Below are 57,671 nucleotides of genomic sequence, written 5' to 3' on the forward strand. Positions count from 1 at the left end.
CGAAGGCCGGCCTCCACGGGGTCCCCTCCTGGACCGCGGCCGCGGGTGCCGCGCTGGCCATGGCCGCCGTTACCGCAGCTTCCCCGGCACTGCTGGTGCCGGCCGTGCTGCTGGTCATCGTGTTCGCCATCCCGTTGCGTGGCCGGGCCCGCACCCTGTGGTGGACCCCGGTCCCGGCACTGGTCCTGGCCTTGGGATCCGTGCCGGCGGCACTGGAGAACCCCCGGGTGCTGCTGGCCGATCCGGGTGTCCTGCAACCCTTCACCGCAGCCTCCCTCTGGCAGCAGGCCCTGGGCTTCCCCGTGGCCTTCGACCCATTCGGTGGTGCCAACGGCCTGGGCTGGGCCGGGGACCTGTTGCCCGGCCCGTGGGCGTTGGTCGCCGCACTGGTGGTCGGGGCGCCGTTGCTGCTGCTGGCCCTGGTCGGCATGCTGCGGCGCGGACGACGCGGCTCGATCATCCGGGCGGGCTGGATCGCCGGCCTGCTCTCCCTGGCGATCGGCTACGCCATCCAGGCCCTGCCCTTCGGCCTGTCCGCCGGTCGACCGGTCGCCCCGTTCACCGGCCCGTTCGTCTCGGTCTTCGCCCTGGGTGTGCTGCTGGCGGCCGCCGGCGGCCTCGACTGGATGCGCAGCATCCGCCACCAGGGAACCCGGCGGCTGGGCCGTGTGGTAACTCCCGCCTTCGCCGCCGCCGTCGTGCTGGTCCTGGCCTCGGTCACCGTGGCCTCGACCCTCTGGCTGGTTCCGCGCACCGCTGCCGCGGACCAGGTGGCCGCCGGAGGGGCCACGGACTTCGGCCTTGGCCAGTCGGTGGTCCCCGTTCCGGCACGCACCCTGCCGGCCACCGCGGCCGACCGCGGCACCTCGCCGCTGCAGGACCGCACGCTCGTCCTGGCCCCCGAGGGCAACGACGGCGGGATGACCGCCACGCTGATGACCGGTGCGGGCATGGGGCTGGACCAGCTCTCCGCGGTCTCGACCACCTCGCGGCTGACGGGCAGCCTCACCGACCCGCAGGTTGCCGAGGATGGCGAGGCCGCCATGGAGCTCCGCCGGGTCGTTGCCATCCTGGCCTCCGGCCAGTCCATCGATCCGCGTGCCGAACTGGCCCGCTTCGGTGTCAGCTTCGTGGTCCTGCAGGCCCCGCAGGAGGCAACTGTCGCCGCCGGCCGGCTCGACGGGGTCCCCGGGCTGGCGCCCGTCGGCTACACCGGATCCGGCTGGCTGTGGCGGGTGACACCCGCCGAGGTGATCAAGGGGGCCGGCAATCCCACGGATTCCACCGCACGGGTCCGCCTGCTCGACGACTCCGGCAAGACGACCTCGCTGATCGGATCCACTGCGGGCCGCGTGACGCGGGAAAAGGTGCCCAATGGGCCCCAGGGGCGCACCGTGGTGGTGGCCGCGCAGGCCGATCCCGGGTGGCACGCCAGCTACGACGGCAAATCCCTGCAGGCAACGACCAACGGTTGGGCGCAGGCGTTCGAGCTGCCGGCGGCCGCCGGTGAACTGAGCATCCGCTATACCAGCCCGTACGCGCTGCCCCTGCGGGTGCTGACCATCCTGGTCTTCGCCATCGCCTTGCTGTTGGTCATCCCGATCCCGGCCGGCCGCCGCTTTGCGGCCCGCCGTGTCGAGGAGTTCCGGACCACCGGCAACGCGGAATCAGTGCGCGAGATCGACGAGACAAACGACGAGTACCTGGATGACGAGGACGACGGCGAAGCCCGCCTCGACCGCCCGCCGGGCCCGGAGGAGCAGCGACCATGACCCGCACCCGCACCGCGCGCCGCGGACGCACCGCCGCCGTCACCCTGGGGGCAATCCTGCTGGTGGCCACCGGCGGCGGCATCGCCGCCGGGTCCCTCAATGGCCCGCTGGCGGGCGCGGAACCCGTGGACGTTCCCCGCGTCACCGTTCCGGCAGGGGACTTCATCGCCCAATGCCCGGCCACCGCGCGGCTCGTCGAGGGCGCCGCCGACCGCGGAACGGACCCGGCCTTTGCCCCCGACTCCGACTCGGCGAAGACCTCGATCCGCGCCACCGTGCTCGGCGACGCCGCCAAACGACTCCCCGGCGCGAAGCTGGCGACACTGGACGGATCGACGTTGCGCACGCTGTCGGACCGGCTACCGGAAGCCGAAGCCGCCCAGGGCAAATCGACGAACGACAGCGGCTTCACCGGCCGCCAGGCGCGGACCGTCTCGAAGGTCCAGGAATCCGGGGCGACCGTGCTGCGTGTCCAGCCGCTGGGCGGACAGCAGTCCACGGCGGGCGCCGTGCGCAGCTATGTCGCCGGGGACGGGGACCTGGCCGGGCTGGCCGCGGCCAGTTGCCAGGCGCCGGCCAGCGAGCAGTGGCTGACGGGGGCCTCCACCACCGTCGGCAGCACCGCGCTGCTGACCCTGGCCAATCCGTCGGCGACGCCGGCCACCGTGGACCTTGAGCTCTTCGGTGCCCAGGGGCGCATCGAGGCAGGCAACTCGCGCGGCATCGTCATCGCCCCCGGGGAATCCACCTCGATGGTCCTGGCCGGGCTGGCCGCCGGCGAGAAATCACTCTCCGTCAAGGCAACGTCCACCGGCGGGGCGGTCACCGCGGTCATCCAGCAGAGCATCCTGCGCGGCCTGACGCCCGGCGGGGTCGACTTCATCGAGCCCGCAGCGGCTCCCGCAGAACGCCAGGTCGTCCCGGGCGTGCAGATCCAGGACCCCAAGACGCAGAAGGCCGTGACCTCGCAGAAGGGCTACGGCGACGCCGTGCCGACCCTGTCGCTGACCGTTCCGGGATCTGCCGACCAGCGCGTCAAGGTCCGCCTCGTCGGCCCGAAGGGCCAGGTGGCGCTGCCCAGCGACGGCCAGTACGCCGCGGCTGCCGGATCCACGACGTCGGTTCCGTTGACGGGGGTCCCTGCCGGCACCTACACGGCCATCGTCGACTCGGAGGAGCCGGTGGCCGCCTCCGTGCGGATGACGAAGGGAACCAAGGCCAAGGAGCGGACGGACGCGGCATGGGCCGGAGCCGCCAAGCGGCTGGGCGGCGAGCACCTCGTGACCGTGCCAGAGGGGGCCGCATCGCAGCTGGCCTTCACCGCACCCGACGGCCAGGCCAGCGTCGAGCTGCGCCCCATCGACTCCGACGGCACGGTGGGCAAGGCGGTCACCGTCCGCGTCGCCCCGGGCCAGACGGCCGAACGGAAGATCGCCTCATTGGGCAAGGACGTCGTCGCCGTGACCCTCAGCGCCAGCGGCGACCCGGTCTACGGCGCCCTGCTGGCCACGCACGGATCCACGGGCATCTCGTCGTTGCTGCTTCCACCGGCCACACAGGGCCCGCGTGCGGTTCCGGTGGACCTGCGCTACTGAGCATCCGCTGGACTCAGCGGTCCCCGTCCCACGGCCGGTAGTCGGGGTCGATCTCCTCGGGGGTGCGCGCCAGCAAGTCGGCCACCTGCTCGACCACGGCCAGATGCACGAGCTCGGGCAGCAGCAGGTCGGTGCCGGCCAGCTGTTCGACCGGGCGCCGGTGGATGACCACCCGGGCCGGTCGCCGCGGCGTCGCACCCAGTGAACGCCCCAGGGGCACCGGGGAGCCGGCGGCCTGCGCGAAGTCCAGCGACTTCGCGTTCGGCAGCAGCTCCACGGTGAACTCCATCGCGGCGATGGGCTGGCCCCAGAGCACCTCGAGACGTTCCGCGGACTCGGCGACCAGGTCCTCGAATCGTTCGGCGCGCGTACGCGAACCGGGGAGGTCCGGTGGCATCACGTCCCCCCGCAAACCCCTGCCGTGCCGGTTGCGCCGACGCCGGGTGAAGGCGCGGGGCGGCCGCTGCGCTGCTGCCCGGGCAACGGCCCGGGGACTGTCGGGGGACCCGTCGTACCCCAGGGTGAAACCTTCGGCCATAGCCCAGAGCCTACCGAAGTCCGGCCGGCCGGCAGCGGCGGGAAACGGTTCCCGCCATGCCCGGCTGCTTAGGCCACCGCCGGCAACCCGGGGGGTAAGCTGTTTTCTCGTGGGATCCCTTCGACTTTGTTCACGCTCCGCATGCCGGCAGTCGGCCATTGCGACGCTGACGTATGTCTATGCCGACTCCACCGCGGTGCTGGGGCCGTTGGCCACATACCCGGAACCACATTGTTACGACTTGTGCAACGAGCACGCCCAGCGCCTGACGGTGCCGCGCGGCTGGCAGGTGCTGCGCCTGGAATTGCCCGACGCGCCCCGGCTGGCCCCCGACGAACTCTCGGCCCTGGCCGATGCCGTGTCCGAGCCGCGGCGTCCCGCCCAGCACCCCGCCGAAACCACCGTCGAGCCGGGCAGCGGCAGCGCGCCGTCGTCGTCGGCCCGGAACGCACGGACGCGGATGGAACCACCGGCCGACGCCGAGGGCGGCCGCGGGGCCCTGCGCATTCTGCGCGAGCCCCGCTAAGCCCATAAACTGGGCGCATGGCCCATATTTCATCTGAACTGCTCGGGATCCTGCGCTGCCCGCTGACCGGATCGACGCTTCAGCAGGATGGCGACGAACTCGTGGCCACCGCGCCCGACGCCGCCGGCAACACGCCGCGCTACAGCCTCAGCGAAGGCATCCCCGTCCTGCTGCGTCCCGCCGACGCCGCCCCCGCCACAGCACAGGAGACACCCACAGCATGAGCTTCGACTACAAGATCGCCGACATTTCCCTCCACGAGGCCGGCCGCCACCAGATCCGCCTGGCCGAAAACGAGATGCCGGGCCTGATGTCCCTGCGCGAGGAGTTCGGCGCCTCCCAGCCGCTCGCCGGGGCCCGCATCGCCGGCTCCCTGCACATGACGGTGCAGACCGCGGTGCTCATCGAGACGCTCATCGCCCTGGGCGCCGAGGTCCGCTGGGCCTCCTGCAACATCTTCTCCACCCAGGACGAGGCCGCGGCGGCCATCGTCGTCGGATCCGGAACCCCCGAGAACCCGGCCGGCGTGCCCGTCTTCGCGTGGAAGAACGAATCCCTCGAGGATTACTGGTGGACCGCCGAGCAGATCCTCACCTGGCCGGGAGCCGACGCCCAACCCGAGCTGGGCCCGAACATGATCCTGGACGACGGCGGGGACGCCACCATGCTGGTGCACCTCGGGGTCGACTTCGAGGCCGCCGGCGCGGTCCCCGACGCCACCGACGCCGACAGCCACGAGTACACGATCGTGCTGGACACCCTGCGCAACGCCCTGGCGAAGGACCCCCGGAAATTCACCCGCATCGCCGCCGGCATCCGCGGCGTCACCGAGGAGACGACCACCGGGGTGCACCGCCTGTACCAGCTCGCCGAGGCCGGCACGCTGCTCTTCCCGGCGATCAACGTCAACGACTCGGTCACCAAGTCCAAGTTCGACAACAAGTACGGCATCCGCCACTCCCTGCCCGACGGCATCAACCGCGCCACCGACGTGCTCATCGGCGGCAAGGTCGCCGTCGTCTGCGGCTACGGCGACGTGGGCAAGGGGGCCGCCGAGGCGCTGCGCGGCCAGGGGGCACGCGTCATCGTCACCGAGATCGACCCGATCTGCGCCCTGCAGGCCGCCATGGACGGCTACCAGGTCGCCCGCCTCGAATCCGTGATCGGCCAGGGCGACCTCTTCATCACCACCACAGGCGGGCAGGGCATCATCATGGCCTCCCACATGGGGCAGATGAAGGACAAGGCGATCGTGGGCAACGTCGGGCACTTCGACGACGAGATCGACATGGCCGGCCTCGCCGCCGTGCCGGGCATCCGCAAGGTCGAGATCAAGCCGCAGGTCCACGAATGGGTCTTCGGCGCCGACACGGCGGACGCGCACTCGATCATCGTGCTCTCCGAGGGCCGCCTGCTCAACCTCGGCAACGCCACCGGCCACCCCAGCTTCGTCATGTCGAACTCCTTCGCCAACCAGACGATCGGCCAGATCGAGCTGTTCTCCAAGCACGGCAAGCAGAACGACGCCGGAACGGGCCCCGCGTACGACAAGCAGGTCTACGTCCTGCCGAAGATCCTCGACGAGAAGGTCGCCCGGCTGCACCTGGACGCGCTGGGCATCGAGCTCACCGAGCTGAGCCAGGGGCAGGCCGACTACCTCGGGCTGGATCCGGCCGGCCCGTACAAGGCGGACCACTACCGGTACTGATCGGAAGGCACGCGACGGGGACCCCGGTGCGAGTGGCTCACATCGCCGCGCCGGGGTCCTCGTCGTCCTCGAGCCGGATCGTCGCCGACGGGCAGAGCTCCTCGGCAGCGCGGACGGCCGCCCATTCGGACTCCGGTGGATCGGCGTCCGTGAGCTCGACGAATCCTTCGTTGGCCTCCGGATTGCTGAACACCTTCGGGGCCGTGTACCCACAATTGCCGGAAGCGATGCACGTGGCGTGGTTGACGGTGACCTTCATGTGGTGGGGTTCCTCTCCGCTCCCGGCGGGCCGTGGACTGCCGGGGGCAACGGGCGATGTTCAACCGCGATATTGGCGGACCAACGGGCAGGTGTACGGATCACGGTTCCTCAAGCCGACCTGGTTGAGGTAGGCCACGATGGTGCGCACGGCTTGTCCCGGAGTCGTTTCGGTATAGGGGATGCCTTCTGCGGCGCAGTGCTGGCGGACCAGGACCCGCAGGGCAGGCAGATTCGGCCGCGGGGCCATCGGGAACAGATGGTGCTCGATCTGGTATTCCAATCCACCCATGAAGAAATGGACCCAGCGGCCGCCGCGGATATTGCGGGACATGTGTACCTGGCGCCGCAGGAAGTCGATCTCGGCGTCGTGGGGAACAGTGGGCATCCCGATGTGGTTCGGCGCGAACGCAGCGGCGAGGAGGAAGCCGAAGACCGTAATCTGGACTGCGAGGAACGCGATCGCCATCCCCGGTGGCATCACCACGAAGAGCAACGTGAGGTAGGCGGCTTGGCGGACACCGATGAAGAGGATGTCGCTCCAGCGCCGGGAAACGTGGCCGGTGGAGAAGATCGTCTTGAGTGAAATGAAATGCAGGTAGAAACCCTCGAAAAACAGCAGCGGTATGAAATAGACGCCCTGGTACTTCGCGAGCCTGGCCATGACCCCCGTACGCCGGTCGCTGGCCTCGGGGGTGAAGGCGAGGACACTGGACGCGACGTCGGGGTCAGCACCTTCCTTGTTCGGATTGGCATGGTGCGTGGTGTGTTTGTCCTGCCACCAGCCGTAGCTCATCCCGACCATTAGGCCCGAAAGCGTTCGGCCGGCCCACTCGTTCCACCCGGGGGTGGCAAACACACCGCGGTGGGTGGACTCATGGGCGAGGAAGGCGATCTGAGCCATCACCACCCCGATCAAGACGGCCACGATGAGTTGGTACCAGCTATCACCGATGACGACCACCGCGACCAGTAGCGCCGCCAAGGCCAGGGTCCAACCGGCCAACAATGACCAGTAGAACCCGTAGCGGCGATTCATCAGCCCGGCGTCGTTGGCCGCGGCACTCAACCGCTGGAAGGACTGGGTATACCCCTTGCCGTTCATGGGAGGGGTCCGATCGGGCTCCGGTAGCCGTTCGACGGTGTTTCGGTGCAGCGTGGGAAATCGCCCCCGTCGCACTGGCCATGATTTTCCATGGGCTCAGTCAATCACTGGAACACGTTCGGTTCCACGATAAATGTGTGGCCGGCGTGACCGCGGTGGCCGCGGGTGACGTGGAGTTCCCCCGTGCGGGGATGGTCAGGAGTCGTAGGGCAGGCGGTGGATGCGTTCGCGCACCTGCTGCTGGCGCTTCGCGGTGGTGGTGAGCCGGCGGTAGTCCCGCTCACGCCGCTCGGCCACCACGGCGAGCAGGAACTGCTCGGGTGGGCACGGCGGGGGAGCGGGGGAGACCAGGGGGCGCAGCTCGTTGGCCAGCTCGATCGCGACGCGCTCCCGGGATGCCGGAGCCATCGACGGGGCCTGGCGGATGTAGCGGGCGGCCCGTCCGGCCAGCACATCGGGGATCCGCCCGACGTCGGCCAGTTCGGCCCAGGGCCTCAGCTGCGACGGGACCGGGACCGTCAACGCCGTGACCTTTCCGCGGCGTTCGCGCATCGAATAGGTGCCCGCCAGCATGTCGCCCAACCGCTTGCCGCGCTCGTTCGAGAACGAGACGATCAGCGCCAGCGAACCAAACAGCGACAGGATCTCCAGCAGCGCGAGCATCGCCCGGATGAAGGCGTGGCGGAAGCGGATGGAGCCGCCGTCGTCCCTGACGATCCGCAACCCCATGACCAGCCGGCCCAGGGACTTGCCGCGGGACAGCGTCTCGACGGCGACCGGCACGGCGACCATCCACAACACGACGACGGCGATGACCAGCGCCCGGGCGGCGGCCGAATCAAACCCGGCCAGGAGGCGTTCGATCAGGATGAGCGAGCCGACCAGGCCGATCGCGTACGCCAGGTAGTCGATGATGCAGCCCACGGCGCGGAGCACGAAGCTCGCCGGGCGCAGGTGCAGCACCACGGCCTCGCCGGTGATGATCGTGCTCACGGTGTTCCTCCGACGCGGCTGGGTGGCTGGCGGCCGATTCCCGGGCTGACCCGGCGCAACGCGGCCGTCCTCCCAATCTAGCCGACACCGCCGGGATAGGCTGGGACGGTGGATCTCGACGCGTTTGTTGCCGTGCATCGGCAGGAGTGGGACCGCCTCGACGCCCTCTCCGGCCGCCGTCGGTTGACCGGCGCGGAATCCGACGAGTTCCTCGGCCTCTACGAGCGCGTCTCGACCCACCTGTCGATGGTCAGCTCGATCGAACCGGACGCCATCGTCTCCGCGGATCTCTCGGCCAGGATCTCCCGGGCCCGCACGCGCTTCACTGGCGCCCGGACCTCGCTGCCCGAGGAGGTCGCCACGTTCTTCGTCTATTCGCTGCCGGCCGCGTTCTACCGGATCCGCGTGCTGACGGTGGTGCTGGGTGTGGTGTTCTGCGTGATCGGGGTGGCCGCGGGGCTCTGGGCGGCGAATACGCCGGGGGTACTCAAGGCCATGGGCTCGGACGCGGACCTGCAGCAATATGTGCAGCACGACTTCGTCGACTACTACTCGGAGAACCCCGCGGCATCGTTCGCCGGCGCGGTGTGGACCAACAACGCGCTGATCGCCGGCATGTGCGTCGCGTTCGGGATCACCGGGCTGTACGTGCCCTATGTCCTCTACCAGAACGCGGTATCGGTGGGCATGGCCGGCGGCTTGATGTCGGCCTTGGGCGAGCTGGACACCTTCTTCCTCTACATCCTGCCGCACGGCTTCATGGAACTGACGTCGATCTTCATCGCCGGCGCCGCCGGGCTGCGGATCTTCTGGGCCTGGGTGGCCCCCGGCGCCCGGACACGGATCCAGTCGCTGGCCGTGGAGGGCCGCTCGTTGATGACGGTCGCGCTGGGCCTGGTCTTGGTGCTCTTCGTCTCCGGGCTGGTGGAGGGATTCGTGACGCCCAGCGCCCTGCCGCACTGGATGCGGTTGGGCATCGGGCTGCTCGTGCTGGCCGGCTATTGGACATACACGCTGGTCCTCGGGCGGCGGGCCGTGCAGGCGGGGTTCACCGGCGACCTCGGGAAATACGACGCCGGGGCCACCGCGGCCACCGCCTAGGGATTTTGAAAGCCAACAGGGAAGGACACACCCATGGAGAACAAGAACGACGTGCCCGAGGGGCACGATCCAACGGCAGGGGAGGCCGGACGGCCGGTGCCGTCGACGCCCGATTCGGAGGTCCCGGAATTCCTGAAGGGCCCGGATCCCGACGAGACGGACAGCTCCGGGGACGCACGGACCGCCGATGTCCGGGACCCGCGTGAAGCCGCTGCCGACCCGGCCGCCCCCGGCCAGGAGACCGTCATGGACCGCGACGCGTGGGAAGCCGAATTCTCCTCCGCCCCTGATGCCGAGCCGACCGGGGGGTCGCCGGAACCGGCCAGCGGACAGCACGTCGCGGCCGACGGTGCCGGGCCGCACGACGGTGAAGCGGTTTCGGCCAGCGTCGGGTCGGCGGACCGCGGGGACACCGCCGAAGCCGTCGGCGCCGGCAGTGGGCGGGACGCATCCGCCGATACGACGGCCCACGCGACCACCGAAAACGATCCGGACCACACGCGCGCCCTCCCGGCATGGGACCAGGACAACGACGCCGTGCGGGAGACCCACGGCGCCGACGCCGCGGCCGACGGGGACGTGCAGCCCTCCGTTGATGCCGAGCATGACCACGAGCGCAGTGGCACCACCGGCGCCGCCGCCGCCGGGGTAGGCGCCGGAGCCGGTGCCATGGCCGCCGGGGACACTCCGCCCACCGCAGGCGCAGATGCCGAGCCGGCGGATCCGGATGCCGCGCAGCGCACCGATGCCGTGTTGGCGGCCAAACGCCGCGGCGGGGCACCGCGGCAACCCGGTGAAGACTCCGACCCGGACGCCCAGCGTCGGCAGAACGCCCGCGATGCCGCCTTGACGGCCAAGCCCCGGTTCGCCCGCTTCGTGCAGACCCTGCTGGCCATCTTCTTCCCGTTCCTGCTGGTCATCGGCGCCATCCGGGCCGTCGCCAGTCCATGGTTCCTGTGGCTGGAATACCACCGGCCGGGCTTCCCGGTCGATGCGTATGGCTTCAGCCCGGCAGAACGGCTGACCTACGGCAACTACGGGGTCGACTACATCAACAACTCGGCGCCGTCCGCCTACCTGGGAAACCTGGTCGACGGGAAGGGCGACCCGCTGTTCCTGGGCACCGAGGTCTCCCACATGGCCGACGTGAAGTCAGTCATCGGCATCACCTACGCCGCCGGCATCATCATGGCCATCCTGGCGGTCATCATCTGCCTGTACCTGGGCCGCCGCTATGCCGGGGGCATCCGCCGGGCATTCTTCGCCGGGGCGGTCATCACCCTGGTGGCCATGATCGCGTTGACCATCCTGGCAGTGCTGAACTTCGAGACCTTCTTCACCGATTTCCACGAGCTGTTCTTCGCCCAGGGGAACTGGACATTCCATGCGAACGACACCCTGATCCGGCTCTACCCGACGCAGTTCTGGATGGACGCCGGGATCGTCATTGCCGGACTGGTCCTGCTGGTCTCAGTGGTCTTCCTCATCACGAACTGGCCGACTCGCAAACGACGCGAACGCTCACGGCTGCGCCAGGGGAACCGCGACCTGGGCCTGGACTGACCCCAGACCGGAACGCGACGGCGGGCCGTGGCCCCGGGGATTTCCCCCGGTTCCACGGCCCGCGGTGTCTGCGGCGGCACCGGCGTCGTCGGGGCACGGCGCCCCGAAGCCCGGATCAGGGGATCAGCCCCAGCTGGGCATCCACAGGCGCAGCCGCCACGCCTCATAGGGGATCGTCTGACCCGTCCAGACCGGCCAGAAGAACGCCGACACCAGCACCACCACCGCCAGGAAGGCGGTCACGCCGATCAGCCCGGCCCTCCGCCGCGCCACGGAGGCGCCCACCCCGCCGACGGCCAGGGCGAGCACGAACGTCAGCGCCAGGACCATGAACGGCTCGAACGTGATCGTGTAGAAGAAGAACATGGTCCGCTGCGAGTACATGAACCACGGACCGAAGCCGGCGAGCATGCCGGCCAGGATGGCCCCGGTCCGCCAGTCGCGGCGGCCGGCCCACCAGAGCAGCACCACCAGCAGCGCCAGGGTCGCCCCCCACCACAGGATCGGGTTCGGCAGGTCGGTGACCACCGTCGCGCACGAGCCCGTCGGGCATCCCGGGGAACCGGCCTCACTGCCGTCGTAGTAGAAGAGGACCGGGCGGCCGGCGAACAACCAGGTCCAGGGACCCGACTCCCAGGAGTGCGGCGAGCTGAGCCCCTGGTGGAACTCGTAGGCGCTGCGGTGGTACTCCCACAGCGACCGCAGCGGTGCCGGCAACCAACCCACCCCCTCGCCGGGGTGTTGGGCGGCCCAGTCCCTGTCGTAGGCGCCCGCGGTGGCGAACCACCCCCACCAGGTCGAGATGTAGGTGAGCACCGTCAGCGGGATGATGAGGAAGAAGGCCGGGACGCCGTCGCGCAGGATCCCGGCGCTGAACCAGTGGCGGACGCCGACCACGCGCCGCGCCTGCAGGTCCCACAGCACCGAGAGCAGGCAGAACACCGCGACGAAGGAGAGCATCGACCACTTCACGCCCAGACCACCGCCGAGCGCCAGGGCGAACACCAGCCGCCACGGCCGCCACGCCATCCACGGTCCGTGATCCAGGAAGCCCGGCGGTGGCATGCCGGTGCCAGGATCCACCGCCGCGGCGACCTTGCGTGCCAGCAGTCGCCGCCCGTGGGTGCGGTCGCGCAGCAGAGCGTAGAAGGCCGCGACGATGAAGAACATCTCGAAGATGTCCAGCAACGCCGTCCGCGAGAGCACCAGCTGGTGCCCGTCCACCGCGCTCAGCCCGCCGGCCACCGCGCCGAGCGTGACGGAGTTGAACAGCCGCTGGGCGATCAGCGTGACCAGCAGGACCGCCAGCGTGCCGACCACCGCCGCCGAGAACCGCCAGCCCAGCCCGCGGTCGGTGCCGAAGAGCAGCATCCCCACGGCGATCATCCATTTGCCCAACGGCGGGTGGACCACGTATTCGGCGCTGTCCAGCGGGGCCGGTTTCCCGTCGACGAACGCCTGGTTGGGATCGTCCGGCCACTCCATCGGGTGCCCGTGCGAGATCATCGTGTACGCGTCCTTGACGTAGTACGTCTCGTCGAAGGTCAGCGCGTGCGGCGTATCCAGGTTGACCAGGCGCATGGCCCCGGCGATGACGGTGATGACCAGCGGGATCAGCCAGGACAGGTACGACGCCGGTGCCGCCACCACCTGCAACCTCGCCACGAGTGCGTCGTAGGTGAACGCCGAACGCGGGGTCTGGACCCAGCGGGGACGGGAGGTTGTCAGGGCGCTCACGCCACAACTCTACCGGCGGGTGCGACGGTAGGCTGGCGGGGTGAACAACGATCCCGCAATCCCCGCCCCCGATGCCCCCGAGACCGCTGCGGCAGGCGGATCGACGGGGCAGATCGTCCTGGCCGCCACGCCCATCGGCAACCTCGGGGATGCCACCCCGCGGCTCGTGGAACTCATGACCAGCGCCGACATCGTCGCCGCCGAGGACACCCGCAGGTTCCACCACCTCGCCCAGGCGCTGGGCCTGAAGATCCCCGGCCGGGTGGTGAGCTACCACGAGCACAACGAGGATGCGAAGACCGCCGAACTGCTCGCCGAGGTCAGGGCCGGCAAGACCCTGCTGATGGTCTCCGACGCCGGCATGCCCGCCGTCTCCGACCCCGGGTTCCGTTTGGTGGAGGCCGCCGTCGCCGAGGACCTGGTCGTCACGGCAGCCCCCGGCCCCTCCGCGGTGCTGACCGCCCTGGCGCTCTCCGGCCTGCCGACCGACAGGTTCACCTTCGAGGGCTTTTTGCCGCGTAAACCGGGGGAGCGGGCCTCCCGGCTGGCCGAGCTGGAGAAGGAACGGCGCACCATGGTGTTCTTCGAGGCCCCGCACCGCCTGGCCCCGATGCTGCGCGCGCTCGCCGACGCCTTCGGGCAGGACCGCCGGGCAGCGGTGGCGCGCGAGCTGACCAAGCTGCACGAGGAGGTCCGCCGGGGCACCCTGCTCGAACTGCTCGAATGGGCCGAGGGCCAGGTGCGCGGCGAGATCGCCGTCGTCGTCGGCGGCGCCGCCGCGGATGCCCCGGCCCGGGCCGTGGACCACGTCGCCTCCGTGCAGGAGCTTGAACGCGGCGGGCTGCGGCTCAAGGACGCCGTCGCCGCCATCGCCGAGCGAGAGCGTCTGCCCAAGCGCGAGCTCTACGCGGCCGTTCTGGAGGCCCGCCGATAAGTACCCCTTTGGCGCCGTCGATCCGTGGGCAGTTGATGCGGACCAAACCATAAAACCCTATGGACCTGATGGCTGCAAGAGTATACTGGTTTCCTAAGTACCGGGAGGTCGGTCATGCCAACCAAGAAGCGAAGTACAGCCCACAGCGGGACGGGCCTGCGCTCTGATGCCGAGGAGCTGGGCCGGGAACCTGCGCTGGTGGATTTCTCGCAGACAGCCCGCACGCAAGTGACGGCAGGCAAAATGCACTTCATTGTCGTGCCGAAAGTCGACGCAGGTACCGCCGTCACGAAGGAATTGGAAATCGACTTCATCGAGGGAGTGCGCAAAGTCGCTTCCGCCATGAGCCCGGGCGCGGAGATCCTGCCCATGGGACTTGATGACCGAACACTGAGCGCCGTTCTCACGACGTCGCGTTCCATCCAGGCCGCGCAGACGGCAGCCGCCGCAGCGCGGGAAACCCTCAGCCCCCAACTGGCCCGAGCAGTCCAATCGACCGAGAACGCCTGGCGGCGCATCGAACTGGACCACGGACTCCTCACCTCCAGCGAAGTGGCCGAGCAACTCGGGTCCACGGCCAAGAACCAATCCGAATATGCGGCTGCCCAGCGCAAGCAAGGCAAGTTGATCGGCATACACCGTGGCGGAGCCATCCTGCACCCCGGGTTTCAGCTCGCCAACGGGAAGATCCGTGCGTCGATGCCGGCGCTGATCTCGTCGGCTGCGAGGCTGGACCTTCCACTGGACGAGCTGGTGCAATGGCTGTGCGCGTCCAATGAGGCGTTTGACGATGACCTGCCCGTGCAGCACTTGGACGATGCCGCTGCACTGCTGGAGGCGCTCGACGACGACTTCGGTGCCATTTGGTGACCGGACCGCCTGATCCGTTTGATCCCGAGGCCAGGACGCTGCCGGCGGGAGCCCCCGTCTACCGGGTCACCGGAAACGTCCTGGGGCGAAACCCTAACGACTTCAACCCCGGATACGGCAAACCGACACGATTCGCGTTCTTTACCAGCCCGCACGGCATGTTCGTGCCGGTCCTCTACGGTGCTTCATCACCCGATGTAGCGGCTTGCGAGACACTGCTGCACCGTAAGCTTCGAAACGGTGGAATCCTCCAGCCGCGGGAATACCGGGACCAGATCATGGTCAGGTTCTTTGTGGGGCGTGATCTGTCTCTGGCCAATTTTCAGGGGACCGGATTGTGGAGACTCGGGGTCACCGCCAACGAACTGACCGATACGAGCTCAAAGCAGTACCCCAAAACCGTGGCGTGGGCAGCCGCCGCTCACGCAGCAGGATTTGACGGGTGCATATGGACGAGCCGTAAATGCAATGACGGGGATGCGTACGTTTTCTTCGGGACGGCCGTCAGCCCCCTGGACCTCGAGCAGGATCCCACCTTCGCCAAACTGTTCGCCGGGGGTGACGGGTTGGACTGGCTCATTGACTTCGGCACGCGCTCAGGCGTCGAAGTCAGGATTTAGGTCGACAACACCAACCGCCCCCCTGCGGAACTGGGGGCCTGACGCGTGCTGCCAGCTGTCCGACTCACAGTCCTTCCGCAGGAACATCAGGGGGGTGGATCTACAGGAACTTCACGGGTGCACCTCGCGTGCTCGAGGATTCCGCCGGGCCGCTCGCCGGGTTCTTCCCGGCCCTCGCGACAGGGTCTGGCGGGGTGGATGTACGACCTCCCGGGCGGATGCACAACGAACCCCGCGCGTCATGATGCAACCCTGCATTTACACTCTGCCGCCCCCCTCGCTAACGTGACGGGTGAAAGAACGCCATCCTGAAACGTGGGAGAGACCAACGATGACCATCACCCCCGAGCGCGAAGCAGAACTGCTCGCCTCCGTGCCCACCGGCCTGCTGATCAACGGCGAATGGCGCGACGCCTCCGACGGCGGGACCTTCGACGTCCACGACCCGGCCACCGGCAAGGTGCTGGCCACCCTCGCCTCCGCCACCAGCGAGGACGCCATGGCCGCCCTCGACGCGGCCGACGCCGTGCAGGCCTCTTGGGCCCGCACCGCACCGCGCGAACGCGCCGAGATCCTGCGCCGCGCGTTCGACCTGGTCCAGGCCCGTGCCGAGGACTTCGCCCTGCTGATGACGCTGGAAATGGGCAAGCCGCTGGCCGAATCGCGCGGCGAGGTCACCTACGGCTCCGAGTTCCTGCGCTGGTTCTCCGAGGAGACGGTGCGCGACTACGGCCGCTACATCACCTCCCCCGAGGGCAAGAACAAGATCCTCGTCCAGCGCAAGCCGGTCGGTCCCTGCCTGCTGATCACCCCCTGGAACTTCCCGCTGGCCATGGCCACCCGCAAGGTCTCCCCGGCGGTCGCCGCCGGTTGCACGATGGTGCTCAAGCCCGCGAAGCTGACGCCGCTGACCAGCCAGCTCTTCGCCGCGACGATGCTGGAGGCCGGGCTGCCCGCCGGCGTGCTGAACGTCGTCTGCTCCAAGTCCGCCTCCGGTGTCTCGGGACCGCTCATGCAGGACCCGCGCCTGCGCAAGGTCTCCTTCACCGGCTCCACCCCGGTGGGCAAGCAGCTGCTCAAGGACGCCGCCGACAACGTGCTGCGCACCTCCATGGAACTCGGGGGCAACGCCCCGTTCCTGGTCTTCGCCGACGCCGACCTGGACAAGGCCGTCGAGGGTGCCATGGCCGCGAAGATGCGCAACATGGGCGAGGCCTGCACCGCCGCCAACCGCTTCCTGGTGGAGAAGTCGGTCGCCGCCGAGTTCACCGCCAAGTTCGCCGAGGCGATGGGCGCGCTGACCCTGGGCCGCGGCACCGAGGACGCCTCGAAGGTCGGCCCGCTGATCGACGGCGGTGCCCGCGACGATGTGCACTCTTTGGTCACCGCCGCGATCGAAGCGGGGGCCGAGGCCGTCACCGGCGGTGCCCCGCGCGAGGGCGACGGCTACTTCTACCAGCCCACGGTGCTGGCCAACGTCCCCAACGACGCCGAGATCCTGCGCAGCGAGATCTTCGGCCCGGTCGCACCGGTGACCACGTTCGAGACCGAGGAGGAGGCCATCGCCCTGGCCAACGCCACCGAGTACGGCCTCGCCTCGTACCTCTACACCGCCGACTACAACCGCATGTTCCGCGTCGCCGAGCACCTGGACTTCGGCCTGGTCGGCTTCAACGCCGGGGTGATCTCCAACGCCGCGGCGCCGTTCGGCGGTGTCAAGCAGTCCGGCATGGGCCGCGAGGGCGGCTCCGAGGGGCTCGCCGAATACACCAGCGCGCAGTACATCGGGATCGCCGACCCGTACGCGGTGTAGCACCACAGCGCACCACAAGGTACGACGGCGGAAGGCCGGGGCGGTTGCCCCGGCCCTCGTTGTCTGCGGGGCCGGTTCGTCAGCCGCGGAACAGCGAGGCGGGCCAGGCCCGCGCGAGAAACTGCCGGCCCGGCGTCGCCGCATCGGAAAACGCCTGTTCGATCTCCCCCAGGGCGGCCACGAGCGCCTCGTCGACCGGAAGCTCGCGCGTGGCATGCTGCCGGTGGATGCCCGTCGCCGGTCCACGGGGGACGAGTTGGCGTTGCGGACCGGTGTCGCGCGAATAGGTCGCCCGCTCGAAGGCAACGCGCACCCGGTCCAACGCCGGGGAGACATCGGGCAGGTGCCCGGCCAGCCGGGCGGCGTAGCCCGCATCGGTTTCGCTGGGCTGTTGTGCCAGCCCGTAGTCCCGTCCCAGCGCCAGCAGTTCGCCCCAGGCGGCCCGGGGGCCATCGTGCCAGTCATCGGGATGGTGGATGCGCCGCAGCCGGCGGGCCTTGGCCCACCGCCGCAGCCCCAGCGGACCGAACAGCCCGGCCAGCACCAGCACCAGCACGATGGCCACCTGCGCCCCCGGGCCGGCACCGCCGTCGTTCCCGGTGCCCTGCGATCCGGCAGCGGCCGGCGTCGACGCCGGCTCGCTGGGCGTGGCGGCGTCGGGGCGTGCGGCGCGGCTCGGCTCGTCGTTGGTGGTCGGCGTCGCCGCCGGGCCTCCGGCGGGGCTGTCGCTGGCGTAGGAGGGGGTCGTCCCCCTGCCGGGGGTGGGCTCGAAGGGCACCCAGCCGAGGCCGGGGAAGAACAGTTCGGGCCAGGCATGGGCGCTGCGTGCGCTGAGTTCGTATCCGGCCCACTGCTTGCCGTCGCTGCCCAGCGCCGAGGAGCCGTTCGTCCGCCCCGGCGCATAGCCGACGACAATGCGGCTGGGAATGCCCAGCGAGCGGGCCATCAGGGCCATCGCCGAGGAGAAATGGGTGCAATATCCGCTCTTCTTCTGCAGGAACGCCTCGACGACGCCGATGCCGTTGCCGTCGTAGCCCTGTTCCAGCGGCGTCTGCTCCGAATAGGTGTAGTCGGTGCTGCGCAGTTCGGCCTGCAGGGCCACCGCCTCCTCGTAGGCGGTGGTCGCGCCGGCCTCGCGTGAGATCCGCCGGGCGGTGTCGGTGATGATGGCCGGCAGGTCCGCTGGGGTATCCGAATAGACGGGGGAGAGGTGCAGCGCCCCGGCCCGCGGGTCGGCGGCCAGGATGGCCGAGCTGGCCTCCAGGGCAGCCGCGTCGATGACCGGGACCTCGGAGGTGACCGTGTAGTCCAGGTCCAGGCTCGATGAACGGGTGGCGGAGAACATCGTCTGGGTCTCGCGGTTGTAGCCCCAGGCCTCGGCCAGCCCGGTCACCGAGGCAGCGGCCCGGGGCATCGGCAGCCAGGGGCTCAGATAGTTCCCGGTGACCACCCGGGTGTGCACCGTCGTCGTGTCATCCGGTGTGCCGGACAGCGGGAGGATCTCCCCGGGCGGCGGGTCCAGGGCGGCGGTGCTGGTATCGCGGGAGACGGTGACATCACTCGGCTCCCAGCGCTGGGCGCCCAGATCGGAGATGACGGCGGTGCGCAGGTACAGCGGTTCCGGGGAGTCGGTGTAGTAGGTGACGGTCGTCAGCCCCAGCCGGTCGCGCAGGTTCACGCCCAGGTTCAACACCGGGTTGACGCCGCTGGGTTTGCCGAACAGGTAGAGCCGCTGCCCTTGGGGCATCAGGCCCTGGGTGAAACCGGGCACCGCCAGCGGGACCAGGAGCATCAACACCAGCGACCCGGTCGCGATGGCCGCGGCCTGGCGCGCGACCCCGGTGCGCACGGCCGCAGCGGGCGCGGTGGAGCGAAAGGCCACCCGGGCCGCGGCGAGCACCAGCAGGAATCCCATCGCCGTCAGGGACACGTGCAGCAGCCCCGCCCCGTCCGTCTTGACCACCGAGGAGGTGATGAGGAAGACCGACAACGGGATCGCGGCCAGTGCCGGCGCCCGCAACCCGAGCACCACGATCTGCACCATCAGCCCGGTGAGGCCGGCCGCCAGGCACGTGAAGAAGACGATCGGATCCTCGGCCAGGACCGGCTGGGCCTGCGAAAGGATCGCGTCCTGCGCCTGCGAATAGAAGGCCAGCGCCCGGCGCAGGGTCTCGGCGGTGGGGACCACCCCGAGCAGTGCCGTCGTCGGCAGGAACTGCAGCGTCAGCATCACCACCAGTCCGGCGGCGGATGCGGCGAGCACCAGCGCGTAGGAGCGGCCCAGGACGCGCACGATCGTTCCGGCGGCCAGCATTCCGGCCACGGTGACCGTCGCGTTCTCGAACCAGCGCCGGCCATCGATGACGTCCCACAAACCGCTGACCGGGGCCATGACGGCGAACAGCAGGGCAGCGAACAGCAGCCATTCGCTGCCGCGGGGCCGGCGCCGACGGCGCTGCCGGGAGGGGGGCGCAGGCGGTCGCCCGACGGATGTCGCGGTGTCGGTGGCGGTGCTCATGACCGGACCCGGGGCCCGGTACGGCGTTCCTGGGCGGCCAGCTCCAGCCAGGTCTCGGCCAGGGGCGTGGCGGGGTCCGTCGGCAGGGCCGTCCAGCCGGAGGAACGGAAGACCCGGGTGGCCGCCAACGCCGCGGCGGGCCGGCTGGCCACCACGAATGCCGCAACGCCGCGGTGCGTGCCGATGCGGTCCACCCAGGCCGTTGCCTGGTCCGCATCCAGTGCCCCGGTGAAGAGCAGCAGCGGGCCGCTTCCGGTGCCGAATCCGGCGGCAGGGGCGGCATCGCCGGCGGGGTCATCGTGCGCCGTGGCCGGTTTCAGGCCCACCGGGGCCATCCTCAGTTGCAGGTCCACGGCGGCATCGGGGCCGGAAAACCGGCCCGCCGAGACGCCCGGGGAACCCGAACCGGTGGTGGCCAGCGGCCCACCGGTCTCGTCGAGGACGTCGAGTTCGTACCCCTGCCCGGCCAGATGGGCCCCCATGGACACCACGGCGGTGATGATCCAGTCGAAGCAGCCGGTGGTGGCCCCGGCGGCCCCCAGGAAATTCGGGATTTCCGCCGGGGCGTCGAAGCCGAGGTAGCTGCCCTGGAAGGGGCCGGGCCGGGTGTCGACGACGAAGGTGGCCCGCGGGGTCCGCTGGAACTCCTCCTGCCGGACCATCAGCGTCTGGTGCCGGGCGGTGGCGGGCCAATGCACACGGCGCAGCGAGTCGCCGTCGCGGTACTCGCGGGTCATCACATCGTCGTTCTCGGGGGTGGCCTGGTGGTGTGCGGTGGCCGTGCCGCGGGTGCCGGTGCTGCCCAGCACCCCGGTGGCCGGCAGGTGGACCACCGGGGGGACCACGGTCAGCGGCGAGGCCCGGTCCACGGCGATGGGGCGCACGGCCAGACCGAAGGGGTCCGTCAGCCGGGCGCGCAGCGGCCCCACCGCATACACGCCACGATGCGTGGGTCGCAGCCGGTACCGGTACTGCGTCGCGGAGCCGTCCGGTGCCCGGGAGCCCGTGGGGCGGTCCGGATCCGCGGGATCGTCCGAGGCGAAGGACGGGGTGCTGCCGAAATCGGTGGGCAACTGCTCGTCCAACACGGTCCCGGCCGGGAGCGGGGAGCCATGGTGCAGGGCCAGCACGACCTCGGTGGGGGACCCGGCAACCACCGCGTCGGGGGTGAAGCTGCGCCGCACGTGCAGCCGGGTGCGCCCCAACCCGACCGCCGCCGCCGCGAGCAGCGGGGCGGCCAGCAGGAAGATGGAGATGTTCACCAGTTCGCGCCGGCCCAGGAACCAGGCCAGCAGCAGGGTCGCCACCCCACCGACGAACAGCGCCCATCCGCGCGGGGTCAGGAAGGCCATCCGCAGGCGTTCCCGCAGCGGCGGCGGGGGACCGTCGTCGTGCCCTGTTCCCTGCCCCCCGTCCATGGTCCGCCCCCGCTAGCGCTGCGCAGGGGCGCGGACCGGCACCTGGGCCAGCAGCGTCTCGACGAGGTCCTGGACGGTGGTCCCGGCGACCTCGGCCCGGCGCTGCAGGACCAGGCGATGGGCCAGCACCGAGGGACAGTTGGCCACCACGTCGTCCGGGAGCACGAAGTCGCGCCCGTTCAACGCGGCCTCGGCCTTGGAGGCGCGCAAGAGCTGCAGCAGGGCACGGGGACTGGCGCCGAGCCGGACGTCCGGGTGGGTGCGGGTCCCCTGGCCCAGCGCCACGATGTACTCCTTCACCGCGGCGGAAACATGCACCGCCTGCACGGAGCCGATGAGCCGCAGCAGCGTGTCCGTGTCGACAACGGGCCGCACCCGGTCCAGCGGGGAGGTGGACTGGTGGGTCTGCAGCATGGCCAGTTCGGCGGTGGTGTCGGGGTAGCCCATCGAGACCCGCGCCATGAACCGGTCGCGTTGGGCCTCGGGCAGCGGGAAGGTGCCCTCGAGCTCGATCGGGTTCTGCGTGGCGATGACCATGAACGGTTCGGACAACACGTGGGTGGCCCCGTCGACGGTGACCTGGTGTTCCTCCATGCACTCCAGCAATGCCGACTGCGTCTTGGCCGAGGCCCGGTTGATCTCGTCGCCGATCACCAGGTTCGCGAACACCGGACCGCGGCGGAACTCGAACCCATGGCTGTCCTGGTTGTAGATCGAGACGCCCGTGACGTCGGAGGGCAGCAGATCGGGGGTGAACTGGATGCGGTTGACGCTGGCGTCCACGCAGCGGGCCAGGGTCTTGGCCAACAGCGTCTTGCCCACCCCCGGCACGTCTTCCAGCAACAGGTGGCCCTGGGCCAGCAATACCCGCAACGCCGTCCTCGCGACGTCGGCCTTCCCATCGATCACGGTGGCCATGGCGTCCAGGATCCGGGTGGTGACCGCGCCGAATTCCTCGGCCGAGGGCAACGCGAGTTCCGTGGCTGTCGACACTGCGGGTGCTCCCTCGTTCGCTCCGGCGGGTTACTGCTGCCCAGCCTACCCATCAATGGGGTGACGTGGGACACCATGGGGGCCGCAATCGAGGCGCCGGCGGCAGCGGGAGGCTCCCGCGGCGGTAACCTAGGCACGACGCCGATTCCCCTTCCCAGGAGAACCCCCATGTGCCCCTCGCCCGACGCAAACGAACCGGCCGCCGGACCGGTGCAGGACCCGGGGGCCGTGACGGCCGTGACGGCCGGGGTCACCCCGCCGGCCTACCGTGCCGACGATGCGCCCGCCGATGCCGATGCCGCCGCCGGTGCGGCTCCCGACGGCACCCCGCGGCGCGCGGCCACGGCGGCACACGGCGGCAAGCGCGACACCACCTACCCGCCGGCCCCCGAAGCGCTGGCCGTCCCCGTGGTCGACAACCACACCCACCTGGATTTCCGCGACGGCGATGTCAACATCACGGTGGCGCAGGCGCTGGACACCGCCAATGCCGTCGGGGTCTCCGGCATCATCCAGGTCGGCTGCGACGTCGAGTCCTCCCGGTTCGCCGTCACGGCGGCCGAGACCGACCCGCGTGTGCTGGCCGCGGTGGCCATCCACCCCAACGACGCCGCCAGGCTGGCAGCCCGCGGCGAGCTGGATGCCGCGCTCGCCGACCTCGACGCGCTGGCATCGCACCCGCGTGTACGGGCCGTGGGGGAGACCGGGCTGGACTACTTCCGCACCGGTGAGGAGGGCCGGCCCGCGCAACAGGACTCATTCCGGGCGCACCTGCGGATGGCTGTCGCCCACGGCAAGGCAGTGCAGATCCATGACCGCGACGCGCACGCCGACATCGTGCGGATCCTCGGCGACGGCCCGCGACCGGACACCGTCGTCTTCCACTGCTTCTCCGGCGATGCCGACCTGGCGCGGATCTGCAACGCGAACGGGTGGTACATGTCCTTTTCCGGGACGGTGACGTTCAAGAACTCCCACGGGTTGCGCGAGGCGTTGGCCGTCGCCGATCCGTCGCTGGTTCTGGTGGAGACCGACGCCCCCTTCCTGACCCCGCACCCCTATCGGGGTCGCCCGAACGCCAGCTACCTCATCCCGTACACGGTCCGCTCCATGGCCGGGACGCTGGGCGGCGACGTTGACGGTCTGTGCTCGCGCATCGCGGCGAACACGACGGCGGCCTACGGCAGCTTCCGGCAGTAGCCGGCGCTAGCCTGCCGGGCCGCCCGCGCGGGTCACGACACGGTCACCAGGATGTGGTTTTCATCACGAAACGACACCGGTTAGGACCGGAACTTTACGGGCGTCTCCCACGAATACAAGGTTGAAGCTTGTCACAAAATAACGAATCGGTTACGGTAGTTCCTGAGTAGCCGGGATCGGGGAAGGTCTTCGGGGCTCGACCACAGGCAGTTTTCGTTCGCTTGGACGTTCCGTTCGTACGCCCAATCGGCTCCTGCCTGCGCGCGAACCGCTGCAAGAAAGCTTGGACCCGGCCCTCCGTGTGATTCGGAGGGGCCCACCGATCCCTGCTATCTCCCCCGTGCCCGGAGCACCACTAAGACTGGAAATCCGTGCAGAAAGCCTTCAAGAACCGCTGGGTCAAGACCGGCGCCCAGGCGGTTGCCTTGACCGCGTTGATCCTCGGCCTCGTCTCCTTTGTCGGGGCCAACAAGACTGTCGCCGTCACCGTCGATGGCCAGACGCAGAGCGTCCAGGCCTACGGCAACACCGTCGCCGAGATGCTCGCCTCCGCCAACATCGACGTGGCCGCCGACGACCAGGTCTCCCCATCACTCGATGCCGCCGTGGACGATGGCTCCGCCATCACGGTCAACCGCAACAAGTCGGTGGATGTCTCGATCGACGGCATCGACCGCGTCGTGCACACCACCGGCCTCACCGTGGCAGACGTGCTGGACCAGCTCGATGTCGGCTCCTCGGCGGATGTCTCCACCGGCCCCCAGCTCGAGCTGGCGTCGCTGAGCAGCCCCCTGGAGATCTCCACGGAGAAGACCCTGGAACTCACCGCCGACGGCAAGACCCGCAAGCTGAGCACCACCGAACGCACCGTCGGCGACGCGCTGGCCGCAGCCGGGGTCAAGGTCGGCTCCGACGACGAGCTCTCCGTCTCACTGGACACCGAGGTGAAGGACGGGCACGAGGTCGTCATCGTCCGGGTCAAGACGAGCACGAAGACCGTCACCGAGGCTATCGACCACGGCGTCGAGAAGTCCACGAACAACGATCTGGAACTGGGCAAGACCAAGACCGTCACGAAGGGCCAGGACGGCGAACGCACCCTGACCTACAAGGTCACCACCCACGACGGCCACGAGGTCTCCCGCAAGCTGGTCGGCGAGACGACCACGACCCAACCGGTCGATGCCGAGGTCGCCGTGGGCACCAAGAAGCCCGAGAAGAAGGAAGAGCCGAAAGAGGAGGAGCCGACGAAGGCCGAGCCGGCGAAGGCCGAGGCCTCCACCGGTGGCGGGACCACCGCCTCGGCCGGTGGCGTCTCCGCGACCTGGAAGGCCCTGGCCAAGTGCGAGTCCGGCGGCAACTGGGCCATCAACACCGGCAATGGCTACTACGGTGGCCTGCAGTTCAGCCAGAGCAGCTGGCTCGGCGCCGGCGGGGGCAAATACGCCTCCCTGCCGAACCAGGCCAGCCCGGCCGAGCAGGTCGCCGTGGCCGAGAAGCTGCGTGCCAGCGGCGGCTGGGGCCACTGGCCCGCCTGCTCGTCCAAACTCGGACTGCGCTAGGGCCGCAACGATCCGGACCCGGTCCGGTCGCCGACGAGGGGTTCCGCTTCACCTGAGCGGGACCCCTCGCCGTCTGCGGTCCCGGTGGCCGGCGGGTAACGGCCGGCCGTTCGACCTCAACTAGGATTGGACCCGTGACTGACGACTCCCAGACCCCGCAGCCCGCCACCGGGCAGGTCCCCGACGCGCCCCCGGCACGGGACGCCGCGGGAACCCGCCTGCTCGGCGCGACCGAAATCCGGCGCCTGGCCGCGGAACTGGACGTCCGGCCCACCAAGACGCTGGGGCAGAACTTCGTGATCGATGGGAACACGATCCGCCGGATCGTCGCCGCTGCGCGGCTGGGCTCCGACGAAACCGTGCTGGAGGTCGGCCCCGGCCTGGGATCGTTGACCCTGGGCCTGCTCGACGCCGCCGCCCGGGTGGTCGCCGTGGAAATCGATCCCAAGCTCGCAGCCCGGCTGCCGCAGACGATCGCGGAGTTCCGTCCCGACAAGGCGGCGAACCTCGACGTCGTGACCGCCGACGCGATGCGGGTCACCGACCTGCCGCACGCCCCGACGGCACTGGTCGCCAACCTGCCCTACAACGTCGCCGTCCCCGTCGTATTGCACCTGTTCGAGCACTTCCCGACCCTGCGCCACGGCCTGGTCATGGTCCAGGACGAGGTCGCCGACCGGCTCTGCGCCGGTCCCGGCAACAAGACCTACGGCATCCCCAGTCTCAAGTCCGCCTGGTACGCCGGCATGCGCAAGGCCGGGGTCATCGGCATGAACGTCTTCTGGCCCGCGCCCAAGATCCACTCCGGCCTCGTCGGCTTCGAGCGCCACGATCCGCCGGTCACCACCGCCAGCCGCACCGAAGTCTTCTCCGCCATCGACGCCGCCTTCGCCCAACGCCGCAAGACCCTGCGCGCCGCACTGGCCGGCTGGGCCGGTGGCGCGGACGCCGCCGAACGAGCCCTGCGCGCGGCCGGGGTCGATCCGCAGGCCCGCGGGGAACGACTGGTCATCGCCGACTTCGCCCGCATCGCCGAAGCGCGTCGCGCCCTAGCCGACGGTTCCGGGGTCCAGGGATGAACCAGCCCGTCATCGCCCGGGCACCCGGGAAGATCAACGTCTCCTTCCGGGTCGGCCCGCCGCGCCCCGACGGCTACCACCCGGTCGCCAGCCTCTACCTCGCCGTCTCCCTCTTCGAGGACGTCGCGGCCACCACCCGCGGGGACGATGACATCACCGTGGGCCTCAGCGATGCCTCCACCGCGGTCGAGGACCCCGAGGCGTTCCCGTTGGGGGAGGACAACCTCGTGGTCCGCGCGGCCCGGCTGCTGGCCGAACACACTGGCCACTCCGGGGGCGTGCACCTGGAGATCACCAAACGGGTCCCCATTGCCGGGGGCATGGGCGGCGGCTCGGCCGACGCCGCCGCCGCACTCGTGGCGTGCAACAGCCTCTGGGGCACCGGGTTGACACGTGAGGAACTCGGGCGCCTGGGCGCCCGGCTCGGCGCCGATGTGCCCTTCGCACTGTCCGGGGGCGCCGCCGTCGGACTCGGGGTCGGCGACCAGCTCTCCCCGCTGCTGCTGCGCAGCCGGACCGACTGGGTCCTTGCCCTGGCCAGCTATGGGCTCTCCACCCCAGCCGTCTACCAGCAGCTGGACCTGCTCCGGGAGGGACAGGAGATCGAGGTTCCGCACGACGTGGACCCCGACCTGCTCCACGCACTGGTGGACCACGACCTGGTCATGCTCTCCGGCTTGCTCGCCAACGACCTCACGGCCGCTGCCGTCCACCTCGCGCCCGAACTGCAGGCCGTGCTGGACATGGGCCGCAGCGCCGGGGCGTTGACGGCGCTCGTCTCCGGATCCGGACCCACCGTGGCCCTGTTGGCCGAGGGCCCCGGTCACGCCGGGCAGCTGGCCACCCAGCTCATCGACGAGGCGGGCATCGACACCCGCATCGTCCACGGCCCCGTCCCCGGGGCCCGCATCATTTGAGCCCGCCGCACACAAACCCCACCCACTAAGGACACAACTTTGGCACACCTGCTCGGCGCGGAGAATGTCTCCGTCGCCTTCGCCACCCGCACCATCCTGGACGGGGTCACCCTCGGCCTGGAGGAGGGTGACCGCATCGGCATGGTCGGACGCAACGGCGACGGCAAGTCCACGCTCATGCGCCTGCTGGGCCAGCGCCAGAGCCCCGACTCCGGCCGGGTGACCAAGCGCAAGGACGCCACCGTCGGCTACCTGGACCAGCAGGACGTCCTGGACGGGGACCTCGAGGTCGGCCAGGCCATCGTCGGGGACGCCGCCGACCATGAGTGGGCCGCCAACCCCAAGATCCGTGATGTCATGGGCGGACTCGTCGGCGAGGTCGATTGGCATGCCACCGTCTCCAGCCTCTCCGGCGGACAACGCCGACGCGTGGCGCTGGCTAAGCTGCTCATCGGCGACGACGATGTCGTCATGCTCGACGAGCCCACCAACCACCTCGACGTCGAGGGCGTCGCCTGGCTGGCCCGCCACCTCAAGCGCCGCTGGCGCTCGAACGACGGCGCACTGCTCGTGATCACGCACGACCGCTGGTTCCTCGACGAGATCAGCACGCGCACCTGGGAGGTCCACGACGGCATCGTCGAGCCCTTCGACGGAGGCTATGCCGCCTACGTCCTGGCCCGCGCCGAACGCGATCGCTCGGCCGCCGTGGTGGAGAACAAACGCCAGCAGCTGGTCAAGAAGGAACTCGCCTGGCTGCGCCGCGGCGCTCCCGCCCGCACGGCGAAGCCGAAGTTCAGGATCGAGGCCGCCAACGACCTCATCGCCGACGTCCCGCAGCCCCGCGACACCGTGGCACTGTCGAAGATGGCCACGGCCCGGCTGGGCAAGGACGTGTTGGACCTGGAGCACGTCTCGCTCGCCTACGACGGCGCCGCCCCCTTGTTCAAAAACGTCACCCTGCGCCTGGCCCCGGGGGAACGGCTGGGCATCGTCGGGGTCAACGGGGCGGGCAAATCCACCCTGCTGCGCCTGCTCGACGGCCAGGTCGAGCCCACCGAGGGGCGCATCAAGCGCGGTAAGACCGTCCAGACCGCCGTGCTGACCCAGGAGGTCACCGAACTCGATGAGCTGGCCGACCGCCGGGTCATCGAGGTCATCCAGGACGAGAAGAACGTCTTCCAGATCGGAGGCAAGGAGGTCTCCGCCGGCCAGCTGATCGAACAACTCGGATTCACCCAGGAGAAGCAGTGGACCCCGGTCCGCGATCTCTCCGGTGGCGAACGCCGTCGCCTGCAGCTGCTGCGACTGCTCGTCGGCGAACCCAACGTGCTGATGCTCGATGAGCCCACCAACGACCTGGACACCGACACACTGGCCGCGGTCGAGGACCTGCTGGACTCCTGGCCGGGCACCCTTGTGGTGGTGAGCCATGACCGTTACCTGCTCGAGCGGGTGACCGACCACCAGGTGGCGTTGCTCGGTGACGCCAAGCTGCGCGACCTGCCCGGCGGCGTCGAACAATACCTGCAGCTGCGTGAGGAGGCCTGCGCCGGCACGTCGGGCGCCACCACCGGCCCTGCTGCCCCTGACTCGGCGGGGACTGGCTTGTCCGCGTCGGACTCCGGCCCAAGTGAAGCCGAGAAGCGCGAGGCGCGAAAGGAGCTGAACAAGATCGAACGCCAACTCGCCAAGCTGGCAGCCCAGGAGGACAAGTTGCACGCCAAGATGGCGGCTGCCTCCGAGGTCGGCGACTTCGACGGGTTGGGCACCTTGAACGCCGAACTCAAGCGCATGCAGGCCGAGCACGAAGCGCTCGAGGAATCCTGGCTGGAGGCAGCCGAGAACGCAGGGCAGTAGACGCCGTTGTTTATGGCAGAATAGATAACCGTGTTCCCCGGGAGCACGATCCGCCCTGGTGTAATGGCAGCACCCCAGCCTTTGGAGCTGTGGAGTATAGGTTCGAATCCTATGGGCGGAACAACCTCCAAGCACCGGCTTTTCCCTTCCTCCCCCGCCGGATATCCCGTTGCACGAACTAGGATGGGTCCGGACGGCTGCCGGCAACGTCGCTGGCCGCATCGAAGGTCTCTGGGGAGGGGAACCATGCAGCAATATCGACATGCGTTGCAGCGTGATGAAGAGTCCTGGCACCTGGCCGAGGACGTCGAGTGGATGGAAACCGCCACCCGCACGGCGGCTGCCGGAAACGGAGTGGTGCTCCACGGCGATCCCGGGGCCGGTCAGGATGAATTCGCCTGGAACATTGCACATCGCCTCGCCGCACGGGCTGGCCTGCTCGAGTTGGCGTGTCCACCCGATGCCGCCACGTCCGCCTCCTTGGCTGCCTTGGTTGCGGCGCCGCCCTCCCCGGGCAGGGTGCTCTTCATCCCAGATATCTCCGCGTTCACCGGACCCGAACTGGAACTGGTCGCGCGGTTGGTGCTCCGGGACCGTGCGATCGTGGTCGCGGCCGCCGCGGACCCCCATGGCGCGCCTGGTGCGCCCCTGACACAGCTCGTTCGGCTCGAAAGGATCCGGGTCCGGGACATGAGCCTGGACCTGGGGATGGACTACCTGAAAAACGGCCTTGACGGGCAACTGAGCGACCGTGCAGGCTATGCCATCTGGGAGAACGGTGGCGGAAACCGCGCCATGATGCGGTTGATAGCCGCGGACTGGCGGGAAGCTGGCTTCCTGGTGCGCGAAGAGGACGTATGGGTCATTCGGGGGAGCACGCCGCCCGTGGGGCTCCGGTTGGCCAGATATTGGCAGCAGTGGCTCGCGAAGCAGGATGTCCAGGTCCGGGACGTCTTCGAGATGCTGGCCTTGGCCCGGGAACTGCCCCTGAACATCCTTCTGGCGCTGGGTGGTGCCGAGGTCGTGGACGCGGTCCACGACTGGGGTTATCTGAACCTGCGCGATTCCATGCGACGCGATGTCAGCTTGCGCGGCATGATCAATGTCCAGACCATCGCGGATCAGGTTCCGCCGGGCCGCAGCAGGCACTTGCTGGACCGCGTCACCGAATATGTGGACCAGCGGGACCTTCATCGTCCTCCGGGCCTGGTGCCATGGCGGCTGCGCTGCGGCCTGCCGGTGGACCCCGAACGGTTCATTGAAGGGGCCGAGCACCTGCTGACCACGACCTCGCCGATGGATGCGTTGGAAATGCTCAAGCAGGTGCCCGACGATGTCGAGCCCGCACGCGTGGACGGGGTTCGAATTGGCGCACTGTTGGCCGCGGGCGAATTCGTGGATCTGTGGACCCGCATCGGCAACCTTCGGTTGTCCGCGCCCGGGGGCGGGGGGGCGTCATCCGTCCCGGTGGGTGAGGGCGACAGCCGTACGGCACCTGCAGCCCAATTGATAGCCGCGTCCTGGAAGGGCGACTACCGCCCCATTCTGGACGCGGACGAGTCGCAGCCCCGCCTCGCGGAAGGGGCATCCTGGCTCTGGCAGCAGATCAGGCACGAGGCGATGGTGCTCAGCGGAAGGGTGCAGGAGGGCCTGCACGCCGATCGGGAGCTGATGCATGTGCTCGAGCAATCGGGGGCGGCGCCGTTCCTGGTCCAGCGTGCCCGCATGGGAGTCTTCGACGTGGAGTGTTTGGCCGGTGAATGGACCCGTGCGGTCGCGACCTTGGCGGGTGGATGGAACGCCGAATCCGGCGCGCCGGGGCCGGGCAAGGCAGGGGCCACCTACAATGCGATCGCCCACGTGCTCAGCGGGGAGTATGAAATCGGTGCCGATATTCTTCAGCGGGAAATACCGCAACTCCGGGTCCTGGGCCGACACGACGTCCTGCCCTTGGTGTATGCCGTCCGGGGCGCCGCCTTGGCGGGGGCGGGTCGCCGCTCCGAGGCCCTGGCATCGTTGGCCGCCATTGAACTGCCCCGCAGTACGGGACATGGGCTGTGGCGGTTCGAGTGGTCGGCGACGTTTTTCACGGCACAAGCCATGGGCCTTCTCGGACGCGTGGACACGGCCGTCGAGATCCTCCTGGAATTTGCTGCACAGGACCGCGCACTGGGCAACTATTCCCAGGAATTGTTGTCCTTGTCGGCTGCTGTGCAATGGGGAGATGAACCGGCGCTTGACCTCTTGGCCGCCGCGGCGGATCGAGTAGATGGGCGATTCTCCGAAGCGTGCACTTGGGTGGTCCGCGGGCTGCGCAATGGGGACCCGACGGAATTGGAGTACGGGGCCTTGCTGTGCCGGACCATCGGCCAGCACTTCTTCGGGGACTTTGCCCAGCGACGTCTTGAAGCGCTCAACGGCCCATGCCCGCATGCCGAGGTCGAAACCGGGAATGCAGGTGAGGCGTCCCGTCCAGAAGCGCCCGTTCGCGATGCCAACCACGGAATCCAGGTATTGACCCCTCGCCAGCGCGACATCGTCCGACACGTGCTGGCCGACCGGAGCAATGGTGAGATCGCAGCGAGCATCGGCCTGTCCGTGCGCACGGTGGAGAGCCACTTGTACCAGGCCTACGCGAAACTCAACGTGTCCAACAGGTCGGAGCTGCGGGCCACATTCGCCGCCGACGATCCACCGTGGAAAGCAAGCTCTCAAGTCACTTAAGTAAGGATTCGACAAAACAAGTACCCGATCCCGAAACCTACTGGTGTTTCCTCTGCCGATTCGATCTACCATGAGGACCACATCGGTCCCGATGCATCGCTGGGGAGGGACCGCGGGGGTCTGAACTGAACTGGGGCGGGCATGAAAATGGTTGTGTCGAATCTGAATATCGAATGGCTGGGGGACAACCCCGGGCAGGGCATGCCGGGCAGTCGACCGGTGGAGGGCCGCACTGCCGCAGCGCAGTTGCGGACGGTCCTGGCGGATGAATCCAGCGGTGGAGCCATCGTGGCGGGACGCGCGGGAAGCGGGCGCCGCCTGGTTTTCGACGAGGCCGTCGCCGGGCTGGTTTCGGCGCCACCGGTGGTCCACCTCAACGGCAGCTCCTATGCAGCTGCCATGCGCCATGGCGTGCTGACATTCCTCCTCTCGCAGCTGGACGACGACCAGATGGCAACGCGCCACGAGCTCGTGCACGGTTTGGCTCACCTCCTGTGTGGAGATAGCGGGCGCGCCATAGTCACACTCGGCAGTCCGGAGCTGATTGACGCTGAATCCGCGACGATCTTGGCCCAACTGGCGGCCATGCGGAAAATCTGGCTCGTTCCGGTCTGCGAACGGCTCGCCGACCTGCCGGAAGACGTGTTGGCATTGTACCGATCGGGACACTTGTCTCGGGTGGTGGTCCACAGCATGGATGTCACCGAAACGCGGTCCTTCCTGGAATCGGAACTGGGCGGCCCAATCTCGATGTTCGCCACGGCGTCCCTATGGCATCTGACGCAAAGTAACCGCGACATCCTGCGGGGGCTGGTGCGCGAGCTCGTCGCCGATGGGAAGCTGGTCCTGGAAGGTGGCTGCTGGGTCCTCGCCCCCGGGTCGCTCCGCGTGGGGCCGACGCTAACGGCTTTCGGAACCCGAACGATGACCGGTCTGGGGGTTGACGAACGGTGCCTGTTGTCAGCGCTGGCACTGGGTGGCTCCGTCACCGCCGAAGAGCTGAGGCACTCCGGGCTTTCCGACGACCTGGGGACGTTGCGGATGCGGGGGCTGGTGACCGTGGGTGAGGCGCCTGCCGGAATCGTGGCCATCGCGGTGCCGCTCCTGGGACACCTGCTTCGCAACGCCGCGGACGACGACCTGCGGCAGGAGCTCGAGGGAACACTGGCCCGGCTATATCCTGCACCCCGATCCGCACGCGTCCTCACCGAGGTACGGGCCATGCGGGACCTGGGGAATCTGGAGGCGCTGGTGGCCACTGTCGACGAGTTCGCTGCGGGAAATGGCTTTTCTCCCGAGGCCTGGCGAGCGGATGCCAGCCGGCAAGGGGCGATTGTCAAGGCGGTCGTGGAGTCGCTCTGCATCATGGGCAGAACTGAGCAGGCGATCCGGACATTGGCCCAGGCAACCGCCGGGTTGACGGTGGCTCTGCGGCTACATCCGGGGGATGCGCGCCTGATCCGGTCGTCACAGCTGTTGAGAGTGAAGAGCGCGCGGATAGCTGTCGCGGAAGGACGCCCCGAGGCGGTCCAGACGTTGCTCGAAGGTCCCAGCCGAAGCCATCGAGACATGCCGGAGGGCCGGATACAGGACGGTTCCGGCACGGACGGACAGGAACGTCCCATCGACGGCACCACCGTCGGAACAATATGGGCGAGTGAGGCCCTGCATTTCAAGGCCTTGGCAGTGCAGGCCGAGGCCTGGTCCATGACGTCCCGGCCCCAGGAATCGCTCGTCATCGTTCGACGGCTCCTGACCGATATCGAGGGGCTTCAAGCGACCGGCGTTCTCGACCAGGTCATGTCTGCCACGGAATGTGCGGAAATCGAATGCACCCTGCTGCGCGTACAACTCCTATCGGGGGAATGGCGGGCGGCGACCGATGCCGCCATCCGACTCGCTGGCGGGCACTATCCCGACATCCGGTCCATCGCCTATGGCGAGTTCGTGTTGGGACTGTTACACGGATTCTCCGGCGAAGCCGACGCGGCGCTCGGATTGCTGCTGCCCACCCTGCACCAGCTCACCATTGCCGAAGAGTCGGCGGAGCTGTCTGCCGTCGAAGCCGCCAGTGCGTACTGTCTGGCCGACCAGGACCGTGGCCCGGAAGCGGTCGACTTGCTCCTGCACAATCCGTCCTCCATGGACCGCATGAGGCCATTGGATTTCTTCAGTTGGGCTGCAGAAGTGTTTGCGTCCCTCGCAGTGTCCGGGCTGGATACGCCGCAGGCAGCAACTGCACGGCTGGTGGCGTTGGCCGATCGAGCACGCCGCGGGGGCAGGGCAGTCCTGGAAATGAATTCGCTGGCCATGGCAATGCGCCTCGGACGCACCGACGTGGCCGCACGTCTGCAGACGGTGTGTGAGTCATATCCGGTTCCCGGGACTCACGGCTTCCTACTGCTGGCCCACGGGACGGTCGATGCGGACCCGGCCATGCTGGCCGATGGACTGGAGCAGCTCGCCAGCCACGGGCAAACGGTGTACGCAGACGAGGAAGGCAACGTCCTCATGGCGGCGCTGGGCCACCGCGAACGACGACGCGTCTTCGCCGCCGTGACGCGCGCCCGCCGTCGCGGCGGCACCGAATCCGAGACGACTGGAGTCCCAGTCCACGAAACGGAGAACCGACCAGCGTGGTTGGAGCAGTTGACCAAGCGTGAAGCCCAAGTGGCCCAGCGGGTCATCTCCGGCATGACAAATACGGCCATTGCCCGCATGAGCGGCGTCTCTGTCCGAACTGTTGAAGGGCACCTGTATCAGGTGTATTCGAAACTCCAGGTACGAAACCGGCAGGAGTTGACGGCCCTCGACCGGGCTAGCCGACGTGTGGTGGAAGTCCAGTGAGCATCGAGCACCGGCTCCGGGTGGACCAATCCGCCGAATACGCAGAACTCGTATCCATCATGACCCGTCCTGGCCCGGGCGGTGCAGTGATCCTCGGTGGTGCGGGAATGGGCAAGACCAGCTTGGTCCAGGCTGCCCTGGCGCGCACCGACGTGCCCGTTCCCGCCCTTCGCCTGCATTGCACGCCGACCCTGGCTGCGATGCCGTACGGAGCCCTCTCGCCGTACCTGAGCACCCTGGCTCGAATCGAGGAGCCAGTACAGGTACTCCGCGAGATCAACATGATCCTGGACGGACTGCGCGAGGGGGGCGCCATCCCCATAGTCCTGGTGGAAGACGCCCATTTCCTGGACCCGGAGTCGTCCTTCGTCCTCTCGCTCCTGGTGGAAAATGCTGCCGTGAAGGTCATTGCCATTGGCGCGGGCCGGATCGAGGGCAACTCGACGCTGTTCTCGCTCACGGAATCCGGGCTGTTGTCCACGCTGGTCGTCCAGCCCTTCGACGCAGCCGGCGTGCGGTTCCTCGCCGAGGAGCTCACCGCGGGCGTCTTAACCGAGGGAACCGTGAAGGCCATCCAGGCCATGACCGGCGGAAACCCCAGCTTCGTCAAGGCGTTCGTGCAGTCCTGCCTGGATCAGGGGGTGCTGGTCCGGGACAATGAGTCAACGGGTGCCACCGATGCGCTGGGTGGGACCTGGCTGTTGGCCCGGTTGGCCCCGGAGCCCGATGAGGCGCTGATCGAACTGGTCCGTGAAATGCACTCGTCCCTGACCGAAGGCCAACAGCGCATCTTGGAGCTCATGGCCTTAGGCGGTCGCCAGCCCCGCGCCCTGCTGGTCGCCTGCGGTGGGAAGGATTATCGCCATCTGGTGGAATCGGGCATCCTGACCGCTGACCGTGAGGGCATGATCGAACTCCGCGCGGAGATCCATGCGATGGTTCTGCGTCACGTCATCGCCCCCGGCCATCGTGCCGAACTATATCAAGAGTGGGCGGGGCACCGAACGGAACTTGGGCTGGACGCAACCCCCTTGCAAGTCCTCTGGGGTATCGAAGTAGGCGCAAACGTGGCCCAGGATGAGGTAGCGGATGCCATAGCGACGGCCAACAACGAGCTGGACTATCCGCTGGCATGGAAACTCTGTGCCATTGCGGGCATTTCGATGGATTCGGAAATGGGGGGGCTGCTGGAAGCGCGCACCCTGCTGGGGCTGGGCAGGTATTATTCCGCCCGCGCCATCCTCATGGGTCTCGCGGAGAAGACCGATGATCCGGTAATCCTGCAGCGTGCACTGAATATGTTGTTCACGGTGGCGGTGTATCTGGGGCTCGAGGAACACGACCTGGACGCCTTGGAAGACCTGTGGAAAAACCGGTCCCGCCAGAGCAGCAATCGCCGGGGGTTCTCCCATGCGGCGGCCGAACACCAGAGCATCAACGCGTTGCTGGGCCTGTGGAGGAGCCTCCAGGATTCCGACCCCACCCAGGGCGCAGTGGCGGAAACCGAACGTCTCCTTGCCGACCCGGCATTGCCGATTGAGGGGCGCACCATTGCGCTGCTCCTCCTCAGCGATCTTCACTCCGTCAACGGCCGTACGGAGACCGCGCTCGGGCTGGCCAGACAGGCCATGGCGCAGCTCGATCTCGACGCCAGGCTGGCCGCCAACTACCAACTGTCCGTACTCTCGCGCATCGGATGGAACCTGGTATTTTCCGGTCGATATGCTGAAGCCGAGGAGTTCCTGGCGTCACACAGCGGTTCAACGGTGCGCCTGATGATCCACCGTCATGGGCCACTGTCCCTGATTCGTGGAATGGGCCAACTGCTTCGCGGCCAGACCAACCTTGCGCGTCACGCACTGTCCGGGGCGGTGGCCGATTTCCAGGTCAGCGACCGCGCCAGGCTGTTGCCATTGGCGCGCACCCTGAGGGACTTCGCAGACCAGCAGGCCCTGGCCATGCTGCCCGGCAAGTCGGTGACCCCGCCTCGAAAGGGCGTCCGCGGAGAGGAGCTGCCGGCAGACGCCCGTGCTGGAGCGTCGTCACCGCGCCATCTCCTGTACCAGATGGTCTCCACCGGAACCCCGGGGGGCAAGACCTTCCTTGAGAGATATCCGCTCCTTGAACGTGAATTCCTGGCCGGTACGTCAGACCGCCTCTTGGGCGACGGTGAAGCGTCCAAGGACCTTGGCAGGCGATTGTTCGAGCTTGCCAGTCCCATGGAAGGACAACGCGCGCAATTCCTAGCACGCCTAGCCGATCCGGACACTGCCACGGATGCCCTGGCATTGGAGGGTCTGGCGAGGGAATCCTCCGACGCCGGGGAATACCGGGTAGCAGCCGAAGCGACGGCACGGGCTGCGAACCTATATTCAGAGGAAGGAGATACCCGACGTTGCGGAGGCGTCTTGCGAGGCCTATTGCAACTGGTGCGTGAACACCAGCTGATTCCGGATGCCTATGTGTCCAGGGCACTGGCATTGGCCGAGCTCACCAGCCGGGAGGAGGAAATCGTCGAACTCGCCCGGAGCGGCAATAACAACGCGGAGATCGCCAGGGCCTTGACGGTCTCCCAACGCACCGTCGAGGGGCATCTGTACCGGGTGTTTTCCAAGCTGGGGATCACGGATCGCTCGGAGCTCAACGCGATACGTCTTCATGCGGGTATCTCCCGTGGACAAAACGCGTAGTCGATCCCGGCAGATGGGGTATGGTCCACGCGTGCAGGGGCGGTGACCACTTCATATGCTCTCTATCAGGAACACGGGGGCCGGAGACGCTCCCCGATGAACCTTCCGCTCCGGTGTAGCATTCTGCAAGCTGTCACCGGAGCCCCCGGAACGGAGTCGGCGGTTAGTGGGCCCCTTGTGGGCCCAGCCCCCCAGCGGCCGCCGACTCCTTGAAATGACGCCCCGCACCCACCCTAAATCGGGTGGGTGCGGGGCTCTTTTTCATGCAGCTGGCCGCCCCCGGTGTGACCGCTATGCCACTGAGTACGCACCGAGTAGGGCCCGGGTAATGACGGTGTAACGATTCGGCCAAAACGAGTATCCCGCCACTCGTGTGCTCGCTGGTACTGCGTTCTAGGCTCCAGAACAACCAGGCCGAAGAGGCCATCCCGGCCGATGGGCCGGAACACCAGGTCAACAACATGGGGGGACTACCAATGCGAATGAATACGGCCCGCAACACCGCCGGAGCGTGGTGCGATTCAGTGCAGTTCGCAGGGGTCGGGCATGTCGCAGCTTAGCGAGCGGATGTCCGGCACCGGTCTGGACTCGATCCCTGCCTGGGCCCCCACGGCCAGTCGCAAGTCGACCCCGACTGTTGTCTCGGCTGTTCACTGGCGCCAGCGCTATCGCCGCCGTCTTCTGGCCACGGACATCGTGGTGGTGGTGGCCTCCGTTGCAGCCCCCGTCCTGGTGGCGGCAGCCGGCCTGCACGATTCCGAGGGCATCGGAGCCCGTCTGGCGGAGTTCACCGGATCCACCGCTACACGGGATAACGGTTTGGGCAAGACGCTGCTGATGGGAATGCTGGTCGCCGGCTTTTGGCTCCTGCTGCTCCACCTGTTCCAGAGCCGGGCTGCCGGCCGCATCGCCATTGGTGTGTACGAGTACAAATCAGTGGTCGACGCCACAGGCGCCCTAGCCGGATGGATCGCCGTCATGGCGGTGCTGGGCGCCGACACCGGCCTGCGGGCGTTCCTGATGTTGGCCCTCCCCATGGGTCTCCTCGCACTGCTGGTCGGGCGGTGGGCGTGGCGCCTTTGGCTACGGGCCCAACGCCGGCTCGGACACGCGCTTAGCGACGTGGTCGTCTACGGGCAAGCCAAGGATGCGCCCTACGTGGTGCGCCAAATTGGCAAGAAGTCGGGCGCTGCCTACCGGGTCGTGGGTGTGGTGCTGGACGGCGAGCGCGATGCAGATGCAGAGAACCTCATCCGCGCCACCAGCCCCGGACTGCCATTGGTCCAGGGAGGGAACGGCCTCGAAGGCGAGGTCAGTCGGCTTGGCGCCGACGCCGTCATCGTCGCCGGCGCACTCCAGGGAGGCAACCGGGCCATCCAGGATCTGGGGTGGCGGCTGGAACGCACGCGCACCGAAGTCATCCTGGTGTCCTCGCTGACCAACGTCGCCGGCCCGCGGATCCACATGCGCCCCGTCGAGGGGCTGCCGCTCATGCACGTCGAACTGCCTACCTTCTCCGGCATGCGCCACGTGGTCAAACGTGCCATGGACATCGCCGTCGCCCTCGTGGCGCTGCTCGTCCTCTCCCCGGTATTCCTGGTCATCGGGCTGCTCATCCGTCATGACAGCAAGGGCGGCGTGTTCTTCAAGCAGGAACGCACCGGCCGTCGCGGCCAGCTGTTCACGATGTACAAGTTCCGCTCGATGGTCGCCACGGCCGAGCAGGACCTGCAGCAGCTGAAGGACCTCAACCAGGGAGCCGGGCCGTTGTTCAAGCTCAAGCAGGACCCACGCATCACGCGGGTCGGCACCTGGCTGCGCAAGTTCTCGCTGGACGAACTGCCCCAGTTCTACAACGTCCTCAAGGGGGACATGGCCGTCGTCGGGCCCCGTCCACCGCTGCCCTCGGAGGTTGCCGCCTACGTGGGGCACACCCACCGACGCCTCTACATCAAGCCCGGGGTCACCGGGCTGTGGCAGGTCAACGGGCGTTCCGACCTGGATTGGGAGGAAAGCGTCCGCCTGGACCTCTACTACGTCGAAAACTGGTCCGTCACCGGAGATCTGATGATCATGTGGCGCACCTTTAAGGTCATGATCAATCCGTCGGGAGCCTACTGATGAGCATCGCACCAGAAACCACCGTCCACCCCGCCCTGCGTGTCGCCGTCATCGGAGCCGGCTACTGGGGCCCGAACCTGGCCCGCAACTTCGCCATGAGCGGTGATTGGGAGCTGGTCGCCATCTGCGACATGGACGCCGAGCGGGCCGCCGCCTTAGCGCACAAGACCGGGGAACCCGCCGTCGTCACCTCCGTGGACCGGCTCCTGCGGGACCATGACATCGATGCGGTGGCGATCGCCACCCCAGCACGCACGCACCATGCCATCGCCATGCAGGCGATCGCCGCCGGGAAACACGTTTTGGTGGAGAAGCCTCTCGCCGACAACAGCATCCACGGCAGGGAAATGGTCAGGGCCGCACGGGCTGCCGGCACCATCCTGATGGCCGACCACACGTACTGCTATACCCCGGCCGTCCTGAAGATCCGCGACCTGTTGGCCAGTGGTGAACTGGGTGAGATCCTCTACATCGATTCGGTGCGGATCAACCTCGGCCTGGTCCAGCCGGACGTCGATGTGTTCTGGGACCTGGCACCCCACGACCTGTCCATCCTGGACTTCATCCTCCCGGGCGGGCTCAATCCCGTGGGCGTCTCCGCGCAGGGGGCCGATCCGCTGAATGCCGGCAAATCCTGTGTCGGCTACCTCAGCCTGCCCCTGCACAACGGCGCGCTCGCCCACATCCACGTCAACTGGCTCTCCCCGACGAAGATCCGCCAAATGGTCATCGGCGGTAGCCGCAAGACCCTGGTCTGGGACGACTTGAATCCGCAACAGCGCCTGAGCATCTTCGACCGCGGTGTGGACCTCGACCGGCAGGAAATGGTGCGCGGCGACGCCGCGGGCCGCAAGGGTGCCGCCATCTCCTACCGACTGGGCGACACCTGGTCCCCGGCACTGTCCGAGTTCGAGCCACTTGGGCTCATGGTCTCCGAGTATGCGGCGAGCATCCGCTCGGGCACCCCGGCGCCCACGGATGGCGAGTCCGCACTGCGGGTCCTCTCCGTCCTCGAGGCAGCCAGCCGCAGCCTCGCCAACCGGGGTCGCGACGGGCGACTTTTTCCCACCACTTCAGTCCTGGAGGCAGCACAGTGAACAACTACCAGCAGAAAATCGAAGGTGGCCGCTATCTGGTCACCGGCGGGGCCGGCACCATCGGATCCGAGATCGTGCACCAGTTGCTGGCCGCGGGTGCGGAGCACGTGGACGTCCTGGACAACCTGGTGCGGGGCCGACGCGACAACATCGCCGGCCCCCTGGCCAGCGGCCGCGTCAACCTGGTCGAAGGCGACCTCGCCGACCGCAAGCTCGTGCGCGAACTTGTCCAGGGCAAGGACGTGGTCTTCCACCAGGCGGCCATCCGCATCACCCAATGCGCCGAAGAACCTCGATTGGCCGTTGACGTCATGGTCAACGGCACCTTCAACGTCCTCGAGGCCGCCGTCGAGGCGAAAACACCGAAAATCGTCGCCGCATCCAGCGCCTCCGTCTACGGGATGGCCGAGGAATTCCCCACCACGGAGCGCCACCACCCCTACAACAACGACACATTGTACGGCGCCGCCAAGACGTTCAACGAGGGGATGTTCAAGAGCTTCCGGTCGATGTATGGCCTGGACTACGTGATGCTGCGCTACTTCAACGTCTACGGCCCCCGGATGGACGTCCACGGCGCCTATACCGAGGTGCTGGTGCGCTGGATGGAGCGGATCGACGACGGATTGCCGCCGCTGATCTTCGGTGACGGCAGCCAGACCATGGACTTCGTGTTCTCCGAAGACATCGCGCGGGCCAACCTGCGGGCAGCAGCCAGCCCCATCACCGACGGCGTCTACAACATCGCCAGCGGGACCGAAACGAGCCTGCGCCAACTCGCCCAGACGTTGCTGCGCGTGATGGGCTCTGACCAAAAGATCGAATATGGCCCCGAACGCGCGGTGAACTCGGTGGTCCGCCGGTTGGCCGACACGAAGGCCGCCGCCCGGGACCTCGGGTTCCGTTCCACCGTCAGCCTGGAGGACGGGCTTCTGTGGCTCGTCGAATGGTGGCGGCCTTTGCGTGAACAGGTCGCCGCCGGGAGGGCCCTCAAACACGCCGTAACCGTAAATAGCTGAGAAAACCACCGGAAACTGGGGAAACGGAAAATGAACAGAATCAGCGTCATGAAGCCATGGCTGGGCGCCGCGGAAAGCGACGCGGTGGCCGAGGTCATCGCCTCGGGCTGGGTCGCCCAGGGGCCGAAGACCGCCGCCTTCGAGCAGGCTTTCGCCGAGCACCAGGGCGTGGACCATGCAGTGGCGACGTCGAGCTGCACGACGGCGTTGCAACTCGCCCTGATCGTTGCAGGAGTGAAGGCGGGGGACGACGTCGTCGTGCCCTCGTTCTCTTTCATCGCGACGGCCAACGCACCCACCTACCTCGGCGCACGGCCCGTCTTCGCCGACGTCGACGAAGCGACCGGCAACGTCACCGCGCAGACCATCGAAGCTGCGCTGACACCGGCAACCCGGGCCATCATCGCCGTCGACCAGGGAGGCATGCCTCTGGACCTCGCACCCCTGCGCAGACTCTGCGAGGAGCGGGGCATGGCCCTCATTGAGGACGCGGCCTGTGGTGCCGGTTCAACCTACCGGGGCGCACCCGTCGGTGTCGGGGCCGACATCAGTGCCTGGTCCTTCCACCCGCGGAAACTGCTCACGACGGGGGAGGGCGGGATGCTGACGACCAACAACGAAGCGTGGGCCACCCGTGCCCGCCGGCTCCGTGAACACGCGATGGACGTCTCCGCGGCAGAACGGCATGGTTCGCTGCTGGCACCGCAGGAGAGCTACTCGGAGGTCGGCTACAACTTCCGGATGACCGACCTGCAAGCGGCGGTCGGCCTGGTCCAGCTGGGCAAGCTCGATGCCATGGTGGGCCGTCGCCGCGAACTGGCGGACATCTACCGTTCGGCGCTTTCGGACGTGCCCGGGGTGCGCTGCGCCACGGATCCCGACTATGGCACCTCGAACTTCCAGTCCTTCTGGATCGAGGTGCTCCCGGACTTTCCCATGGGACGCGAGCAGCTCCTCGAGAAGCTGGCCACGGACGAGATCTCCGCCCGCCGCGGCATCATGGCGGCACACCGCCAGCCGGCCTACGCAGGGCACCCAGGCCAGATGGCGCCGCTACCGGTCACCGAACGGCTTACGGACCACACGTTGATCCTGCCGCTCTACCACGATCTCGACGCGACGGATCAAGCGCGGGTCATTGAGAGCATCCGCATCGCCGGTGGTGCATGACCATGGCCAGCGTCCTGATGGTGGCAGCCAGCGGGCTCGCCCGCGAGGCGATCGCCTCCATCCGTGAGACGGGGGACCACCAAGTGGTCGGCGTGCTCGACGACGATCCGGCCCTGCACGGGCGGCAGGTTGCCGGTGCCCGTGTACTCGGTGGCATCGAATTGGCCGCCCAGTCAGCGGACAAATTCCTGGTATGCGCCGGTTCCGGCAGCGCCCGGGCAGCGATAGTCTCCCGTCTCGAGTCGCTGGGCGTCACGCAAGAACGCTTTGCCACGCACGTGCACGTTTCCGCGGTCGTTGGCAACGGATCGACCATCGGAGCCGGAACCATCGTCTTGGCCGGATCGGTCCTGACTGCCGACGTCCGCGTGGGACGACACGTGGTCATGATGCCCCGGGTGACGTTGACCCACGACAACACGGTCGCGGACTATGCGACCTTTGCCGCGGGCGTTTCCGCCGGCGGTGGCGTGGTGATCGGACGCTGCGCATACCTCGGCATGAACGCTTCCGTCCGGCAGGACGTGCACGTTGGTGAGCAAGCGGTACTCGGCATGGGAGCCGTGCTGCTGCGGGATCTGCCCGCGGGACAAACCTGGGTCGGCAATCCGGCCCGCGCCATCACACCGGCCGTCCAACGGCCGGCCATGGCAACGCCTCAAGGAGGAGACGCATCATGAAGGTCCTGGTTTGCCCACATCAGCTGGGCATGGGCGGAAGCCAACTCAATGCGATCGAGATGGCCGTTGCCGTGCGGCGACACGGGCATGAGCCCACCGTGTACGCGCCTCCGGGAGTGTTGACCGAGGCGCTGGAATCAACCGACGTGCCCTGGATTCCCGCGCCGGATGCGAGGATCCGTAGTGGCAAATGGGCTGCCCGCCTGAACCAGGTAATTCGTTCCGAACGGTTCGACCTAGTCCACGCGTATGAATGGCGGCCGTGCCTGCAAGCGTCCTTCGCCGGTGGATGGCGCACGCCGGTCCTCATGTCCGTCATGGCCATGGAGGTGCCGTCGTTCCTTCCCACTCACCTTCCACTGGTCGTGGGGACTCCCGCCTTGACCGACAGAATGAAAAATGAAGGCCGGACAGCGTATCTGTTGGAGCCGCCGGTCGACATGAACCGTCACCAGACACGCGACGCCGCCGGTGCACGCCAAACGTGGGGGATCGGGGACGCCGAGATCGTTATCTCGGTGGTTTCCATGCTGACGACCGACCTCGAGAAGCTCCAAGGAATCCTCTCCGCCATCGCCGTGGTCGATCGGCTGGCCCATACGGCCCCGCTGCGGATGCTCGTCGCTGGCGACGGTGAGGGGCTCGAGTCAGTCAGGATGAGGGCCGATGAGGTGAACCGGCGGCACGGCCGCATGGTCATCCAGCCCGTCGGGTTCCAGATGGACCCGACCTCGGTCTATGAATCGGCAGACATCGTCCTGGGCATGGGAAGCTCCGCCATCAAGGGGCTGGCCCACGGTAAGGCGCTGATCGTCCAGGGGGAAGGCGGGTATTGGCAGCTCGTCGACGAGTTCTCTGCCGAGTTCTTCATGACCAACGGCTGGTTCGGCAGCGACGGGGCGGGTGTACGGGATCTTCTGATCGCGCTGACCGACCTTATCGAGGACCCATGGAACCGTCGCCGGCTCGGCGCCTTGGGGCGCCAGCTGGTCGAGCAGCGCTACAGCCTGTCCCGGGCGTCCGCGGAACTGTCCGGAATCTACGTTGACACGGTCATGCGTCCACAACGAATCGCTGAGGCCACGAGATCTCTTGCCCGCAGCGCCGTGGCGAGCGCCAAGTACTACGCCGCGATGCAGTTCGGCAGCGTAGTTGAAAAAGAGGAGTGGGCACGACGGGGGGCCAACGCGTGAGCATAGACAACATCCCACTGGTGGATCTGGGCGCCCAACAGCTGGAAATCGACGAAGAAGTGATGGTGGGGCTCAAGCAGGTGTTTGCCACGACATCCTTCATCGGTGGACCAGAGGTCGGGCAGTTCGAAACGGATTACGCCGAATATCTGGGCGCGAAACACTGCATCGGCGTTGGAAACGGGACCGATGCCCTCGAACTCGCGCTCCGTGCCTCGGGCGTCGTGGCCGGGGGAGAGGTCATTCTTCCGGCCAACACGTTCATCGCCACTGCCGAGGCGGTGTGCCGCATCGGCGCCGTCCCGGTCCTAGTGGATGTGGATCCGGAGTATTTGCTCATCGATCCGGAACGGGTGCGGGACGCCGTGACCGAACGCACCCAGGCGATCATCCCCGTGCACCTCTTCGGCCAAACGGCATTCGTCGAGAAGCTGGAGCCAATTGCCAGAGAATGCGGTGCCGTTGTCGTGGAGGATGCTGCTCAGGCCCAGGGTGCGACGCGTTTCGGACGTGCTGCAGGTACCCTGGGGCGGGCCGCAGGGACCAGCTTCTACCCGGGAAAGAACCTGGGTGCGGCTGGGGACGCCGGTGCGGTGCTGACCAGCGACGACGGCGTCGCAAAACGCGTACGGTTACTGTCGGCGCACGGAAGTGCACAAAAATATCGGCATGACGCGGTGGGAATGAACTCCCGTCTCGATACAGTTCAAGCGGTCGTGCTCAACGCCAAGCTGGCGCGGTTGGAACATTGGAACGAGCGTCGTCGCACAGCGGCTGCGCGCTACAACGAGCTGCTCGGAGACATTCCGGGTATCGATCTGCCAATCCAGGCGCCAGGCAACGTAGACGTCTGGCACCTCTACGTGGTGCGTGTCGATGATCGGGACCGGATTCTGGAGTCATTAAATGCGGCAGGAGTTGGAGCCGGGATTCACTACCCAACTCCCATACACCTCACCGGCGCTTTCCTACATCTGGGTCTGGGCAATGGTTCTTTCCCCGTAGCTGAGAGGGCAGCCCGCCGCATGCTATCGCTACCAATTTTTCCGCACCTGACCGATGCGCAACAGATCCGCGTTTCCGATCTGGTGTCGCGAAGTGTGCGGTCGCCGTGAAGATCAGGGAGCGGAACGCACGGATCGTACGGCCGTCCAAGCGAAACAACGCCGGGAACGGCTTCGCGTGGAGCCTCGCTAATACCGTTGCGACCAAAATTGGGACATTTGGCATAGGCATCGTACTGGCACGTGTTTTGGGACCGGAGGCATTCGGAACTTACGCTGTCGCGCTCGTGGCCCTGTTGGCTGTCTTGAGTTTCAATGAACTCGGGGTCAGCCTGGCCATCGTCCGCTGGCCAGGCGACCCCAAACGGATTGCAGCCACGGTAGCGACTATTTCCTCCGTCAGCAGCCTCCTATTTGCGCTCGCAGCTTTGGCTGCAGCTCCGGCATTTACGGCATTGATGGGAGCACCTGAAGCAACACCAGTGGTACAAGTTCTGGCATTCAACGTCTTCATTGGCGGGCTTGTCGCTACGCCAGCCGCTTTGTTGCAGAGGAACTTCAATGAAAAGACCCGCACGGGTATTGACCAGGTAAATGTGTGGATCGGTGCCGTGCTGTCCGTCACCCTGGCTTTGACCGGTATGGGCGCAATGTCTTTGGCGCTCGGTCGCTTGGCGGGCGCAGTCGTTTCCGGTGCCTTATTTATTTTGTTTTCACCCTTGCCATTTAGATTCGGCTGGAATCGTGAACACGTCCCAGGATTGCTGCGATTCGGGTGGCCGTTGGCTGGTACGAGCATTGTGTTATTTTTGGTCGGCTACGCTGACCAAATCATCGGCGGTCACGTTCTTGGCGCCACCACTTTGGGATTTTATGTGTTGGCCTTCAACCTTGCCTCTTGGCCGCTTGGCCTAGTCTCACAGCCACTTCGACGAGTCGCTCCAGCAGCATTTTCAAGCCTTCAAGGCGAACCCGAACGCATGAAACAAACCATGAATTCGTTGGTGGGCCTTGTGGCCGTAGCCACCCTGCCAGCGTTTTTGGCATTGGCGGGTGCCGCGCGGCCGATTGTAGTTTTCGTCTATGGCCACGAGTGGCTTCCGGCAGCCGCTGCTTTGTCATGGTTAGTTGTCGCTGCGGCCTGCCGTGTTTTTCAAGAACTGATCTACGACTATCTCGTCGTTCTAGGGCGAACAGCAGCTATATTCCGCATCCAAATCGCGAGTTTGACGGTCCTGATCCCGGCGCTGCTTGCCGGAGCACACTTCGGTGGATTGGCCGGAATAGCAATGGCGCAGGCAGGGGTGGCGGCTATCGTGACTTTGCCGCTATACCTCCGTCAACTTCGCTTTGCAGACTTAAAATTGCGCGGCCTTTTCCGACGGGCCTTCGCCGGGCTCGCCGTGGGCCTGGCTTGCGGGCTCGCCAGCTGGGCGTTCTCACGCACGTCCATCACGGGACCCGAAGCGATTGCCCTGGCCGGAGGCTGTGCGATCGTAGCCAGCGGTCTGCTGTTGTGGTTCCGGAGGAGAGAGCTGGTCCGCCTTCGTAAAATCGGTGACTTGGCGGAAGATGAGGCTGCATCATGATTGGCCGCGCCTTACGGGGAGGCAGTCGCAGCGGTCAACGAGCCGCAATTGTTGGCATCCTTGCCTTGGCTCTGACAGCCTGCACGGGAGGCAGCCAAGCCAAAGTCGACTCTGACCAGTTCGCGGATAATGCCGCACAGAATCACGGTCCAACCAATGTGGAGATTCTCCACCTGGACCGGATCCCTTGGGAAGGCGGTCCGGAATACTGGAAACAATTCAGCCGAGCGAACGCCGCCGGCTGGAGCCGGGATGATTTTTTCCCGATAGTGGCTTGGTTCGATAGCGTCAGCACAGATGAGGAAGCCGCATACGACAAATCCCTTGGCATAAACACTTACATCGGCATGCCCGAGACGACGCCATACAGTCTATTTTCTGAGAATGACCTCTACTACATTGGCCCCCGGCTGAACGACACATATGCCGATAGTTCTTCTAATTGGGTGGGTCAACTCTTGGGAGACGAACTCGACGGACAGTTTCCTAAACCAGCCGATGGGCAAAGATATATGCGCGAACGCGCGCAAACTGTACCTGGAGGGTTTTTCAAGTACGCGAATTTCACACAAATCGTCATTGGACAAGATATCTCCGATTCTGATGCCGAGACCTATGTGAATGATTTCACCGACGTCGCATCGATGGACATGTACTGGTACTCCGTTCCCTACTGTTCGATCGAGCCATATCGCGACAACTACGTCGTTCCCATCGAACAGGAATTCTGTCGGACGGCTTCCAGCTACGGAAAAGCAGTCCGGGCCATGAGAATTCGCGATGCCGCTGACGAAAGGCTCCAACCGATATGGCAGTTTGTAGAAAACTACAACGGGGGACCGGGCGGCGAGCCGGTGACCGCGCCAATCCGTCCTGACCAACTCGAAGGCGCGGTCATGAGCTCATTGATAAATGAGGCCCGAGGCATCGTGTACTTCAACCAAAGCCTTTCCGGCGACTGTCAGAGCGGCAATGTCTTTCGCGATACTCAAGTCAACGCCGCCTCGTGCATGACGGAGACGGTTGATGCCGCAGGACGTGTCAACGGCAAGATCCACGATCTCGCGCGGGTGCTAAACACTCAGAGTTATGCCTACGACTTTGGAACCGGCCTGCAGACGATGCTCAAGGTCCTCGATGGTAATGCCTATATATTCGCCATGATCGACGGCAGCAGTAGTCCAGGGAATAGACAGTTCCACCTTCCTGATGGCATAACAGCGCAAGATATCGAGGTTCTCTACGAAGACCGCTCCTTGAAGTCTCACGACGGAACGTTCTCTGATGAGTTCCCGAACGAAGCCACGTATCACATCTACAAGGTGGAGCTATGATTCCAGCAATCGACCACGTCTTCCTTACGCGATTCAATCTGCCATCCGCCGGGGTTGAACATGCCATCCGGGCCCAGGAAGGGTGGTTGCGTGACAGGGTGGAACTGTTTGAAAGCGTTTGCCTGCCGTCGCTTCGGCAGCAGTCAGACCGTGCGTTCGCTTGGATCATCTACTTCGATCCAGAAAGCCCCGCGTGGTTGCGAAAGTGGATAGTCGGCGTCAATGAGGACCGGATCTTCCAGGCCGTATTCCGGAAGGAAGTCACGGCTTCGGCGTTGTATGAAGACCTGTGTGGGGCAGTCCCATTACGAGCTGGCAGGTTGTTGACGACCAATATTGATAACGACGACGGACTGGCCGTTGACTTCGTGGAGCGTGCCAACCAAGTAGCGGCGGAGACCACGGCATCGCGTCAAGCAATCTACTTCACCGCGGGACTGATTAAACGTTCGAGCGAACTGTACATCAGGGCCGACAAGCGAAACGCGTTCTGCAGCGTCGTGGAATCTTGGGAGCGGCCGGTGAGTTGCTGGGCGGATTGGCATAACTTGTTGGGTCGCAGCATGCCAGTGCGTGAAGTATCCGGAACTCCTGCGTGGCTGCAGGTCGTGCACGAACACAACGTGAGCAACCGCGTCCGGGGCCAGAGAGTCTCTCCTGTAGCCTACCGCCCCTTGTTCCCGGGGTTGTTAGAACATGTTTCCACTCCAGGCCGCCTGGAACTGCTGACTGACTTGGTGGCGAAATCATTGGTACGAGGTGCCGGTGAAATCATTCGAGCCGCAGTGAAGAAAATTCTGATGTGGCTCTTCGGCAAAGCCGGCGTTGAAAAGCTCAAAGGGCTTATTGCTAGGACCGTTACGCCGGGGGCGTCGAACTAAGTGTCCGTGGAAGTGCGGATTTGATTAAGGGGGCAATCATGAAAAGCCGAAGTCTTTACCGGTGGCACGAGAGGGGAAGCGCATCATGCTAGTTTGGGACTTCGTTCGGACGTGCTTAAAACGCTGGTACATTGTCGTTGCAGGTCTGCTTCTGACAGCCGTCGGCGTATATGGCACCTATCAGAACACTCCGATTTCCTACGAGGCGACAGCTAGTCTCGTTCTTATCCCTCCGAAGGATTCGGTGGTGATCGGCGATAACCCCTATCTCTATTTAGGGGGGCTTGACCAGGCACTCGGCGTCGTCTCGGTGCGAATGACCTCGCCGGACGTCACCAAGCTTCTGCGCCGGCAATATCCTGATTCGACCTTTACCGTGGCCAAGGACATGACGACCACTGGACCAATCATGGCCATAAATGTAACTGGCAGTGATGCGGGGAGCACCCTCAACTTGCTCGGTTCGGTAGTGGACCTGGTTCCACGCCAACTCACAGATCTGCAAGAAGCCTTGAACGTCCCCAAAGGTTCGAGAATCGGTTCTCTTCCATTGGCGCAAGACGATGAACCTACCGCGCTCACCAAGGATCGACTCCGAGCAGTTCTCGTTATCGGTGCCGCGGGCTCAACATTAACTCTGTTGATGACGGCCGGCTTCGATCGGCTAATGCTATGGCGCCGCGATCGGCGTTCGAGGCGCTCACCGTCACTCAAGAAGGGGAAAGCAAAGCGAGGGCCCCTTCGTAATGAATTGGCAGAATCACCGGAGCACTATACGCGCAAAGCCGACGGCGAGGGTCCCGCGGCGCCCCCTACAGACGCACACGAGCGAGTAAGTCTCCGATCTCAGGCGCGTGTGGTTAAGGTGGAACGGGCGGACCGGGACCTGGGCCCCAGCGGAATGTCTCCCGGTCAGGCAGCTGAATCTACTCGTCGAGGCATCATCACCATCGACCGGAGTTGAGAATGACCTTGTCTAGTAGGGTTGTTCGGAGGGACCGGACCTCCGTTGCGCGTACACCGATGGACGCGACGACTGTCCTGACCATCTACGCGACGCTTTTGCTGGCTATTCCCTCTGATTTGGCCGTTGGGCCACTGGGCGGAGCTGGCTCACCTTCAGCATTGTTCGGTTTGGGAATGCTCCTTTGGTGGTGTTGGCATCAGGTGCACGCCCGACGCGGGGTCGGTGTTGTCTTCATCTGGCACCCCGTAAGAACCACATTTGCGATTTTCGCGCTGTTCGTGTTGGCCAGTTTCGTGGTCGCATCAATTTCTCCATTGCCGATGACAGAGGCTAACGGTGCCGATAGGGCACTGCTACAAGTAGCCGGCTTTGCCGGAATCATCCTCGTATCCCATGACGGGATCCCCACCCGCTCGCGATTCCTCGCACTGGCGCGTCGAATTTCTCTCTTGGGTGGGCTGTATGCATCTCTGGGGCTGCTTCAATTCGCCACGAACAAGAGCTACGTCGACGCGATCAGCATTCCCGGCCTCCAACCGTCGGGTTTCGGAGGAATCGATATTCGTGGTGGCTTTGTAAGGGCGTCCGCAACAGGAATTCACTCTGTTGAATACGCCATGGTGTTGACCATGATCCTCCCCATTGCTCTGACATTAGCCTTGCGCGACACCGAGCGCTCGAAGATCAACCGATGGTTTCCTGCCGTCGCGATACTCCTGGCCTCGGTGCTGTCCGTTTCACGCTCTGCGTTAGTTGGCCTGGCGGCCGTTATGGTGGTGTTGGTCATGTCGTGGCGGCCCCGCGAACGCAAATTGGCACTGTGGGCGATCCTGGGGTCCGGAGCCGCCATATACCTGCTAGTTCCAGGCATGGCGGGAACGATGCTTGGCATGTTTGGAGGCAGCGATCCAAGCATCGTCTCGCGAACGGACAGCTATGGGCTTGCTGCTGCCTTCATCCAGGGTGCACCACTTCTAGGGCGCGGTCTGGGAACTTTTCTTCCAGCCTATCGAATTTTGGATAATCAGTATCTGGGACTGCTCATTGAAATCGGAATCCTCGGGACTAGTGCCTTTCTGGCGATGTTGGTCGCAGCCATGGTTGTGGCTTACCGAGGTGGATGGCGCACTTCGCCGGGCCTACACCGGGACCTCGCCACTGCAATGTTGGCAGCTGTCTTGGGCGGGGCGTTGCTCACGGGGTTCTTCGATGCCTTCAGCTTCCCGCAAGCATGTGGTCTTTTGATGCTGGCGACCGGGTTATGCGGTGCATACCGTTCCCTAGCCGATGGCCAGCTGGAGGCCCGACCGTGAAGAAGGGTACACCGAAGGCGCCGCGTTCTGTGATCGGAGCCACCCTTAGGCGGTGGTATGTGGTCGTCGCTGTTTTGATGTTGTTCGTGCCGTTGGCCCTCCACGCCAATTCGGTGCGCGGGGTGTACTGGATGAAATATGACGTGGTGTTCCTGCTACCAGCTGGAGCGTCGGACAACAATGCATTGCGGAACGGGGCAAGCAACATTGTCTTCTATGCCGCGATGATACAACGTCAGTACACGTCCACTCACAAGGTCGCTAAGGTCCAGACAAATGGGGCTCCGCTATATGGCAGTGGCGTGCGTTCAGGCGTCTCCATGTATTTGCCGGATACCGGTGGACAATGGCAGTCGAATTTCAACCGGCCGGCCATAACGGTTGAGGTGGTTGGAGAAACGGAAGAGGAAGCCAACTCGCTGGCCCTAGCGACGGCAAGGGAGATACGCGCTATGGCGCTTAAGCCGCAGGCCGATCTCGGGGTCGTTCCAAAGGCCTACATTTCGACGACGACCAATCCTGAACGGCCGGCCGCCGGATATGTTGACGTTCGCAATAAACGTGCTGTTGGCGCAATCGCGCTTGTTGCTTTCGGCGCGGGGACCGGGCTGGCCGTACTCGTGGACGTGGCTATTTTTAGAGTTCTCTCCTGGCGTCGCCGTAAAGCCACAAGCCGCCTGTCGGCTGCGGAACCGGGAGTACTTCTCCGGGCATCGCATCGAAATAGCTAAGAGGGTGGAATCATGACTGGCCAAGCGAGCGAATCGATGAAAAAAAATGGAAGGGCCTGCATCATTGTGGAGAACGGCGAGGCATTTCGGCTCCTCATTGATCGTGCCCGCCGCCATCTGAGCGACAATAAACATGGACGAGCCGCTGAAGACCTGCAGCAAGCGGCCTCGTTTGCCTGGTTCAATCATCCGGGCTTCTTTACGGATCCCGAACTCGAAAGTTTGTTGGCCGAGATCGGGCGGCGACTCCCGGCGGGTCGGAATGGTCGAAGTAGAAAATCATTCGGTGCGAAACGCGTGGTTCTGCACGTCGCGACGCAACTGTATGAAACGGGTGGACATACGCAGATGTTGGGTCGATGGTTACTTGATGATTCCGGGTCGCATCATCGGGTCGTTACCGTCCGCCAAGGCTCCACGCCATTCCCGCAGAAGGTCACGCAGATGCTGTCCGAGCCGCCCTTACAGCTGGACCGGGTGGCAAATACGTTGCTCGACCGTGCCCGGTGCCTCCGGCAGCTGGCGCAGGACGCTGATTTCGTCATTGTCCATGCTCATCCGGACGACGTTGTTCCGGCCATTGCGCTGGCTGGGCAAGCGACGCCCAGCATCTATGTCAACCATGCTGATCACGTCTTCTGGGCAGGCGCGTCGGTCGCCACCCTTCTACTGCATCTGCGCAGCAGCGGAGCTGAATTGTCGGTAACGCGACGAGCAGTCTCTCAAGAACGCTCATTCCTCATGAACCGACCGTTGGTACCTGCGGTTAGTAGTCTGTCGGGAGCTTGTGAGAGGAAAAAGCTCGGCATAGACGCTGGCCAGATATTACTTGTTACGGCTGCATCGTCCACAAAATATGTGCCGATCAACGACACAGGGCTGATACCCCTTCTCGAGGCTGCGGTGCTGGCGGATCCTCGACTCGTCGTACTTGCGGCGGGGCCGTTGCCCACCGGTGCCTGGGCGATGGCCAGCGTCCATACGGGCGGGCGCATTACTGCTCTGGGCCCGCTCCAAAGTGTCCAGGGCTTGTTTGCCGCTGCCGACATCTACGTGGACTCGTACCCTTTTTCCTCACTGACCTCGCTCTTGGAAGCAGGCAGCCATGGTCTCCCGTGTGTTAGTTACAGAGGACACCCCGATGAGTGCGCAGTCCTCGGGGCCGACAGCCCGGATGTCGAAGGGGACATCAACTATCCGAACACTGAAAGTGCGTTTCTCGCCGTCATCAGACAATTGGGGAACGACCCCGGGATCCGTCGTGAACAAGGGGACCAGCTGAGGGCAGCTATTCAGAAGAGCCATGGGCATTCTTGGGGGTCAAATCTGGAAAACCTGTATGCACGGGCACATAGCGCTGCATCCCATCGGCCAAGAGTTCTCGAACAGGTCGTTTCGGTCGGGCCACTAGACTTGGCAGTCGCCGCCCTACAGGAACGAACAGGCTACGCGCTTGGAATGGTGGGAGCTCAGCGATCTGTGCTGGGTGTTATGCCGCCTTTGCGTCGTCTAGCTGCCTGGCTGCAGGTCCGAAGGTCAGGGATCCGGGTGCGGCCGGCGGAGCTGCTCTCCGACAGTCACCGCATTCGCTTCGAGGAGTCAGTGGTGTACGTACGCCGCTTGATGGGTACCTGAACCGACAGAGCTGAGCTAGGCAACTCCCAAGGGGCGCGCAGATCGTCGTTGCCAGGCATCGGGGCGCCTCGAGGTGATCGGTCCGGTCAGAAACCAAAAGCCGACAGCTTGGTCGTAACCTATCAACCAGTCGGGAACAGTCAATTTGCGTTCTATGCGTGAGAGGTCTTCCGCGTTCAGGTTTGTGAATAGTTGGGAACCGGCATCCAGGTCGTTGCTCGGCAAGCTCACCAATTCATCTATGGACATTGTCCTAAACGTTAGTTGCCGTCCCCGGCGAGGCAATTGAACGCTATTGCCCAGCGACTGATCGACGGACTCCATATCGCAGACATTGGTCACGGATAACCTGTCTACTCCGGCACGTTCCATGGCGGCATCGAGGTCGAAACGGATGTCTGCCAGTATGAGTCGTCGACCAATGACCAGCTTTCGGACCTTGTAGGCCCGCCAAGACGCCCTCAACCATCGGAGTCGCCAACGGTTGCTCTCGAGCAGACGGGGAAGGCTTCTCGGACGTTCGCCACCTATGACACCACAGGTAGTTATGAGTGGAGTGAGCTCCGGGTAGAGCCTGGCGACGTGCTCATGGGCTTCGGTGAGTAGCGCAAGGTTGATGGTCAGGCTATTGTGCGTGAGCGGAATGTTGACCGCAGATACGCTCTTGCCCAACCGCCGCATGCGTGCGCCGTATTCCACCGCGTAGGCATGCCAGGCGAGTTCGCTGTCCTCCGAGAGCGGCTCCTCGCGTAGTTGTCGTGTGGTCGCCATGAAAAGCACCTCGTCGAGACTCTCAACGGCTATTCTCGATTCCGCTTTCGTCCCCGAGACGATCATTCGGTCCCGTACTTGTCCGCGCAGGATCCTCTCCCGATCAATGCCGATGGCGCCGACGAGTCCTTCCTCGGGGTGAGATGACAAATGGGCGGCGGCTTCCTCCAGACGGGCGAGGGAATGCAGGAACACATCTTGATGAATAAAAACGCAAACGGCATTGCGGGCCCGGCTGACGCCGTAGTTGAGCGCCGCCCCAGCCGTATTGAATCGATTATTCGCATTTTCGATGACGATGAGTTCTGTCCGGGGGGCTGTGGCATGTGCCTCGTTGACGGAGCGCCGGAGGCAAGCGTTGAGAACATCGACGTCATTGGAGACGCAGATAATGGTTACGGGTATCCGGGACGGCGGGCGCAAAGCGGTGTTCATTTGTTCCTCTCCGGGGTACTAATCGCCGGTGTAGATGACATCGACGAAGTAGTTGGTGTTGTTCCAAGAACCGGTTGGTATCGAGCCGCCGCTACCATATGCGTACCGCCCATTCCAAGGCGAAGGGACCACCGTGGCGGCGGAAAGGGATCCCCACCCGAAGTCGGGGGCGTAGTTGTACCTGCCTTCCGGGGCCAAGTAGGAAACGGTGTAGTTGCCAGGTTCGAGCGCGACGGGCGTGTCGAAGGCGGCGAATTCCCATCCCGAGGGAGTCTCGCCATTGAATGGCACACTCGCGAGAAGCGTGCCATCTGATGCGTAGAGGTAACCGGTGTGTTGGCCGGTGTTCAGCGTTGACTTGTAGAATGCCACTCCTTGGGCGGATACCGGTGAGGCCACTGAGAAGGCCATTCCCAATTCAACGGAGTCGCCGTCGCCCGTGACAGCGGCGTCAACTGGAGGCATTCCCAGCACAGATGTCGCGTTAGCCGGGAGCGCTGGAGGAGGAGCCGGGCTGTTCGTGGGCGAACCGCTCTCGCTTATCGGTGCGCTGCTGGTTTCCGGAGGTGACGTGGTGGCACTCGGGCTAATTGCCGGCGTGGCCGACGGGGATGTGGCTGGAGTCGGCGTTTCCGAAGGAGACGGAGCTACCGAGGGTTGCGTAGTCGTCGTGGACGACGGTGGGGCCGGTGTTTCGGTAACGTGGTAGATCAGGTCGGCGAAGTAATTGGTGGAATTCCAACTTGAATCAGGCATTGTGCCTCCGTCGCCATACCGATACACCCCATTGTTCCCCTCGAGGGTCAGCGCGCCGACAGCTGCCGTCTGCCCCAGCCCGCCAGCAGTGCTCACATAGCCACCTTGAGGGGCGAAGTATGAGACGGTGAACACCGTTCCGGCAGGGAGTAGCACTGGTTCATCCAATGGTGCGGTTTGCCAACCACTGGTGGTCGTAGCGGGGAACGTGACCGTCGCAAGTCGCTGACCACCCGAAGACCATACCGACCCGGTGTGCTGCCCGACAGCATCCGAAGCGCGGTAGTACCGGATGGCGCTCACTTCAATGTCCTTCGATGTCTTGAGTCGCAGACCGAGTTCAATCTGGCTCAAGTCATTAGGCGTCAGGTTTTCCGGAGTAGTTGATCCCAGGAAAGATGATGGTTCGCCATCAGCTGAAAGCGTCGTGAACGTCCACGTCACAGAGTCGAGAGCAGAGCCTTCCGTAGATTCCAGGCCCGCAATGGTGACAGAAATCGTTTTTCCTGCTGGAAGATTTTCGGCGGGAACGAACGAGAGAGTTTTTCCGTTATCGGAGCGGCTCGTGCTGCCAGCGATGTTGTCGTCTCCCGTTGCGGATACGGTCATCGTGTATCCATCCTTGAGCGCGGAATTGAAAGTCGCGCTGGGTGTCGAGTCCAATGCCACATCGACGGAACCGGACCCTGGACTCTGTTTCGCAAGTGTCAGGGGTACGGCGTCAGGTGCGAAGGCGACGTCCACGAGATAGCTTGTTGACGTAGTTGCCGACGGATACCCGTTGGAATAGCTGTACTGGCCGGATTCCCACTTAGTGTTCAATGGACCGAAATCGTGGCCTTCTGCAAATGCGCCTAGGGTCGCCGAATAGGGGCCGGTCGTCGTGTAGGAGGCTACGTATTCGGTTCCACTCGCGATGGCGACGGGCGTGTCGAACTTGGCATATTGCCAACCGGAAACGGACGAAGTGCCAAATGTGACCTCGGCCAGTTTTGTTCCATCCGTCGTGTACAAACGACCGGTGTGTGGTCCCGGGTTGGACGCATCCCGATAGTATTTCAAGCCTAGGAGCTTGCCGGGCCTGTCCGTCGTGAATCTGGTCCCGAGTGTGAGGACGGAATTATCGTTGATGTATCCGATATCGGGAACATCGGAGTCGTTGTAGATGCCGCATGGGCAGTCGCCTGCCGACCTTGTCGGCAGCACTGAGCGGAACGACCATTCGGCTCCGGCCGAGATGGTATGCCCGGCATCGTCCGCTGCGGCGATGGTGGCGGTATAGCTCGTTCCTTCGGCCAGTGGATCCTGAGGAGCGAACTTTGCCCTTCTCGTTGTTGCATCGTAGTTCGTTGAACCTGGGACAGCCGTCCCGGCTGAGGTGGTGACGGTGATTTTCACGCTGCTCGAAACTACAGGTTTCGACAACGTGGCCGCAATCTCCGTGGACGTGGGCACACTTACCGCGGTATCGCGCGGCGATTGCCCAGTGGCTTGGAGCGGTACGGCACTCATCGGTTGGAACAGAGCATCGACGTAGTAGTTGCCCTGCTGGTAGCTGCTGGCCGGGAAGCCCCCAGACGTGTCGTAGACGCCGGAGGGGTCAGCTCCGAATCCGCCGGCAACGGTTAGAGGTTGTTGCGCGATTCCCCGGTAGGCGAAGTACCAATTGTCGCCGGAATACCGTCCCTTAGGTGCCGAGTATGAAACGACGTAGTTGCTGCCGGCCACCACGGGGACGGATTCATCGAAGAGTGCCTGTTGCCACCCGGACTCGGATTCACCGGTGAAGGCCACCTTGGCCAGCCGCTCGCCTGTGGCACTCCAAAGGGTTCCAGTGTGTGCTCCCACGTTGTCAATGCTCTTATAGAAGCGGACGCCGGTAACGTGACCGTCAACCGTCGGAGTGAAGCGCAGGCCCAATTCGACCGAAGAACCGTCCCAACTGTCGGGATGCTCAGGTCTAGTCTGGCCGAACACGCTGTACGGACCTGGAACGGTCACTGGTACGGCCAACCCCAGCGTGGGGTAGTTCCC

The 57,671-nt window shown here is 66.0% G+C and carries 43 protein-coding genes and 1 tRNA gene (2 of these 44 running past the window's edge); 34 read left to right on the plus strand and 10 right to left on the minus strand.

What is annotated here, in order from left to right:
* Both AC1MEQ_RS15550 and AC1MEQ_RS15555 read left to right on the plus strand, forming a co-directional pair.
* On the plus strand, positions 1-1,772 hold the 3' end of the coding sequence (locus AC1MEQ_RS15550; protein ID WP_479791952.1) for a glycosyltransferase family 2 protein. It extends 1,792 nt beyond the left edge of the window; 1,772 of the gene's 3,564 nt are visible here — the last part of the coding sequence; its start codon lies beyond the left edge, outside the window; it ends in the stop codon at positions 1,770-1,772.
* The gene (locus AC1MEQ_RS15555) at positions 1,769-3,367 is read left to right on the plus strand and encodes a DUF5719 family protein (protein WP_479791954.1); all 1,599 of its coding nucleotides are present in this window, start codon (positions 1,769-1,771) and stop codon (positions 3,365-3,367) included. Before AC1MEQ_RS15550 ends, AC1MEQ_RS15555 begins: the two co-directional genes overlap by 4 nt.
* Positions 3,368-3,380: 13 nt before the next feature.
* On the opposite strand, the gene AC1MEQ_RS15560 is transcribed toward AC1MEQ_RS15555, so the two are convergent.
* Positions 3,381-3,905, minus strand: coding sequence for a metallopeptidase family protein (locus AC1MEQ_RS15560; RefSeq protein ID WP_479791956.1), 525 nt, complete (start codon positions 3,903-3,905; stop codon positions 3,381-3,383).
* Between the two features lie 109 nt (positions 3,906-4,014).
* On the opposite strand from AC1MEQ_RS15560, the gene AC1MEQ_RS15565 reads away from it, so the two are divergent.
* Genes AC1MEQ_RS15565 through ahcY form a run of 3 tightly spaced genes read left to right on the plus strand, consistent with a single transcriptional unit; the run spans position 4,015 to position 6,139 of the window.
* A complete protein-coding gene (locus AC1MEQ_RS15565; protein WP_479791958.1) occupies positions 4,015-4,431 on the plus strand; it encodes a DUF3499 domain-containing protein in 417 nt (138 codons plus the stop codon).
* Between the two features lie 17 nt (positions 4,432-4,448).
* The gene (locus AC1MEQ_RS15570; protein ID WP_479791960.1) at positions 4,449-4,655 is read left to right on the plus strand and encodes a hypothetical protein; all 207 of its coding nucleotides are present in this window, start codon (positions 4,449-4,451) and stop codon (positions 4,653-4,655) included.
* On the plus strand, positions 4,652-6,139 hold the full coding sequence (gene ahcY, locus AC1MEQ_RS15575) for an adenosylhomocysteinase (protein ID WP_479791961.1): 1,488 nt from the start codon (positions 4,652-4,654) through the stop codon (positions 6,137-6,139). Before AC1MEQ_RS15570 ends, ahcY begins: the two co-directional genes overlap by 4 nt.
* Before the next feature lie 37 nt (positions 6,140-6,176).
* On the opposite strand, the gene AC1MEQ_RS15580 is transcribed toward ahcY, so the two are convergent.
* The 3 genes from AC1MEQ_RS15580 to AC1MEQ_RS15590 form a co-directional block, all read right to left on the minus strand.
* On the minus strand, positions 6,177-6,398 hold the full coding sequence (locus AC1MEQ_RS15580; RefSeq protein WP_479791963.1) for a ferredoxin: 222 nt from the start codon (positions 6,396-6,398) through the stop codon (positions 6,177-6,179).
* Between the two features lie 60 nt (positions 6,399-6,458).
* Positions 6,459-7,502: a fatty acid desaturase family protein gene (locus AC1MEQ_RS15585; RefSeq protein WP_479791965.1), complete on the minus strand. Its 1,044-nt coding sequence runs from the start codon at positions 7,500-7,502 to the stop codon at positions 6,459-6,461.
* Between the two features lie 195 nt (positions 7,503-7,697).
* Entirely contained in the window at positions 7,698-8,495 is a 798-nt protein-coding gene (locus AC1MEQ_RS15590) for an RDD family protein (protein WP_479791967.1), read from the minus strand.
* A gap of 108 nt (positions 8,496-8,603) precedes the next feature.
* Here AC1MEQ_RS15590 and AC1MEQ_RS15595 point away from each other — a divergent pair, with 108 nt between their 5' ends.
* Both AC1MEQ_RS15595 and AC1MEQ_RS15600 read left to right on the plus strand, forming a co-directional pair.
* A complete protein-coding gene (locus tag AC1MEQ_RS15595) occupies positions 8,604-9,596 on the plus strand; it encodes a stage II sporulation protein M (protein WP_479791969.1) in 993 nt (330 codons plus the stop codon).
* Between the two features lie 33 nt (positions 9,597-9,629).
* The gene (locus AC1MEQ_RS15600; RefSeq protein WP_479791971.1) at positions 9,630-11,159 is read left to right on the plus strand and encodes a TIGR01906 family membrane protein; all 1,530 of its coding nucleotides are present in this window, start codon (positions 9,630-9,632) and stop codon (positions 11,157-11,159) included.
* 123 nt (positions 11,160-11,282) lie between these two features.
* On the opposite strand, the gene AC1MEQ_RS15605 is transcribed toward AC1MEQ_RS15600, so the two are convergent.
* Positions 11,283-12,896: a dolichyl-phosphate-mannose--protein mannosyltransferase gene (locus AC1MEQ_RS15605; protein WP_479791973.1), complete on the minus strand. Its 1,614-nt coding sequence runs from the start codon at positions 12,894-12,896 to the stop codon at positions 11,283-11,285.
* 40 nt (positions 12,897-12,936) lie between these two features.
* Between AC1MEQ_RS15605 and rsmI the strand changes: the two genes are divergently transcribed.
* The 4 genes from rsmI to AC1MEQ_RS15625 all read left to right on the plus strand — a co-directional run bounded on the left by rsmI (position 12,937) and on the right by AC1MEQ_RS15625 (position 17,133).
* The gene (gene rsmI, locus AC1MEQ_RS15610) at positions 12,937-13,830 is read left to right on the plus strand and encodes a 16S rRNA (cytidine(1402)-2'-O)-methyltransferase (RefSeq protein ID WP_479791974.1); all 894 of its coding nucleotides are present in this window, start codon (positions 12,937-12,939) and stop codon (positions 13,828-13,830) included.
* 114 nt (positions 13,831-13,944) lie between these two features.
* On the plus strand, positions 13,945-14,700 hold the full coding sequence (locus AC1MEQ_RS15615) for a hypothetical protein (RefSeq protein ID WP_479791975.1): 756 nt from the start codon (positions 13,945-13,947) through the stop codon (positions 14,698-14,700).
* Positions 14,697-15,320: an RES family NAD+ phosphorylase gene (locus AC1MEQ_RS15620; RefSeq protein WP_479791976.1), complete on the plus strand. Its 624-nt coding sequence runs from the start codon at positions 14,697-14,699 to the stop codon at positions 15,318-15,320. Before AC1MEQ_RS15615 ends, AC1MEQ_RS15620 begins: the two co-directional genes overlap by 4 nt.
* A 331-nt stretch (positions 15,321-15,651) precedes the next feature.
* Positions 15,652-17,133 carry an NAD-dependent succinate-semialdehyde dehydrogenase gene (locus tag AC1MEQ_RS15625; protein ID WP_479791977.1) on the plus strand — a complete coding sequence of 494 codons (1,482 nt, stop codon included), beginning with the start codon at positions 15,652-15,654 and terminating at the stop codon, positions 17,131-17,133.
* 79 nt (positions 17,134-17,212) lie between these two features.
* Here the strand turns inward: AC1MEQ_RS15625 and AC1MEQ_RS15630 are convergent, their stop codons facing one another.
* From AC1MEQ_RS15630 to AC1MEQ_RS15640, 3 genes are read right to left on the minus strand one after another with little or no spacing between them, the layout of a single operon-like run.
* Complete coding sequence (locus tag AC1MEQ_RS15630; protein WP_479791979.1) at positions 17,213-19,651, minus strand: transglutaminase TgpA family protein; 2,439 nt, start codon at positions 19,649-19,651, stop codon at positions 17,213-17,215.
* A complete protein-coding gene (locus tag AC1MEQ_RS15635) occupies positions 19,648-21,069 on the minus strand; it encodes a DUF58 domain-containing protein (protein ID WP_479791982.1) in 1,422 nt (473 codons plus the stop codon). The genes AC1MEQ_RS15630 and AC1MEQ_RS15635 overlap by 4 nt, the downstream gene beginning before the upstream one ends.
* A gap of 12 nt (positions 21,070-21,081) precedes the next feature.
* On the minus strand, positions 21,082-22,062 hold the full coding sequence (locus AC1MEQ_RS15640; protein WP_479791984.1) for an AAA family ATPase: 981 nt from the start codon (positions 22,060-22,062) through the stop codon (positions 21,082-21,084).
* Between the two features lie 168 nt (positions 22,063-22,230).
* Between AC1MEQ_RS15640 and AC1MEQ_RS15645 the strand changes: the two genes are divergently transcribed.
* The 23 genes from AC1MEQ_RS15645 to AC1MEQ_RS15755 all read left to right on the plus strand — a co-directional run bounded on the left by AC1MEQ_RS15645 (position 22,231) and on the right by AC1MEQ_RS15755 (position 53,675).
* On the plus strand, positions 22,231-23,262 hold the full coding sequence (locus tag AC1MEQ_RS15645; protein ID WP_479791986.1) for a TatD family hydrolase: 1,032 nt from the start codon (positions 22,231-22,233) through the stop codon (positions 23,260-23,262).
* A 371-nt stretch (positions 23,263-23,633) separates the two neighbouring features.
* Complete coding sequence (locus AC1MEQ_RS15650; RefSeq protein ID WP_479791987.1) at positions 23,634-24,824, plus strand: transglycosylase family protein; 1,191 nt, start codon at positions 23,634-23,636, stop codon at positions 24,822-24,824.
* 245 nt (positions 24,825-25,069) lie between these two features.
* On the plus strand, positions 25,070-25,903 hold the full coding sequence (rsmA, locus tag AC1MEQ_RS15655; protein ID WP_479796154.1) for a 16S rRNA (adenine(1518)-N(6)/adenine(1519)-N(6))-dimethyltransferase RsmA: 834 nt from the start codon (positions 25,070-25,072) through the stop codon (positions 25,901-25,903).
* Positions 25,900-26,820 carry a 4-(cytidine 5'-diphospho)-2-C-methyl-D-erythritol kinase gene (locus AC1MEQ_RS15660; protein ID WP_479791989.1) on the plus strand — a complete coding sequence of 307 codons (921 nt, stop codon included), beginning with the start codon at positions 25,900-25,902 and terminating at the stop codon, positions 26,818-26,820. Before rsmA ends, AC1MEQ_RS15660 begins: the two co-directional genes overlap by 4 nt.
* Before the next feature lie 39 nt (positions 26,821-26,859).
* The gene (locus AC1MEQ_RS15665; RefSeq protein WP_479791991.1) at positions 26,860-28,680 is read left to right on the plus strand and encodes an ABC-F family ATP-binding cassette domain-containing protein; all 1,821 of its coding nucleotides are present in this window, start codon (positions 26,860-26,862) and stop codon (positions 28,678-28,680) included.
* A gap of 49 nt (positions 28,681-28,729) precedes the next feature.
* Positions 28,730-28,801, plus strand: a tRNA-Gln gene (locus AC1MEQ_RS15670).
* 125 nt (positions 28,802-28,926) lie between these two features.
* Complete coding sequence (locus AC1MEQ_RS15675; protein WP_479791994.1) at positions 28,927-31,404, plus strand: helix-turn-helix transcriptional regulator; 2,478 nt, start codon at positions 28,927-28,929, stop codon at positions 31,402-31,404.
* 153 nt (positions 31,405-31,557) lie between these two features.
* Positions 31,558-34,251 (plus strand): helix-turn-helix transcriptional regulator, encoded by a 2,694-nt coding sequence (locus tag AC1MEQ_RS15680; protein ID WP_479791997.1) that lies wholly within the window; start codon positions 31,558-31,560, stop codon positions 34,249-34,251.
* Positions 34,248-36,941 carry a LuxR C-terminal-related transcriptional regulator gene (locus AC1MEQ_RS15685; RefSeq protein WP_479791999.1) on the plus strand — a complete coding sequence of 898 codons (2,694 nt, stop codon included), beginning with the start codon at positions 34,248-34,250 and terminating at the stop codon, positions 36,939-36,941. The genes AC1MEQ_RS15680 and AC1MEQ_RS15685 overlap by 4 nt, the downstream gene beginning before the upstream one ends.
* A 546-nt stretch (positions 36,942-37,487) precedes the next feature.
* Positions 37,488-39,062, plus strand: a complete 1,575-nt coding sequence (locus AC1MEQ_RS15690) for a sugar transferase (protein ID WP_479792001.1) — start codon at positions 37,488-37,490, stop codon at positions 39,060-39,062.
* Positions 39,062-40,159, plus strand: a complete 1,098-nt coding sequence (locus AC1MEQ_RS15695; protein WP_479792003.1) for a Gfo/Idh/MocA family protein — start codon at positions 39,062-39,064, stop codon at positions 40,157-40,159. The genes AC1MEQ_RS15690 and AC1MEQ_RS15695 overlap by 1 nt, the downstream gene beginning before the upstream one ends.
* Complete coding sequence (locus AC1MEQ_RS15700) at positions 40,156-41,178, plus strand: NAD-dependent epimerase/dehydratase family protein (RefSeq protein WP_479792005.1); 1,023 nt, start codon at positions 40,156-40,158, stop codon at positions 41,176-41,178. Before AC1MEQ_RS15695 ends, AC1MEQ_RS15700 begins: the two co-directional genes overlap by 4 nt.
* A 30-nt stretch (positions 41,179-41,208) precedes the next feature.
* Positions 41,209-42,348: a DegT/DnrJ/EryC1/StrS family aminotransferase gene (locus AC1MEQ_RS15705; RefSeq protein ID WP_479792006.1), complete on the plus strand. Its 1,140-nt coding sequence runs from the start codon at positions 41,209-41,211 to the stop codon at positions 42,346-42,348.
* On the plus strand, positions 42,345-43,028 hold the full coding sequence (locus AC1MEQ_RS15710) for a NeuD/PglB/VioB family sugar acetyltransferase (RefSeq protein WP_479792007.1): 684 nt from the start codon (positions 42,345-42,347) through the stop codon (positions 43,026-43,028). The genes AC1MEQ_RS15705 and AC1MEQ_RS15710 overlap by 4 nt, the downstream gene beginning before the upstream one ends.
* 59 nt (positions 43,029-43,087) lie before the next feature.
* Positions 43,088-44,221 (plus strand): glycosyltransferase, encoded by a 1,134-nt coding sequence (locus AC1MEQ_RS15715; protein ID WP_479792009.1) that lies wholly within the window; start codon positions 43,088-43,090, stop codon positions 44,219-44,221.
* Positions 44,222-44,223: 2 nt separating this feature from the next.
* Positions 44,224-45,336, plus strand: a complete 1,113-nt coding sequence (locus AC1MEQ_RS15720; RefSeq protein WP_479796155.1) for a DegT/DnrJ/EryC1/StrS family aminotransferase — start codon at positions 44,224-44,226, stop codon at positions 45,334-45,336.
* A complete protein-coding gene (locus AC1MEQ_RS15725; protein ID WP_479792010.1) occupies positions 45,333-46,814 on the plus strand; it encodes a lipopolysaccharide biosynthesis protein in 1,482 nt (493 codons plus the stop codon). Before AC1MEQ_RS15720 ends, AC1MEQ_RS15725 begins: the two co-directional genes overlap by 4 nt.
* Positions 46,811-48,148, plus strand: coding sequence for a hypothetical protein (locus AC1MEQ_RS15730; protein WP_479792011.1), 1,338 nt, complete (start codon positions 46,811-46,813; stop codon positions 48,146-48,148). The genes AC1MEQ_RS15725 and AC1MEQ_RS15730 overlap by 4 nt, the downstream gene beginning before the upstream one ends.
* Positions 48,145-49,029, plus strand: coding sequence for a glycosyltransferase (locus tag AC1MEQ_RS15735; RefSeq protein ID WP_479792014.1), 885 nt, complete (start codon positions 48,145-48,147; stop codon positions 49,027-49,029). The genes AC1MEQ_RS15730 and AC1MEQ_RS15735 overlap by 4 nt, the downstream gene beginning before the upstream one ends.
* Positions 49,030-49,114: 85 nt before the next feature.
* Entirely contained in the window at positions 49,115-49,993 is an 879-nt protein-coding gene (locus tag AC1MEQ_RS15740; RefSeq protein ID WP_479792017.1) for a YveK family protein, read from the plus strand.
* 59 nt (positions 49,994-50,052) lie between these two features.
* A complete protein-coding gene (locus tag AC1MEQ_RS15745) occupies positions 50,053-51,309 on the plus strand; it encodes an O-antigen ligase family protein (RefSeq protein ID WP_479792019.1) in 1,257 nt (418 codons plus the stop codon).
* Complete coding sequence (locus tag AC1MEQ_RS15750; RefSeq protein ID WP_479792021.1) at positions 51,306-52,040, plus strand: hypothetical protein; 735 nt, start codon at positions 51,306-51,308, stop codon at positions 52,038-52,040. The genes AC1MEQ_RS15745 and AC1MEQ_RS15750 overlap by 4 nt, the downstream gene beginning before the upstream one ends.
* Positions 52,041-52,052: 12 nt before the next feature.
* Positions 52,053-53,675, plus strand: coding sequence for a glycosyltransferase family protein (locus AC1MEQ_RS15755; protein ID WP_479792023.1), 1,623 nt, complete (start codon positions 52,053-52,055; stop codon positions 53,673-53,675).
* A gap of 15 nt (positions 53,676-53,690) precedes the next feature.
* Here the strand turns inward: AC1MEQ_RS15755 and AC1MEQ_RS15760 are convergent, their stop codons facing one another.
* Both AC1MEQ_RS15760 and AC1MEQ_RS15765 read right to left on the minus strand, forming a co-directional pair.
* Positions 53,691-54,881 carry a glycosyltransferase gene (locus tag AC1MEQ_RS15760; protein WP_479792025.1) on the minus strand — a complete coding sequence of 397 codons (1,191 nt, stop codon included), beginning with the start codon at positions 54,879-54,881 and terminating at the stop codon, positions 53,691-53,693.
* 18 nt (positions 54,882-54,899) lie between these two features.
* Positions 54,900-57,671, minus strand: the 3' portion of a protein-coding gene (locus AC1MEQ_RS15765; protein ID WP_479792027.1) for a DUF4082 domain-containing protein. 1,857 nt of this gene lie beyond the right edge of the window; the window shows 2,772 of its 4,629 coding nt (coding positions 1,858-4,629); its start codon lies beyond the right edge, outside the window; its stop codon occupies positions 54,900-54,902.

It is taken from the genome of Arthrobacter sp. ASL1 (genome assembly GCF_056680475.1).

Bases quoted from the DNA above. Each gene is read 5' to 3' on its own strand.
- AC1MEQ_RS15555 (WP_479791954.1), top strand. From the start codon at position 1,769: ATGACCCGCACCCGCACCGCGCGCCGCGGACGCACCGCCGCCGTCACC.
- AC1MEQ_RS15560 (WP_479791956.1), bottom strand. From the start codon at position 3,905: ATGGCCGAAGGTTTCACCCTGGGGTACGACGGGTCCCCCGACAGTCCC.
- AC1MEQ_RS15570 (WP_479791960.1), top strand. From the start codon at position 4,449: ATGGCCCATATTTCATCTGAACTGCTCGGGATCCTGCGCTGCCCGCTG.
- ahcY (WP_479791961.1), top strand. From the start codon at position 4,652: ATGAGCTTCGACTACAAGATCGCCGACATTTCCCTCCACGAGGCCGGC.
- AC1MEQ_RS15580 (WP_479791963.1), bottom strand. From the start codon at position 6,398: ATGAAGGTCACCGTCAACCACGCCACGTGCATCGCTTCCGGCAATTGT.
- AC1MEQ_RS15585 (WP_479791965.1), bottom strand. From the start codon at position 7,502: ATGAACGGCAAGGGGTATACCCAGTCCTTCCAGCGGTTGAGTGCCGCG.
- AC1MEQ_RS15600 (WP_479791971.1), top strand. From the start codon at position 9,630: ATGGAGAACAAGAACGACGTGCCCGAGGGGCACGATCCAACGGCAGGG.
- AC1MEQ_RS15615 (WP_479791975.1), top strand. From the start codon at position 13,945: ATGCCAACCAAGAAGCGAAGTACAGCCCACAGCGGGACGGGCCTGCGC.
- AC1MEQ_RS15625 (WP_479791977.1), top strand. From the start codon at position 15,652: ATGACCATCACCCCCGAGCGCGAAGCAGAACTGCTCGCCTCCGTGCCC.
- AC1MEQ_RS15630 (WP_479791979.1), bottom strand. From the start codon at position 19,651: ATGAGCACCGCCACCGACACCGCGACATCCGTCGGGCGACCGCCTGCG.
- AC1MEQ_RS15635 (WP_479791982.1), bottom strand. From the start codon at position 21,069: ATGGACGGGGGGCAGGGAACAGGGCACGACGACGGTCCCCCGCCGCCG.
- AC1MEQ_RS15645 (WP_479791986.1), top strand. From the start codon at position 22,231: ATGTGCCCCTCGCCCGACGCAAACGAACCGGCCGCCGGACCGGTGCAG.
- AC1MEQ_RS15660 (WP_479791989.1), top strand. From the start codon at position 25,900: ATGAACCAGCCCGTCATCGCCCGGGCACCCGGGAAGATCAACGTCTCC.
- AC1MEQ_RS15675 (WP_479791994.1), top strand. From the start codon at position 28,927: ATGCAGCAATATCGACATGCGTTGCAGCGTGATGAAGAGTCCTGGCAC.
- AC1MEQ_RS15690 (WP_479792001.1), top strand. From the start codon at position 37,488: ATGTCGCAGCTTAGCGAGCGGATGTCCGGCACCGGTCTGGACTCGATC.
- AC1MEQ_RS15695 (WP_479792003.1), top strand. From the start codon at position 39,062: ATGAGCATCGCACCAGAAACCACCGTCCACCCCGCCCTGCGTGTCGCC.
- AC1MEQ_RS15705 (WP_479792006.1), top strand. From the start codon at position 41,209: ATGAACAGAATCAGCGTCATGAAGCCATGGCTGGGCGCCGCGGAAAGC.
- AC1MEQ_RS15710 (WP_479792007.1), top strand. From the start codon at position 42,345: ATGACCATGGCCAGCGTCCTGATGGTGGCAGCCAGCGGGCTCGCCCGC.
- AC1MEQ_RS15715 (WP_479792009.1), top strand. From the start codon at position 43,088: ATGGCCGTTGCCGTGCGGCGACACGGGCATGAGCCCACCGTGTACGCG.
- AC1MEQ_RS15730 (WP_479792011.1), top strand. From the start codon at position 46,811: ATGATTGGCCGCGCCTTACGGGGAGGCAGTCGCAGCGGTCAACGAGCC.
- AC1MEQ_RS15735 (WP_479792014.1), top strand. From the start codon at position 48,145: ATGATTCCAGCAATCGACCACGTCTTCCTTACGCGATTCAATCTGCCA.
- AC1MEQ_RS15740 (WP_479792017.1), top strand. From the start codon at position 49,115: ATGCTAGTTTGGGACTTCGTTCGGACGTGCTTAAAACGCTGGTACATT.
- AC1MEQ_RS15745 (WP_479792019.1), top strand. From the start codon at position 50,053: ATGGACGCGACGACTGTCCTGACCATCTACGCGACGCTTTTGCTGGCT.
- AC1MEQ_RS15755 (WP_479792023.1), top strand. From the start codon at position 52,053: ATGACTGGCCAAGCGAGCGAATCGATGAAAAAAAATGGAAGGGCCTGC.
- AC1MEQ_RS15760 (WP_479792025.1), bottom strand. From the start codon at position 54,881: ATGAACACCGCTTTGCGCCCGCCGTCCCGGATACCCGTAACCATTATC.